Source organism: Flavobacterium sp. (assembly GCF_027482425.1).
Lineage (GTDB): Bacteria > Bacteroidota > Bacteroidia > Flavobacteriales > Flavobacteriaceae > Flavobacterium.
Genome location: NZ_JAIXWA010000024.1, coordinates 1 through 52,169 on the forward strand (window position 1 = coordinate 1; position 52,169 = coordinate 52,169).

Sequence of the window (52,169 nt, forward strand, 5' to 3'; positions counted from 1 at the left end):
AATCCCAATTCCTCCTTGATTTCGCGGCAAGCGGCGGTTTCGGCCCGTTCTCCTGGATCAATAAATCCGCCCGGTAAATCGAGGGAACCGGCATCGGGATCTTCTTGACGAACCGTAAACAACACCTGATCTTTATAGCGTAACACAACAGCTACAGCCGCGGCTACGTTGTGATAATATACAAAACCACAATGATTGCAAGCGATACGATACGCCTTCGTTTCGGTGATCTTGGTTGACGCACAACGGGGACAAAATTGAAAAAGCATGGTTGGGCATTTGTTCAAATGTAAAAAAAACTGGGGTAAATTGGTTACCTTGCTCCAAATTTGAATCATGAGTTACGTTTTTACCCACGACCAAAACTTTGCCCAGCAAACCTATACCCAAGCGGATTTACAACATACCGAATTTGAGCAATGCACCTTTACCGATTGTGACTTTACTGGCTGTTTCTTTCAAAACGTGACCTTTGTCGATTGTACTTTTATTCGGTGTAATTTCAAAGGAACAAAGCTGAATCATACCGCTTTGCGTGGCGTGTGGTTTACCGATTGCAACCTTACTTCAGTAAATTTTGCCATGACGGATCAAGTGATTTACGAATTTCACTTCAAAGATTGCTTGCTCGATTACAGTCAGTTTTACAAACTCAAACTTCGCCAAATTCAGTTTATTCATTGCAGTATGATTGCGACTGATTTTATGGAAACCGACTTATCGGGGGCGTTGTTTGACTCTTGCAATTTGCGCCGTGCGGTTTTTAGCAACACCAATTTAGAAAAAACCGATTTCTACACGAGTTACGAATACCGTATTGATCCCGAAAAGAATAAAATGAAGAAAGCCATTTTTAGTACCCAAGGGCTCCACGGCTTATTGGAAAAATACGCCTTAGTTATAAAACCATAAATCGAAATTATTTCTTTTTGACCTGCACCATTTCCATTTTGGTTGCATCGTAGGTCCAAGTCAACATCGATGTTTTATTTTTTTGGGTAACCGTTCCATCGGGGTTGAGAATTAATTCATACCCTTCACGACGCACCTTCATTTGGGTTTCACTGGCATTTCTATTGCGGTCTAAATACACTTTCTCCGTAATGTTGTTGGTGATTTGTGTATTGAAAAAAACTTGCTTCTTAGTTTTCCATTCGTAAATGGCATGTGTGACAGTAGTAATTTCTTCCGTTTTATCTGGAGTAGTCACTGTCTTTTTTTCGGTCCAAGATACAGCATACAACTTTGTTCCTGAGGCCGTTAAAGGAATAATTTTACAATCGGTAGGCTTCATAGTGGTTGCATTGGCTTGCACCACAACCGTTTCTTTAACTTTAGTGCCCTCCATTTGGACCAACTGTAAATTTCCTGTCTTCAGCTCCAATACAAGATTTTCGACTTTGGCTAATACAGGCGTGGCAGCAGGCACTTTTTTCTTTTGGGCGTTTACCAATGTGATGAAACACAACATGCAGAAGAACACGATTTTTTTCATGGTGAAAAGGATTTTTGTGTTTCGAATGTACAAAATATTTTGACGTAAAAAAAACAGACGAACTCCGCTTGGGAATCCGTCTGCTTTTATAGGGAAAAAAAAGGGTTAGTCTTTGCTTGACTTCACTGCCAAGTTGTAGATGACCAAACCGAAACCGATTTTGTTGATGGCATCCGCAATATTGTAGGCCACATCTACATTTCCTTTGCCCAACATCGAGGTGTACCAACCTTCGGTACCCAACATGTAACCCAACGGATAGATTGCCCAACCTACCAACACAAACCAGCATAAAATTTTATGAGCTTCTAATACAGAACCTCCTGCGGATTTGGCCAACTTGGACGCTTCGCCCAACCAAATTTCATACACGATAATGAAGTAAGCAAGACCTGATACTAAGCCCCACATGGCTGCATTTCCTGGATCTACGGCTTCTCCAAAGTACCCAGTGACTAACATCACCAAAGAGTAACCAATCATTTTCCATAATAAGGACGTCTTGGCTCCAGCTACTTTTAGAATCAAATAAAATTCCAAACACATCAACGGCACAGTTAATACCCAGTCCACATAGCGGAAAAAGGTTGGCGATTCTCCAAAAGCACTCCAATAATCACGCATGTAAAAATAGTGTACCGCCGCAATGAAGGTAATTAACCCAGAAACCAACACTGAGGTACGCCATTTTTTGTCAAACTGACTTAAGGATAAGAAGAAAAAGGCCGAAGCCGCCATCATGGCCATACATCCAATAAAAAATGTAAATCCGATGTAATCGGTGGGCATCATTTTGGCTACCCAACCGGTCAATAAACTGAAGTTTGTCATAATCTGTTGTTTTAGTTGTTACTATTTTAATTTGTTTAAATAAAATTACAAAACATTAAACGTAAAAAGTTATTTTGTTTATTATTTTTATTACATTTATTAAACAATTTTAACAAACTAAGCATGGAAACCTCCCTTCACCTTCGGATTTTACTGACATTTTTCATGTTATGGTTGGCTAATTTTATTTCTGTTGAAAATCAGCAGCTATTTGGTTTTGTAGGAATTGCCTTACTAGGGATTGTCCACGGAGCCAATGATTTAACCATAGGTCAGCAAATAAATGAGGGGATTTCTAAAACTTGGGATCTCAAATTATTGATGCAGTATATCGCCATTGTGTTGTTGGGCATGATTGTATTTACGCTACTTCCCACCATAGGTTTACTCCTATTTATACTCATTAGCGGGTATCACTTTGGCAATCAGCATTGGACGATGGAAGTGCCCTCATCGTTAAAGGGAATTTGGATTTTGTTTCAAGGTAGTTATGGCTTGTTGGTGTTAGGAATTCTTTTTTGTTTTCATGAAAAAGAAGTACATGCAATTATTCAAACCATCACACGACAAATCGATACTGATTTAAGTATACAAAAAATTACCCTTTTATTCGGCGTAATGGTATTGCTTTTGGGTGCCCTATTGGCAAAACAAAGTGACGTATTTCGGATAAGTATTGGACGTAATCTATTTTACCTTGGGGTGTTTACAATTATCTTTTATCATGCGGGATTGATTTGGGGGTTTAGCATGTACTTTGTCTTATGGCATAGTGTGCCCTCGATTCAGGAGCAAATTCGGTTTTTGTATGGAAAAGAAAATGTGCGCGCTTGGTGGCATTATTTTAAATCAAGTGCGTTGTATTGGAGTTTGGCGGTAGGAACGATGGTTATTGCGTATTGGGCCATTGCGAATGATACCGTGTTTAAAGCCTTATTCTTTTCATTGATGGCAGCAATTACGTTTCCCCATACCATAATTATAGCGCAAATGAAAAGGACGATGCAAAAAAAAAGTCGGACCTAACATCCGACTTTTAATAAATGTCCGTTGCTCACGGATTATTTTACTTCTTCAAAGTCCACATCTTGCGTTTGATCGCCAGTAGCATCTTGCTGGGGCTGTGCTTCGTGGGTTTGTCCTTCGGCTTGCGCTTTGTACAATTCTTCCGAAGCATTTTTCCAGGCTTCATTGATTTTATCTAAAGCAGCCTGAATCGTGTCTACGTCTTTGGTTTCGTAAGCCTTTTTCAAATCCTCTAAAGCTGCAGTGATGGCCGTTTTGTTGCCTTCTGACAATTTATCACCAAATTCGGTCAATTGCTTTTCGGTTTGGAAAATCATGCTATCGGCTTCGTTCAACTTGTCGGCTTTTTCTTTGGCCATACGATCGGACTCGGCATTCATCTCGGCTTCTTTCTTCATGCGTTCGATTTCTTCGGGGGTCAAACCTGAAGAGGCCTCGATACGAATATCATGTGATTTGCCTGTACCTTTATCGGTAGCCGAAACTTTGATGATTCCATTGGCGTCAATGTCGAAGGTTACTTCAATTTGAGGCACACCGCGTGGCGCAGGTGGAATACCCTCTAAGTGGAAACGTCCAATTGTTTTGTTATCAGCAGCCATGGTGCGCTCGCCTTGCAACACGTGAATTTCAACACTGGGTTGGTTGTCCGCAGCCGTGGAAAACACTTGTGATTTTTTGGTAGGAATGGTCGTGTTGGCCTCAATCAATTTGGTCATCACATTCCCCATGGTTTCGATTCCTAAGGACAAAGGCGTAACGTCTAACAAAAGAACATCTTTTACATCACCGGTCAACACGCCCCCTTGAATGGCCGCACCGATGGCTACTACTTCGTCAGGGTTGACTCCTTTGGACGGTTTTTTACCGAAGAATTTTTCAACTTGCTCTTGAATCACGGGGATACGGGTTGAACCTCCCACCAGAATCACTTCATCAATATCGGAAGTAGACAAACCAGCATCTTTCAAGGCTTTGGCTACGGGTTCCATCGAACGTTTTACCAAACTATCGGCCAATTGTTCGAACTTCGCACGGGTTAACGTTTTCACCATGTGCTTAGGCCCGCTGGCTGTTGCTGTAATATAAGGTAAGTTGATTTCAGTTTGTGTCGAAGAAGACAACTCGATTTTGGCTTTCTCGGCCGCTTCTTTCAACCGCTGTAAGGCCATAGGGTCTTTGCGTAAATCAACGCTTTCTTCACTCATAAACTCATTGGCCATCCAGTCGATAATTACTTGGTCGAAGTCGTCTCCTCCTAAGTGGGTATCCCCATTGGTAGACAATACTTCAAATACCCCGTCGCCCAATTCGAGAATCGAGATATCGAAAGTTCCACCTCCTAAGTCGTACACCGCAATTTTTTGGTCTTTTCCTGCTTTATCCAAGCCGTACGCTAGAGCCGCTGCTGTGGGTTCGTTGATGATACGCATAACTTTCAACCCGGCAATTTCCCCTGCTTCTTTGGTCGCTTGACGCTGCGCATCGTTAAAGTAGGCAGGAACGGTAATTACCGCTTCGGTTACCGCTTGTCCAAGGTAATCCTCAGCGGTTTTTTTCATTTTTTGTAGCGTCATGGCCGACAATTCTTGTGGGGTATATAAACGCCCGTCGATATCGACACGCGGGGTGTCGTTGTCGCCTTTGACTACTTTGTATGCTACGGTAGAAGCCTCTTTGGCACTTTCCGTGTATTTATTTCCCATAAAGCGCTTGATGGACGCAATGGTCTTGGTCGGGTTGGTAACCGCCTGACGTTTGGCAGGGTCACCTACTTTGATTTCGCCGCCTTCCACAAATGCAATGACTGAAGGTGTGGTGCGTTTCCCTTCTGCGTTAGCGATTACTACGGGTTCTCCCCCTTCCATAACGGCTACACATGAATTGGTTGTACCTAAATCGATACCAATAATTTTTCCCATGATGTTAATCTCCTTTATTTAATTCTGTTGAATGACCTCTCTAGGAGTAGGCCGTGCAATGGCACGACTGGGATATGACAACTTTTGTGCCAATGCGATTTGAGGTATTTTTTGTCAGGAACAGAGTGACAAGATGGCAGGGAGCTGTCGCAGTCGCTTTTGCAGTCGCAGTCGCAGTCTCTTCACAACCGAGATTTCTTTTAAATTGGCTCAGCCCCGAAGGGTCGGGATCAGCAGCTCAGAAGCTCAGAAGCTAAAAAAACCATGTTATGGGATTTCTTCTCCGTCGAAATGACAAACTGGGCGTATAATAAAGTTTTTTGCGGTGCTAAAACGCTTTCAATGTAACAATTTAGTAACAACTCTCTTTTAAAATAGAGATTCTCCCAACCGAGTAGCTGTCATTTCGACGATAGGAGAAATCGCACTAGGGGTGGCAGGAATTTAACCGCCAAAAAGGATCGGGATCAGTCGCAGTAGCAGTGTTCAGCCCCGAAGGTTCGGGATCAGTAAGCAGTTACAGTGGGCAGTATTCAGTACTCCGTTGGGATCTCAGCAGCTCAGTGGCTTTTTTTGCCCCTAAGGCATTACGAATTATAAAGCATTAAAAAGGATTAACTTGTTCTAAAAACTTAAATCCTTACGATATAGAACACAAAGGCCCCAAAATGTGACAGTAATTGCTACTATGAGTTACAGCCATTACTTTCAACCTCCTACATTATCGAAGCAATTTGGGAATCGTATACAAGTCTTTTCTTTAGCAATAAAAAAAACCTGCTGTAGCGCACGAAATGATATGCGGCAAATCATAGTATTGCCTGATGTGCATCATCTTTTTTCCCAAGGTAAAAAATCAATTTTGTCTTGTGGAACCCTGATTGATTATGCTATCGGTCAACTTTCCTCCACCTTTTAACCCATGTTGTCTTCCCTTAAAAAACGCGGTATACTTTTGGAAAAAACCACCCACGGTTTTGAAAATCTCGGTGTGCTTAATCCTGCCGTACTTCGCAATCGAGAAGGCATTCACTTGTGGTATCGAGCAATAAATAAAACCCATGGTTCTGTAATTGGTTATGCCCGTTTTGACGTACAAGGCCAACTCCTCCAGCGTGATGAAATTCCCTCCATATATCCCCAAGTTTCATACGAGTGTCATGGGGTGGAAGATCCGCGCATTGTGATGATAGAAGGGCTTTTTTACCTCACCTACACCGCCTTTGATGGACTCAACGCCCGCGGAGCTCTGGCTACTTCAAACGATATGATTCATTGGGAAAAACAGGGTTTAATCGTTGCCGACATTCGTTTTGCCGATTTTATCCTTCTGGCTGAATCCAACCGCCCGTTGAATGAAAAATACCACCGTTACAACCAACCGCCCCAAGGTTTGCTCGATACCCAAGACTGGAAGTTGTGGGATAAAAACGTAATCCTTTTTCCCCGCCGGATTCACGGAAAACTTTATTTGTTACACCGCATCAAACCCGATATTCAATTAGTAATCATTCAAGAGTTCAGTGACCTCACAACGGCCTTTTGGGAAAACTACTTTTTGCATTTTACCGAAGGGATCCTCCTCAGCCCCAGATACGAGCATGAGGTAAGCTATGTTGGAGGCGGCTGCCCACCTATTGAAACCGATTTAGGATGGCTATTGATTTACCATGGAGTACACGATACAATTGACGGTTATGTATACAGTGCATGTGCCGCTCTGCTAGACCTAGAAAACCCCAAAATTGAACGGTGCCGACTGCCCTACCCACTTTTTGGCCCCGAATATGAATATGAAGTTCACGGAATTATCAACAACATTTGCTTTCCCAGTGGCGCTGTAGTCGTTGACGAATTGCTCTACATTTTTTATGGAGCCGCCGACAAACGTATTGCTTGGGTGACCCTCTCGTTACCCGCCTTACTGGAAGAATTGCAACGTAACCCTTTTGAACCCCATGCGACTTAAAATGCAACACCCTCAGCGACTCCTCTTACCGCAGTATACGCAACGTATTCCTGCTCAACAGCCAGTACCGGTTTCTGCAGTCCAACACGATTTGGTCATGATTACCACTTACCCCCCGCGGGCTTGTGGTTTGGCTACCTTTGCCTCCGATTTGATTGAGGCCATACAAACGCAGTACGAACAGGCATTTACGGTCAAAATTTGTGCACTAGATGTTCCTGAAGCTGTGTATCCAGCTTCTGTGTTTCATGTATTGCAACCCGAAAGCAAGGCGTCTTACCATGCGCTCCTTTCCAAAATGAAACTACTGCATCAGCAAGAATGGGTTGTTGTACAACATGAATTTGGACTCTATCGCGCCCACGAATACAAACTTTTGGACGCTTTAAACCAAATGGAGAAAAAAATCATGGTAGTACTTCATACGGTCTTGAGTCAACCCGATGAAGCTACTCTGTTGTTTATGAAACGACTCGGTTTCTTGGCGCATACCTTGGTCGTGATGACAAACCACTCCAAAAAACTATTGATCCAGCGCTACGGGATTCAGGCTTCCAAAATTATTGTCATTCCTCACGGCACTCATTTGGTAGACCATTTGCCGAAGGCCGACCTCAAAAAACGGATGGGTTGGGAACAACGGACTTTGCTTACCACTTTTGGCTTGCTTAGCTCGGGCAAAAATATTGAGACGACACTGCAAGCTCTTCCCTTGGTTATCGAGCGGTTTCCAGAGGTCTTGTTCTTGATTGTAGGGCAAACCCATCCCGGAGTTGTTGCGCAAGAAGGCGAACGGTATCGAACCTTTTTGGAAGACCGTATTGCCGCTTTGGGATTGCAATACCACACCCATTTTATCAACGAGTATGTGGCATTACCAAAGCTACTGGACCTTTTGCAAATGACGGATATCTATTTGTTTACGTCCAAAAATCAGGAGCAAGCTGTAAGTGGCACCTTTGCCTACGCCTTAAGTTGTGGCTGCCCGATAATCACTACCCCCATTCCGCATGCAAAAGAACTTGTTCAAAAGGGGAGCGGTCTCCTTTTTGATTTTGAACAACCCGTTCAGCTGGCACGGCAACTCATCGCTTTACTTGCCCAACCCGAATGGCAAGAAGAACTTCGAGGAAACGGTTTGCATCAAATGGAACCTACCGCTTGGGAAAATACAGCCATGCACTATGTAAACTATCTGAAACAGCAAAGTACGACTCAAATACCGCTCACCCTTCGTCTTCCCAACATAACCCTCAAACATGTTTGGGCGATGACCACGGGCAAAGGGATTTTACAATTTGCCCGACTTAATCAACCCGATACGAGCTCAGGATATACGCTTGACGACAATGCCCGTGCACTCATAGTTACCGTGCAAAACTACCAAATCACGCGAAATCCGGCCTTACTGACCGCGATGGAACGTTACCTTCAATTTATGCTTTTTTGCCTCCAACCCGATGGTCGTTTTCTAAACTATGTTTCCTATGCCCACCTATTTACCGCCCAAAACAAAACCGATAATTTGGAAGACTCTTTTGGACGGGCACTTTGGGCATTGGGGTATTGCGCTGCATTTGCACCTACCGATCAAGCATCGCTCCAACAACCCATTCAGGACTTGTTACAAGCGACCCGGGCTCCTCGTTTGACCCTTACCTCCCCTCGGGCGATGGCGTTTACCCTGAAAGGACTCTACTTTGTACACGAGTCGGGAAACGCCGATTACAGCACCGAAATCGAAATCCTTGGCGATCGCTTGCAGGGGATGTACGGGCAAACTGCTTCCGACACCTGGCCGTGGTATGAGCCCTACCTCACCTACGGCAATAGTGTGTTGCCCGAAGCGCTTCTTATGGCGTGGAAAGTAACCCACCGTATTGATTTTAAAACCACAGCAGTCTTATCCTTTTCTTTTTTATTAAGCATCCTATTTCGTGATTCCTATTTGAGGGTCATCTCCAACAATGGATGGTTCCATCGAGGGCAAGCGTGGGATCGATTACCTCCAGGGGGCGAACAACCGATTGATGCGGCCTATACCGTACTGGCATTGGATACGTTTCAACGGCTGCTCCAACAACCCGAATATACACAACAAATGCAAACGGCCTACCGTTGGTTTCTTGGACTAAATCATCGGGGAGAAATGCTCTATAACCCCAAAACAGGGGGCTGTTACGATGGCTTGGAAGCCGATCATGTTAACCTGAATCAGGGCGCCGAATCAACTTTGAGTCATCTTATGGCCCGGCAAGCCTTGGAACTTCACCTACGTAAATACACCAAACAACTTCAAAATCAAATTCACACATGAGTACCGACGAATCATTACAATTTACGGTTCAACAAGCCTTGCGCTGGGAACCTCAAATGCAGGATGCTCAATTAGGAGTAACGGCTCACCAGGGCATTATAACGCTTATGGGAATACTGCCCAATTACTTTCTAAAGGTAGAAGCTGAACGCATTGTCAAAAACATTGATGGCGTACGCGCTATTGTTGAAAAAATAGCCGTGGTTTTTCCTAAAGAACAAACCCTCTCCGATGAAAAATTGGCCGAGAACATCTTGCGGTTGTATCGATCCAGTTTTACCATTCCCGATGAACGCATTCGCTTTAAGGTGGAAAACGGATGGGTAACGCTCGAAGGAACGCTGCATTGGAACTACCAGAAAAAAGCTGCAGAAGCTGCCTTAAGCAGTATCAAAGGCATACGGGGCATTTCTAATTTGCTGCATACCCAATCTGATTACGAAAATGAACTCCTACAGGAAAGCATTGTCAAAGCCCTTCACCACAGCGCTGTGCTCTCGGATGCCGTGATAGCAGTGAACCTCGATCACCGCAAAGTTACCCTTACCGGAAGTGTAAATAATCTTTATGAAAAAGAAGAAGCCGAGCGCCTGGCTTGGAATGCTCCGGGGATTGCATCGGTATCCAATGAACTTGAAATCCGTCCCTTAGTAAAAGTTTTTAGTGATGAATGCGAATAACGACCTCCAGCAAAAAGTTCAATTCGCCCTCTTTTGGGAGCCGCATCTTACGGGGGCAGCAATTGGGGTAACCGCTCATGACGGGATTGTCACCCTAAGTGGAACGGTAGCACGATATGAAATGAAAGCAGACATTGAACAAACAGTCAAAAAAGTTCGTGGGGTTCGAGCCGTAGTGATGCACATCAACGTACAAGAGCATCCTGAAGCTACCAACGAGGAACGATTGGCTGAGGAAGCATTGCGAGCATTGGAATTGCATACTTCTATTCCGCCCAAACACATCAAAATCGTGGTAGCCAACGGGTGGATCTACCTTGTGGGTTCGGTCGATTGGCACTACCAAAAACAAGCCGCCGAAAAAGCGGTATCCCGAATTATGGGCGTAAAAGGCGTGGTCAATTCATTGCTTATCCATTCCGATCGAACGGATATGTTGGAAAAAAAAGCATTGTGTGATGCTTTTGACCGCAGTAGTATTCTTCGTGGAAAAAACATTATCGTTGGGGTTCACCAAAATGAAGTTACCCTCACGGGGATTGTAGATTCCTTGGTTCAAAAAGAAGAAGCCGAACGGATTGCTTGGAATGCTCCCGGCATCTGGCGCATACATAATCAACTCGAAATTATCCATACCTAACGGTTGGAATTTCATTAAAACCAAAAGCTATGGGAAAAATTCTTGTCACCACTGACTTTTCTGGGCATTCGCGGAAAGGCATTCGTTTTGCATTTCAATATGCCCAACAAACCCAGTCAAAAGTGGTGTTGTTGCACGTACTAAACCTTTTTGACCCTGAAATTGCGATCGACTCGCGAACCGCCACCCCACAACTGCGTTGGGAGGAAGCCTTACAACTCAAAACCAATCAACTCAAGAAGTACATTCATGTTGTTTTTCCGTCGGGTATTCCAAAAGTGGACTATGAAATTGTATGTCTCAAACTCGAACGAAGTTTGGCTGCAACGGTCATTCATTACACCAAAGCACATGCCATCGAAATGGTTTTTTGTAGCGAAAATGGAGCCTCTATATACAAAACATTATTGGGCAGTCTCCCCGAAGCTTTGCTACACCATTGTCCCGTTCCTTTGTGTATTGTACCCAATCGGTACCGAACGACACCGATCCAGTCGCTTTGTTATCTTACCGACATGGCACATATCGATGATGAAATGACGCAGATTACAACACTTCAACGCCGCTTGGAAGCTCGGGTGGAGGTTTTGTTTTTTGCTTATGAACTCGAACTAAAAGCGCGGTTTACCCAATTGCATGAAACAGCAAAAAGTTATGAAAGCGACACGGTACGGTTTCAATACATTCAGCTGATTCCGCAAACGCCATTCAAAGAACTGTTGCATCGGTTGTTGCATCCCTTAAAACCCTCGCTGGTAGTATTGTTTCGTACCCCCAACCGTTCCTTATTGAGTCGGATGCTTTTTCCTTCCAAAACTTCGGCCTTGGTATTGGAAAATCATCTCCCGCTTTTGGTCATTCCAAAACTCTAATTGTACACTATGGCTTTCCGTCCTTATGAAAACGAACTCGTCGGCTTGGGACAGTTTACGCTCTTTTTCGGCCGTTTTTTTAGCGAATTAAGTTTCAAAACAATATCCGGTCGCGAACTGCTCAAACAATGTTATGAGTTGGGCTACCGCTCCCTCCCCTTGGTGACCACAACGGGATTGATCATGGGATGGGTGCTCACCATACAGTCCCGTCCTGCCATGGCTAAATTTGGTGCTGAGTCGTGGATTCCAGGTATGGTAGGACTCTCATTGGTACGAGAAATTGCCCCGGTCATTACGGCATTGATTTGTGCAGGACGGATGGCTTCGGGCATTGGTGCCGAATTAGGTTCGATGCGTGTCACCGAACAAATCGATGCGATGGAAGTGAGTGCTATTCGCCCCTTTCGGTATTTGGTTATTACACGCACTTTGGCCACTACTTTAATGCTCCCTATCCTCGTGCTGTATGCGGATGCTATTGGCCTTTTGGGAGGGTATTTGGGAATCTCGAGGCATTTAGACCTAACGCTTGGACATTACTTACGGCAGGTTTTTGACTCTTTGGCTTTCAGTGATTTGATTCCTGCCGTGATCAAAACCTATTGTTTTGGCTTCTTTATTGGATTGGTAGGATGTTTCAAAGGATTTCATGCCCAAGGCGGTACCGAGAGTGTGGGACGCGCCGCCAATCAAGCGGTGGTCACGGCCTCACTGAGTATTTTTTTGGTCGATTTAATTGCTGTACAAATTACTGATTTACTATGATGCCTCCTCTTATTGCATTGGAACATGTGTACAAAGCCTATGGCCCCAAAGCGGTGCTAGTCAACCTGAACTTGGTTGTTTATGCAGGGGAACATGTAGTCGTATTAGGCCGCTCAGGATCGGGAAAATCGGTCGCCATTAAATGCATTGCTGGACTTACCAAAATCGATCAAGGGGTGGTGCGGTTGATGGGGCATGACATCACCCACAGCGATGAAAATGCGTTGAGTCCGTTGCGCCAAAAAATGGGCTTCCTATTCCAAAGTGCGGCCCTTTACGACTCGATGACCGTGGGGGACAACTTGGCTTTTACACTCCTTCATAACCAACCGGGACTGGCCCCAGAGGTTCTTGAAAAAAAAGTACGCGCCACCTTACAAAACGTAGGATTAGAGTCGGCTATTGACTTGATGCCAGGTGCACTTTCGGGAGGAATGCGGAAGCGGATCGGACTTGCGCGCGCCTTGATCATTGACCCTGAAGTATTGCTGTATGACGAGCCTACGGCCGGACTCGATCCGATTACTGCCAAAGAAATAACCGACTTGATGTTGCGCATCAAAGCCGACTATCATCCTACAGCAGTAATCATTACGCATGATCTCGCCTGTGCAGCCCATACGGCCGATCGGATAGTGGTGTTGCATGAAGGACAGATAATCCAATCGGGGACTTATGAAGCCTTAGCGCAAAGTGATCATCCGATGGTTCATGCTTTTTTTAATCCGTAAGCTATGGATAGAAACCCCACATACTATTGGAAAGTAGGCCTCTTCAGCTTGGTGGGGTTGTTGCTTTTGGTCATTGCCGTATACACGTTGGGCTTTAACCAAAATCTATTCCGATCGAGTTTTGTGGTCTATGCCCGTTTTCAAACCGTAAGTGGTCTTCGGCAAGGGAGTACCATACGTATGGCTGGGATTGGCATTGGCACAGTGACCCGCATTGCATTTGAACCCGAAGGAACGGTATTAGTCAAATTGGCTATCGACAAAGATGTTCAATCCTATTTGTACCGCGACGCTTTGGCTACAATTGGCAGCAACGGTTTAGTGGGCGATAAAGTACTGGAACTCACAGCAGGGACAAGTACATCGGGGCCTTTACGGCACAACGATACTTTGCAATCGATAGCACCAATTGAGGTGGAAGCTATTTTGGAAAGTGTATTGCACAGCGCTAAAAATGCAGAACGTATTACCGATGAATGGCAAACATTTAGCCACCGTTTGAATCGCGAAGACGGACTGGTTTCACGATTGATACGCAGTCGAACATTTGCTGATAAAATCGAACGGGTTGTCACTCAATTGGAACAGAGTACTGGAGCTTTGGCACAATTTACACCACAGCTTAACAACCCCCAAGGATGGGTTCATCGGGCGTTGAGCGATCCCACGTGGAGCAATCATTGGAACGAGAGTTTACAAGAGCTTCATACCACGAGCACAGCGTTACGGCAATTTTCGACCCGGTTGAATGAATCGGATGGATTATTACAGCAATTGATGCAAAATGATACGTTGCGGGATTCATTTTCGCAAACCGTTTACCATATAGAACAAACCGCCCAAGGGTTGCACACCCTCACTCAAACGTTAAACCAACCCGATTCGGTGCTCTCTAAACTCATCAATGACCCACGCCTAGGCCAATCGGTCGACAGCACATTGATCCAATTGGAGCAAAGTCTACGGGAATTTCGAACCCTCGAAGCCGCTGCACGCGAATCGTTTTTACTACGGGGGTATTTTAAAAAAAAGCAATAACCTAATCCCTATTGAACATGAAAAATGAACGAACCTTGGCCATTTGGATGGATTATTCCAAAGCCTTTCTCATTGAATTTACCGACAAAGCACGGGAAATCGACATTTTGGAGGTCCAACCCGTAAAAAACACCTACGGCAATGGATTACACAGCTACCATGAAAACCAAAAGCGGAAAGAAAATCGGCATGCCTTTTTCAAAAAAATAACCCAGAAAGCTAAAGACTACAGTCGGGTAATTTTATTTGGTCCGTCGAGTGCCAAAGTGGAGCTCGCACACCAATGGCATAAAGAAGGCTTGTTTACCGATCAAGGGCTTGAAGTAATCACGACAGGACGTCTAACTGAAACGCAGCGCTGTCATTGGGTGAACAAACACTTTACACCGCCAGTTGTTACTCCATAAAACAACCCTAAAACCAAAAAGTCCGATACTAATATTACGTATCGGACTTTTTTTGTGGACAAATCCAAAAGTTTACCCATGCCAGACGGGTTTGGATTCGTGGATTTCTAGGAGTACAAAATAGATGGAACCGCCTAATACTAAAGCCACAATTGGACTGAAGAACACAAAATCATAAGGATTCAGATACCGCATTACGGCATAGGCAATCGCTAAGGTAAGTCCAACAATCCACATTCGTTTGGTATACGAAATAAAGGCAGGCAACAAGGTAACGGACATCCAAAAGTAGACGCCATAGGCTTGGAAAAAACTGTCTCCATTTTGAATAAAACGCATTTCATCGCCTTCGAGTGTGACGGCCACTTCGTAAAAAATATAATCCCAAGTAGTAAATAACGAGACAATCACGCCCAGGTATACAAAGAAAAGCAAGAGACGTCGAATGGCCCATACCGTTTCCATACGTTGTATGGCATAGGGAATCCAAACGGGCCAAATGATTTGCGATATAATCAACAAAAAGAGGGTGAAAAATCCTTTTAGGTAATCGTACTCTGGATTATCAACTGCCAGAGCTACGAGGGCGGTGCAAAACTGTTCCATGGCCAGAATGAGGGGAATCATGGCAAAGGGAAAATAACGCGGGTGGTTGACCCGTTGTACAGAAGCAAAGGCCATAAGTGCCAAGATTACTCCTGAAATAATCGGAAAAAGTACATTGTAATACATATAAAATAAGGATTGGTTAAGTCATTCTAAAGTAAACGATTCCCGCAGTTTAGGGGATGATTAAAATCAGAAAAAACTCTTGATATCCGACACGTTGTATTTTGTGGAAGCATCCCATTTTTGTACATATTTGTAAAAAAAATAACGTTAAATAAAAATAAGAGCATTTAAATTACCTATCTTACACTCGAATATTTTAACAATTGTTAAACCAAATCACCGCTTATGGCCAATTACCGCATCTTAGTTATCATGGAACAGCACGATGAGGACCACTATCTTCTTGACTTACTAACTATGGCTGGCTACGACGTTTTATTGGCTCACGACGGGAAAACGGGTATTACTATGGCACAAACCGAACAACCCGACGCTATTCTTTGCGAGGTGTTCATGCCTGAAATGGATGGGTTTAGTGTTTTGATAGTCTTGTCCAAACAAATAGAAACTGCATCAATACCGTTTGTTTTTTTTGCCCATACCTACCACAAAGCCGATATACGCAAAGGGATGGAGTTGGGTGCCGACGACTATTTATCGCGACCGTTTAGCGATGTACAATTGTTAAATGCGTTGGCGGTACGGTTACAGAAGCGGGAAAATCAACTGGAGTATTTCAAAAAAACCTACCAAATTGACCAAAACAAACCCTTATATCAGCAAGGGAAATTAGCCTTAGAATTGCTAAAGGACCATTCGATACAGCGAAAAATTAAAAAGAAGCAGATTCTATTTTACGAGGGCGACAAGGTCATCGGGATTTATTATGTGCGCAAAGGAGCCATTAAAATCACCAAAATTGCCCAAGACGGACGAGAACTAACGGTACGTATCCACTCAACGGGCGATTATATAGGATTACACAATTTATACAACGAACATACGCATACGGATAATGCCGAGGCGATGTCAGACTGCGAAATTAGCATCCTACCCATTCAGGAGTTTGAGAAGTTGATCGAGCATCATCCTGAGATGGCGGGTAAGTTTATCCACTTGTTATCGCAGGAATCAAGTAAAACCGAGGAGCATTTGATTCGTATTGCCTACGACTCGGTACGAAAGCGCATTGCCAATTCGTTGATTAGTTACTTCAAGACCTACTGCCCTAATGGAGAAAGTATTCACCTAAGTCGAAACGAGTTGGCCAATATTTCGGGCACTACGCCTGAAACTGTAAGCCGCACCCTCACCGACTTTGAGCAGGAAGGGCTTATTCGGAAAGACCAAAACCGTATTGTCATTGTACAAGCGGATAAGTTGCATTATTTGAAAAATTAGGTTTCAGGTTGCATTCTAAGAGCGTGGGGTTTAAAAAGTATAGTCGTAAGTCGAAAGTCGTAAGTCATTTTAGCAGTCAGCGATCAGTGTTCAGCCATTAGCTTCCTCACTTCCCAATGTAAGTCTTTGACCTTGCTTCTTTCTTCTCAACTGCATATTAATAGTCATTAGAAATTAGTCGTTGGACGTTAGTCAAGGAGGACGTGTTAGAACGCTCATTTATAATTTAAAATACAACATTCAAAATAGCCAAAGAGGTCTTTTTTCTTGCTTCTTTCTTCTTGCTTCTTTTTTAACCGCAAAGACGCCAAGATTCCGCAAAGTTCAAAAGTACGCGGCCTGTGGCCGACTTAAGTTTCCTTAATTATTGAGCGGTATGGTGTGCGTCAAAACCTTAATTTCTTAATGATATAAATCTTTAAAGCACCAAGTTTAATCGGTAGTGGGCAGTTTGCAATGCGATATCTGTGGTGTATGGCCGCTATAGCTGTACGGTAAAGCCCCGTGCCACCGGATATTCTGTTGCGCAAAGGTTGTACGGGAAAAATACCCGCCCGCGAGGGGAAAAATACTTTGAAGAATTAGGAAAAACCCTAAGGAGGAATCCAAATGCTTTATGCACCTTTGTCTCGGTTAGTTAAAATACGACACGCGTACCCTTGCGTGAATCGCTTTTATTGGCCTTGCGTTAATTGAAATCCCCTATCGGCTTGACTGGTTGGGGATTTTTTGGTAAGTTTGGGGGAATAAGAATAGATATAAAATGGCCGATAAAAAAGTAAAAGCAGATATTAACTCCATTTTAATTTTTTCCGATTTTAGCGTTCGGGGGTTGTGGTAGTATGAAGAAGTATGCTCCTTGAGATTAATAGCATTGTTTTTAACATTTGTTTTGCTAATTCTGATGATTTTGTATCTTAGTCGTAATATTCGTACACGCAATGACCTCCATTACCTTCATCGACAGCGAAATACATCCTAAAAGCCATACCCTACAAGCCGTTGGGGCGGTAAATACCGTGAAGGGACATTATCATGGCACTTCGTTAACTGAATTTACTTCTTTTTTAATGGGTTCGTCTTTTGTGTGTGGACATAATATTGTACATCATGATGTAAAGTATCTGGAAAAAGGAATTGCTCAAGCGGGTGTAGCACCCACGCATTACATTGACACCTTATATTGGTCGCCTCTTTTATTCCCAAAAAATCCATACCACAAACTCGTTAAGGATGATAAGTTACAAATTGATCATTTAAACAATCCAGTTAATGATGCTCAAAAGGCAAAAGATTTGTTTTATGCTGAGGTGGCTGCTTTTAAAGCACTCCCTTCAGCATTGCAAGCAATCTATTTTACCTTGCTACATGAAATTCCAGAGTTTGAAGGATTTTTTCGGTATTTGGATTTTAATATTGCTTTGCCTTCCTTAAAAGAAAGCATACGAGACTATTTTAGGGGATTAATTTGTGATGAGGCGCCACTAGCCCAATTTATTGAAAAGTTCCCTGTTGCCTTGGCATACAGCCTTGCCTTATTGGATGTTATTTCTACGGATGAAAAAGTGTATTCGCTTACACCACCATGGGTGCTTAAAAACTATCCTGAAGTAGAACACGTGTTATGGTTGCTACGCAATACCCCATGTCTCGCTGGCTGTGCGTATTGCAATGAGGCATTGGATGTGTATAAAGGTTTGCATCGTTGGTTTCACTTTGAAGGCTTTCGCACCTATGGGGGTGAACCTCTACAAGAAAATGCCGTCAAAGCAGCAGTGGCGAATCGTTCCTTATTGGCTATTTTTCCCACGGGAGGAGGTAAATCCATTACGTTTCAATTGCCTGCATTAATGAGTGGTGCTACTACAACAGGACTTACCGTTGTGATATCACCGCTCCAATCATTAATGAAAGATCAAGTAGATAATTTGGAACGGCAAGGAATAACCCAAGCCGTAACAATCAATGGTTTACTGGATCCTATAGAACGTGAAAAATCTTTTGAACGTGTATCCGATGGTAGTGCAAGCCTACTCTATATTTCGCCTGAATCTTTACGGTCTAAGACCATTGAGAAACTATTACTGGATCGTAAAATCAGTCGTTTTGTAATTGATGAAGCCCATTGTTTTTCGGCATGGGGACAAGACTTCCGGGTTGATTATTTGTATATCGGTGATTTTATCAAACAACTGCTATCAGTAAAAAAATTGATTGAACCGATACCTGTCTCCTGTTTTACGGCTACAGCCAAGCAAAAGGTGATTGAAGATATTCGTCAGTATTTTAAGGAAAAACTCGATTTGGAGTTGGAATTATTTACTTCTTCAGCTTCGCGTACAAATTTACATTATGCAGTGTATGCCAAAGAAAATGAGGAAGAAAAGTACAAACGTTTACGGGAATTAATACAGGAGAAAAACTGTCCGACAATCGTCTATGCTTCCCGGACCAAAAGGGTAATGGCTATCGCAGATCGGTTGGCAAATGATAACATAGCCGCTTTACCTTTTCATGGGAAAATGGAGAATACCCAAAAAGCACACAATCAAGATTCGTTTATTCAAGGAACCACTCAAGTCATGGTGGCTACTTCTGCATTTGGGATGGGTGTGGATAAAAAAGATGTGGGATTGGTTATCCACTATGATATTTCTGAGTCGTTGGAAAACTATGTTCAAGAAGCGGGTCGTGCAGGTAGAGATGAATCATTGGATGCCGAATGTTTTGTGTTATTCAATGAAGAAGATTTGAGCAAACATTTCATTTTGTTGAATCAGACGAAATTATCTATAAAAGAGATTCAACAGATTTGGCGTGCTGTAAAAGAGCTTACTCGATTTCGTTCTTCCGTTTCCAATTCGGCTTTAGAAATTGCACGTAAAGCCGGTTGGGATGACAGTGTACAAGAAATTGAAACACGGGTAAAAACTGCCATTGCAGCACTAGAAGATGCGGGGTATTTGAAGCGAGGACAAAATATGCCCCGTGTATATGCCAATAGTATTTTATCGAAAACAGTTCAAGAGGCAATTGACAAGATTGAAATGGCTACTCGTTTTACAGAGAAACAAAAAATACAAGCCATACGAATAATCAAAAAACTTATATCAAGCAAGAGTCGGAAACAAAACATAGACGAAGCTGCTGAATCGCGAATTGACTTTATCAGTGACCATTTGGGCATCGTCAAAGAAGAAGTGATTCAAGTTATCAATTTACTCAAAGAAGAGGGAATATTAGCCGATACTAAAGATTTAAATGCATATATAAAAAGCACAGACCGAAAGAATACCTCATTAACTTTGGTAGAACGATTTGCGAAACTGGAACTTTTTCTAGTTGAACAGTTAGAGACCATACAAACCCATTTACAACTGAAAGAAATCAACGAAAAAGCGGAACTTGCAGGTTGTGTCGGGGTAAATCCCTCAAAAATAAAGACCCTATTGAATTTATGGGTCATCAAACATTGGATTGAGCGCAGTTATTTGGATGTTACAAAAAACCATTTTAACGTTCGTTGCTTACAGGAACCTAATCAAATTAAAGAGGCTCTAAAAAAACGACATCTTCTAGCTCAGTTCATTGTCAAACATCTCTATGATAATCTACTTATTGATTCCTCTGATACTTCGCGAAAAGAGGAGTTTATGGTTTCTTTTTCAGTCATGGAATTGAAAACAGCCTATGAAGAAAGTCAGGACTTGTTTAAAATTGACATTGAAGCTTCAGCTATTGAAGATGCCTTATTTTACTTATCGCGTATTGAAGCGATTAAAATTGAAGGTGGATTTATGGTCATTCACAATAAACTGACTCTGGAACGATTGGTTTTAGAGAATACTAAACAGTACACCAAAGATGATTATAAAAAGTTGAATCAATTTTATGAAAATAAGATTCAACAAATTCATATTGTGGGTGAATATGCCCGTAAGATGATTGATAATTATCAAGCTGCCTTACAATTTGTGGATGATTATTTTCAATTGAATTATCCTTCCTTTCTTCGTAAATACTTTCCAGGAAGTCGTGTCGATGAGTTGAAGCTTAAAATGACACCTTCAAAATTCAAGCAATTGTTTGGTGACTTATCTCCCACGCAATTGAAAATTATCAACGATAACGAAAGTAAAAACATTGTGGTCACTGCAGGTCCGGGTAGTGGAAAGACTCGAATTTTAGTGCACAAACTTGCTTCACTGTTGTTGATGGAGGATGTCAAACATGAGCAACTTCTAATGCTTACCTTTTCTCGTGCGGCAGCAACAGAATTTAAAAAGCGTTTACAAGCTTTAATAGGCAATGCCGCTCATTTTATTGAAATCAAAACCTTTCACTCCTATTGTTTTGATTTGTTGGGTAAAGTGGGAACTCTAGAAAAATCGCAATCCATTATTGAGCGAACGGTTAATGCCATTCGCAACAATGAGGTAGAACGCAATCGAATTACTAAAACAGTATTAGTTATCGATGAAGCGCAAGATATGAATCGTCATGAATTTGAATTGATTCAGGTTCTTATGGAACAAAATGATGAAATGCGGGTTATTGCCGTTGGAGATGATGATCAAAATATTTATGAATTTCGCGGGTCAGATTCTACTCATTTTGCTTCATTGATTTCCCGTTATCAGGCTATTCAATTCGACTTGTTGGAAAATTATCGAAGTAAAAAGAATTTAGTTGATTTTTCAAATGCATTTGTTAAACGACTCAAACATCGATTAAAGCAGGAGCCTATATTAGCACATCAAAAGGACATAGGAAAACTTGAATTGATCACCTACCAAAGTCCGCATTTAATTCAACCCCTTGTCGAACATTTATGTCAAACCGATTTAGTGGGTACTACTGCTGTTTTGACGAAAACCAATGAAGAAGCCTTACAGGTATTCAGCTTATTGAAACGGCATCGTGTTCCTACAAAACTGATTCAAACTAGTTCTAGTTTTCGCTTATATGATTTAGAAGAAGTTCGCTACTTTATCAATGCCCTCAACATAGATAAAGACACGTTCGCATTTACTGATTCCATTTGGAATGACGCTAAAGAGCAGTTAAAAATACAATTTGCAAATAGTCGTCATTTAGAACATTGTTTAGCTCTTATTGAAGAATTTGAAAAGACCGTTTACAAAGTAAAATATAAAACGGATTTCTTGACCTTTATTGAAGAATCGCAATTAGAGGATTTTATACATTTTGGAATGGATGATGTTGTAGTGTCCACGATTCACAAATCAAAGGGAAGAGAATTTGATACTGTGTTTTTACTTTTAGAACAACATCCCCAGTTTGATATGTCGCAAGATAGCCGATTGAGGGAATTGTATGTTGGATTGACTCGGGCTAAAACAAACTTGTACATTCACACCAATGAATCGTATTTCCCGCCAATACCTGTTGAAGGTATGCAATACAAAACAGATACAACATCTTATGCGTCTACGTCAAAAATTATTGTTCAAATGACCCATAAAGATATTCATCTGGATTATTTTATTGATCGACAAGACCGTGTAGCGCAATGCATGTCGGGTAAAGCTTTACAGGTAACCCCTGAAGGATGTGTTTTGGGTGACCAACGAATGGTTGTAAAGTTTTCTTCAGAATTTAAAAAAACGATTGAAAAGTATCAATTACGTGGCTATATCATGAAAGGAGCGGCTGTACAACATATTGTCTTTTGGCGAAAAGAAGAACATCCTGAGGAAATCAAAATTGTATTGCCCGTTGTATATTTTGAAAAAACATAAACACTAATATTACCCATGTGCACCCCCACCACTCTACGAATTAGTTTCAGATTTAAAGTTTATTCCGCTACGCTTCATCAGTCGGCTAAAGCCTTGTATCAAGTTTCAGGTTGTTCGTAATGAATTGACGTGTCTTGTATCAAATAGCAGAAGCTAGTCAAAGACTGCTTAAAGGCATGGGAGGAGTTAGCCATTAGACTGATTCATAATTGGCGGCTAGTCCCTAAACTTCGTAGGTGATCATTGATTAGACATTGAACGTACACACAGCTATTCGCATAAGCTGATAAACCATTAAACTGCCATAGTAGACAGGCAAGCCCTCAACTGACAACCATCAAACCTCAACTTTCTTACCAATTTTTTACTACTTTTACCCTAAACAAACCAAACTACTCCTATGGAAGAATGCATTTCCGTTTTTGATATGCTCAAAATCGGTGTGGGACCCTCGAGTTCTCACACTTTGGGCCCCTGGCGTGCAGCCGAACGCTTTTTACATGAACTCCGCGACCGAAATCTTTTGGCCCAAGTGCAGGAAGTGACCGTCGATTTGTATGGCTCGCTATCGCTCACGGGAAAAGGACATGCCACCGATTTAGCCGTCATGCTCGGGTTGAGTGGGCAAGATCCCGAGTACATTCCCGTCGATCAAATTGATTCCATCATACAAACGATTCGCGACACGCACCAATTACAGTTGGCCAACGCTTATGCGATTCCTTTTCAGCCTGATACACACATTCATTTCCACAAAAACTTTTTACCGTTTCATGCCAACGGACTGCAATTTACGGCCGTGACTCCGCAAGGGAACGTGACGGAAACCTACTACTCCATTGGCGGTGGATTTGTCGTGAAAGAAGAACGCACCAATGCCAAGAAAAAAAGTGCTATTAAATGTACCTTCCCTTTTCCGGTACAAACCGCTGCCGATCTCTTGCAGTATTGCCTAAGCGAAGGAAAGTCGATTTCGGAATTGGTGTATGAAAATGAAAAATCGATGCGCTCAGAGGAAGAAATTCACCGTGAATTGATGCGCATTTGGCATACCATGCTCGAATGTATGTATATCGGATGCCATACCGAGGGCACGTTGCCCGGAGGCCTCAATGTACGGCGACGCGCCTATGATATGCATCAAAATCTGATCGGCACACTCCCCTATCACTCGCCTCAAGAATGGCTGGAAGTAATCCGAAAAACGGAAGTGAAGTTTCGCCAAATTCTAAAATGGGTAAGCTGTTTTGCCTTAGCGGTCAATGAAGTGAATGCCGCTTTGGGTCGTGTGGTTACCGCACCCACCAACGGCAGCGCGGGCGTGATTCCCGCGGTACTCATGTACTATATGGTGATTGAAAACCACCAGGCTAGTGAGAAAGAAATCAAACAGTTTTTATTGGTAGCGGGCGAAATTGGATCAATTTTCAAAAAAGGATCGACCATCTCGGCAGCCATGGGCGGATGTCAGGCTGAAATTGGGGTGTCGTCGGCGATGGCGGCAGGCGCTTTGTGTGAACTGATGGGCGGAACTCCCGAACAAGTGCAAATGGCGGCCGAAATTGCCATGGAACATCACTTAGGAATGACCTGCGACCCTATCGGGGGGTTGGTGCAAATACCCTGCATCGAACGCAATACGATGGGGGCCATCAAAGCGATTAATGCCGCCGAATTGGCCCTGGAAACCGATGCCAAAAACGCTAAAGTACCCTTGGACAAAGTCATCCACACCATGTGGGAAACCGCCAAGGACATGAACCATAAATACAAGGAAACTTCAGAAGGCGGCTTGGCCATCGCGGTGAGCCTTTCCGATTGTTAAAACATAAAAGCGACTCCCGTAGTCCACAACCATTGGGTCGATTGCCCATTCAATAAGGGTTCGGTAGCACTGAGGTGACGCACTTCAGTACGGAGTTTGCAGTAGGTATTCACGTGGTAATCTACATTGCCCGATACCCCCCAGGTCGTTAAGGGCAAAGCTTCGCGGATGAGCGCTTGTTCTGGGTCGGTGTAATACTCTACCCTTGCCGCCATTTGCCAATGTGTATTGGGCATATACCGCACCATCACAATGGGCGCCGACCAGTGACGATACCCTTCGGGCGCTTTTTGCCAACCCAAATCCCAGCCTACAATCGTTTGCCATTGGGCCGACCATTGCGCTTCCCAGTAGAGATTGTGAAACCAACGCATGCCCGTGTAGGGTCCAACGGCTTCTTCGCCGGCAAAGGTGCTCCAATTGAGCGTATGCTGTGCTTTGGGTTTAAACGTTAACTGTGTCCCTACACCCGGTGCCGTGGTACGATCGGGTTTACGAATGCGTTGCCAGCCATTGGTGAGCCAAACGCCCAGCATCCAACGTGTATTGGGTTGGTAGCGATAGGCCAAACCAGTCATAAAATAGGGGGAATTATCAGCCAACAGTGAACGGGTTAGCGTATAATTGGCAAAGGTCGTCGCCGATTCAAATCCGATATAACTCGGCATTATGCCTACTTCCAACCGGTGCTTTTGTGCAGAATCGAGCACGATGCCTACATAGGCTTCATTGAGCAGTTTTATCGATTCTTGTGCATAATTATCTTCGACATACGTCCCCGCTTGCAGCGCTACTACGGCATAGGTGTTGCGGTAACTCACTTTCCCGCGGAGCAATGCCAAGTTTATCGCCCACTCGTTATGACGGTTGTAGCTGTATTGAAACGGAAGTTTCTGCTCCTGTTGGGGTTCACGCCAGGCATACGCATAATACGTGTCTACCAAACCACTCCATTCGAAGCGCAACGAATCCGTTTGCCCCCAGGTGAATACGGGCCATAAAACCCACAAAAAAACCTTTAGGAACGTCGTCGGGTATCGATAATGTTGATGATTTTCCATGTGCCTTGCTCTTGAAATAAGGTAAATACATTAACACCTTCATGGCTTAATTTACCGTTGATATAAAATTGATATGGGGTCCACGCCACAGCCATGGCACCGTCGATTTGAATGCTGTAACTTAGAATACGTTCCTCTATGGCTAAGGCGGCGGGCAAAGTGGCAATGGATTGAAAAAAACGAGCCGGTTGATCTTCCGAAAGTTGAGCCCCTTTGGTTTGGGTCGAGGTAATCGATTGCAATCGCAGTGCGGGGGTGCACACCGCTCTCATTTTGAGGGAATCTCGTTGGTGAAAGCCTTCAAAAAATTGCTGTATGGTTTGCTTCACAGCCGCTTCTTGAGCGAAAGCTGTAAGGCTAAAAAATAAACACCAACATACAAAGATTATTCTCATAAGGTGAATAGGGTTTTCTATAGGGTAAAAATACCGTATTTATGTTAAAAACAAATCGATTTTAGTATTTTTACAACCTTCAACTCTTAAAACCATCCACCCATGTCGGTAGCCAAAAAAGATTACAAAAAAATAACCACCAAATCCTTGGTCGATATGAAGGCGCAAGGCGAAAAAATATCCATGCTCACGGCCTATGATTATACCATGGCCAAAATCGTGGACTCTGCGGGGGTCGATGTCATCTTAGTGGGCGATTCGGCGAGTAATGTGATGGCGGGCCATGAAACGACGTTACCCATTACGTTGGATCAAATGATTTATCATGCTTCGTCGGTGGTACGTGCGGTAGACCGCGCATTGGTGGTGGTAGATTTGCCTTTTGGAACGTATCAATCAGACCCTAAAGAAGCCTTGCGATCGTCCATTCGTATTATGAAAGAAAGTGGCGGCCATGCAGTGAAATTGGAGGGCGGCTCGGAAATCAAAGATTCGATCAAGAAAATATTGAATGCGGGTATTCCGGTGATGGGCCACTTAGGACTCACGCCGCAATCGATTTATAAATTTGGAACGTATACGGTACGTGCTAAGGAGGAATCAGAAGCCGAAAAGTTATTGGAAGATGCCAAACTCTTGGAGCGCTTGGGTTGTTTTGCCCTTGTATTGGAAAAAATACCTGCCGCATTGGCCGAAAAAGTAGCATCGCAATTGCATATTCCTGTCATCGGAATTGGGGCGGGAAGTGGCGTTGACGGCCAAGTGTTAGTGCTTCACGATATGATTGGTATGACCCATGAATTCAGCCCCCGATTTTTACGCCGGTATATGAATCTGTATGAAGACATGTCGCAAGCCATTGGACAATATGTCACCGATGTAAAAACGAAGGACTTTCCCAATGCGAATGAGCAATATTAATTCTGTTGTTAAGAATTTAGAATTATAAATTTTGAATTTGACATTGATATTGATATTGACATTTACATTTACATTTACATTCAAACTAAAATCCACCCTACCAAACACGCACTAACTCTTTTTTTATGAAAATTGTAAGTACACCCGAAAACCTACAGGTGTTGTATGAAGACAACCATTTGATTGTGGTCAACAAACGGGTGGGCGATTTGGTGCAAGGCGATAAAACGGGCGATACCCCGTTGCCTGATTTGGTCAAAGCGTATCTTAAAAAAAAGTATAACAAGCCTGGCGATGTTTTTTTGGGCGTAGTACATCGGCTAGATCGCCCCACTACGGGTTTGGTAGTTTTTGCGCGAACGTCAAAAGCCTTGGAACGTATGAATGCGTTGTTTAGCCAACGGGAAACCCAAAAAACCTATTGGGCCGTAGTGCAGCAACCGCCACCGCAACGGGAAGCTACTTTAGTACATTACCTGAAACGGAATCCGCAAAACAACACTTCTAAAGCCTATTTGAAAGCAGTTCCCGACAGTAAATTGGCCCAATTATCGTATACCACCTTACGCGTTTTAGATCGGTATACCGTTTTGGAAATTGCACTTCATACGGGACGACATCACCAAATTCGGGCGCAACTGGCTGCTATCGGTTGCCCCATCAAAGGCGATTTAAAATACGGCTTCCCTAGGAGCAATCCCGATGGAGGGATTCATCTTCATGCCCGTCAGTTGCAGTTTATTCACCCTGTTTCGAAAGAACCGATAACGATTATTGCCCCTCCACCCGAGGATGTGTTGTGGGATTTACTCCGCTAAAATTCCATTATTTTCATTGGTTAAAAATGAGTATCTTTAACCCAAATCGCCTACCTATGAAAAAAAATCTAATCCCTTTTATGGTTCTCGTCGGTCTCTCTAGTTCGGCACAAGAACAGTACACGGGCATTGGCTTGTCCAGCCGTGTTGGTGTACTCAATGCACAATTCAATCCAGCCGAACTTCAAAACCAATCCAATAAATTTGACATTCACCTCATTGGTTTCAATGCTCGGGTGAGTAATAATAAATTGGGGGTTGACGATATTATCAACAATGACAACCTAGAAAATATCCTTTTTCGCGGTACCGATCCCGTAAACCTTCGTGCCAATGTGCAAGCTATGGGATTGGGCATGAGTGTGAAGTTCAAGCGTTGGACTTTAGGTATCAATAGTACCCTTCACGGTAATTTGGATATTATTGATGTCGACCCACGCTTGGGAGATGCCTTTGTCAATGCGGGTATCAATGCGTTGATTGGAGGTTCGGCTACAGTTTCGAACAATTACAACCAACGGGTGAACGGAACAACTTGGGGCGAACTTGGCGCGACTGCGGCTTTTAGTTTGGTGAACAAAGCCAAGCACAAACTCAATGTTGGAATTACCGGAAAACTCTTGTTTCCAGGGTCGTATGCCAACTTGGGAATGGATCGTTTTAACGGAACCATTTCGCGTGTGGGAGGCATTGCGTTTTTAACCAATACCCAGGCCTCGGTAAACATTGCGTATTCGGGAACCCTAGCCAACAGTTTCACCCAATTTGAGAATTATCGTGAGTCGGCTTTCGGGGGACTGAATGGCGTGGGTGCTGATATTGGTATCAACTACCAATGGCGCGATACTCCGCCTGAAAATCCGAAGAAAAATCAAAACCGATACAAACTCAATTTGGGATTGGCCATTCGCAATTTAGGTGCGATGACGTTTAATGAAAACAATAACCAATCAACCAATTACACCCTTTCGATACAAGGGACTCAAAGTTTGAATTTAAATCAATTCGAGAACGTTGAAAGTTTGCGTGATATGGAGACCCTTTTATTAAACAGCGGTTATTTGACGCGAACGGATGGGACACGTGATTTTCGGGTGCAACTCCCCACGACGCTCTCTTTGTATGGGGATGTCAAAATTATCCCGAAGTTGTTTGTTTCGGCCTATCTATTGCAACGTATAAATGACATAGAGGTCAACGATCAAATTGCTACCCAAAATACATTTATTGTAACTCCTCATGTAGATTTGGGCTTCTTCGAAATTTTTGTCCCCTTCACCCAAAATGAAATTTCAGGCTTCAACACAGGCTTGGCTATCCGTGCGGGCGGCTTCTTTGTAGGGTCGAGTTCGGGTGTTACGGCCTTGATGACCAATGCCAAGCAAGCTGACTTTTATATGGGATGGCGTATTGGAATCTTTTAAACAATGAACTTAGCTACCGACATTCGTTATCGAAAAGAAAAGTTAAAAGCCCTTCGTGCCGCTATCATAGCGCAGGAGGAAGCGCTTATTGAGGCCTTGTACCGCGATTTCCGAAAACCGGCCTTTGAAACTGTAATTACTGAAACCCAGTATGTGATTGCGGATATCACCTATACTTTAAACCATTTGAGCCGATGGGCAAAACCGCAGTGGGTTTGGCCTTCTTTATTAACTTTCCCAAATACCGACCGAATTTATCGGCAACCTTTTGGCAACGTGTTAATTATCGCGCCTTGGAATTATCCATTTCAACTCGCCTTGTCGCCCTTAGTAGCAGCCATTGCTGCGGGCAATCGTGTGGTGCTAAAGCCTTCCGAACTTACGCCGCATACTTCGACTTGTATTCAATCGATTATCGCGTCGGTATTTAGCCCTGATGAAGTTCGGGTAGAAGATGGCGATGCAACGGTTGCCCAGCGTCTTTTGGCGCAACGGTGGGATTATATCTTTTTTACGGGAAGTGTGGCCGTGGGAAAAATAGTAGCGGCGGCGGCAGCGCAAAACCTCACTCCTGTAACTTTGGAATTGGGAGGAAAGAGTCCGTGTATCGTAGCGGCGGACGCGGATTTGAAAGGAGCGGCACGACGTATTGTGTGGGGAAAATTTATCAATGCGGGACAAACATGCATTGCCCCCGATTATATTTTGGCCGATGCGCGAATCATTGATCGATTGCAAGAAGCGTTGCAGCAGGCTATCCAAGATGCCTATGGAGACAACCCTCAACTTTCGCCCGACTATGCTCGAATTATCAGTGATCGGCATTGGCAACGGTTGGCAGCGATGCTTTCAGACGGTACGGTGGTTTTTGGAGGAACCCATGATGTGAAGGATCGGTACCTTGCTCCTACCCTCATTCGAAATCCTAAAGATTCGAGTGCATTGATGCAGGAAGAAATTTTTGGTCCAATACTTCCCTTGCTTTCCTTTTCGAGCGAAAAGGAAGTATATGATATGATTGGACAATTTGAAAAACCTTTGGCATTGTATGTATTTTCTAATTCTACCGCTTGGGCCCAAAGGCAAATTGAAACCTTTTCTTTTGGCGGGGGTTGCATTAACGATACCGTGTTGCATTTTAACAATAAACGTATGCCTTTTGGGGGTGTGGGTCACAGTGGCATGGGGAGTTATCACGGGCGCTGGGGATTTGAGACATTTAGCCATCGTAAAGCGGTCACTCAAAAACCTTTTTGGGGTGAAGTTCCAATGCGGTTTGCGCCCTACAGTGGGAAGCTGAAAATTGTAAAAAAAATCATGCGATATTTTTGAAATATTTGTATCTTGTTAGTGCCTAGACCCTAATGTCACTGCACGCATTTATGCTATTGACCCAATTTCTATTAGCACTTCAATCTCCGTTACAAACGGCGCATAAAATTCATATTGTCAAACCCTATCATTTGGAAAAATGGTTTGTGGTTTTAGTGGTGTTATTTTTGTTTTTTTATTTGACCTACGCTGTTTTTCAGCGTAAACAAAAGAAGAATAGTTTTATTCACAACTACTCCGATTTTGCTCCCAAAGAAGAAATCTACAACATGTTATTGCTCATCTTGGGGATTTCATTACCATTGATAGAGTTAGTATTAGAGCTGTTCTCGGTGCGCAGTCAAAGTTTGTTATTAGTAAAAACTATAATAGGTTTTATTCTTTTAGGCATTTATTGGATCAATACGCGAACTACTTGGCTCAAGCGTTTTTTTGTCCCATTATTCATCACGGTATATATCATTGATTTTATTGGCAATCTCGTTAGCTTGATGTTTATTAGCTACGAATTAATGCTTTACTGTTCACTTTTGCTGAATTTTTTCTTGAGTTACTATGTTTTCAAAAACTTGGTACAGTATTGGACCTTTGTAACCTTGTTTTCATTGTTCCTTTTTAGTGTATTTTTACAAAACATTCTTCCAGCGAAAGATGTTATTATTCTTGTTGCGTGTTGCTTGTTAATCATTGCCATTCATGCTTCGATACATTTAGCAACGGTAAATACACGGAATAAATTTTTATTTGCCAATGAAATTTTAAACAAAGGAAACATTCTTACTATCGCTACCAACCGCCAAGGAGCGTTATTCTACTGTAGTGAGCAAGTGCGTAATTTTTTGGGGTATGAACCCGAAGAGGTTTTGGGATTGCGTTTTTGGGAATTGACAGAAGATCCTGAATTTATTGGTGAAGCGTACCATGATAACTATATCGACGGCCGCCTACACGTTCGAAAACTGAAAGCCAAAAACGGGGAGTATCGTTATATACAGTGGAAGGATAAAAAGTTTTCCGACGATTTAACCATTGGAATCGGTCAAGATGTTACAGAGCAACAGAATATCCAAAATCAGTATGAAAATCTGATTGAAAATGCGAATGATTTGATTTATGAAATTAATCATTTGGGGTATTTCACCTTTATCAACAAACATGGATTAACGCTGTCCGGATATAGTCAGGAAGCGTTTTATCAAAAACCTTTTTTGGATTTTGTCCACAAAGACCATCGTAAACGAATTAAGGACTTTTACGCTCTTAAAGGTGTTAAAAACAATGCCTTTCCCACTTTAGTTGTTCCTGTTATTAATCGTAAAGGAGAAACCATTTGGCTCTCCCAAAACGTTACCTTCAAACGTAATGAAGCGGGGAATGTTATTGGTTATACGGTTATTGCTCGTGACATAACGATGCAACGTCAAATGGAGATCGAAAACATTCGGCGGGAGAAAAAAATCAAACGATACAATGATGCTATCAAAGATTTAACGTTAAAAAACCAACCGGACGGTGATAATTTTGGCCATTTTTTGGAAGTAGTATTGCGAATTATTGCCAAAAAAATCGACATTAATCGCGTAGGTTTTTGGTTGTATCAAACGGACCAAATCTTCTGTGAAAAAGCGTATATCAAAAATAAAAATGAGTTCGAGTCAGGTGCAATCGTTCCCAAAAAAGAGTTTCCTAAATACTTTGAAGCCATTGAAAATGAGTCCCAAATTGTTGCCGTTGATGTACTTGAAAACCCTCTAACACAAGAGTTTGTAGGTACCTATTTTCTAGATTACAACACCCAATCGATGTTGGACACCCCCATTTATATCAATGGGAAACTCCACAGTGTATTGTGCTTGGAATCGGATACGAAGAAAAAAGAATGGGATACTGAAGATATTGTTTTTGCTCGGTCCATAAGTGATTTTTTAGCGGCTGCCATCGAAACGCACCAACGCTTGGAAGCAGAAGCAAAATTGGAATATAAAAATCAAATTTTGACTGAAATCACCAATTTCACTACACGTTTCATTGCGATAAAAAACAAGTACGAAATGTTTAATGAGGTATTGAATTCATTAGGAAAAGTAATAGATGTAAGTAGAATTTCTTATTTTGAATTTGATTATGAAAACTATTCTTTTAGTCAGCGAAATCGTTGGAACAACCAATTAAAGACATTAATTGATATTAATCCTCATTTACAAAATTTACCTTATGAAAAATTTACGGTGATTTTTGACACACTTAATGATAAAAATGTCTATTACAGTAAAGTAAAAAATATAAAGGATACTGAAATTCGTAACTTCCTTGAACAAATTAATTCAAAATCTATTTTACTATTACCTGTAAGGGTTAATGAAAAGTTAGAAGGATTTATCATTTTAGATGATACTGAAAAAGAGCGTATTTGGATGGAGGAAGAAGTTACTATTTTAGGTACTCTAGCACGAATTGTTTCTTCCTCCCTTGAACGCAATGTCAATGAGGGGATTATTCGAGAAAACGAAGAACGTTTTCGATTGTTGGCCAACAATATCCCAGGCACCGTTTACCTCTGTCATTCGGATGAAGAATACAGTTATTTGTATTTGAATGATGAAATTGAAAAACTAACCGGAAAGGGCAAACACCAATTGACGAACCATAAAAACTGCTTTGGTGACATAATCCACCCCGATGATCGCCAACGTGTTATGCAGGCGTATGAAAGAGCCTTCACGGATTTGAATAAAATTCGACACACTTACCGTATTTTACATGATAAAGGCAATTACAAATGGGTTGAAGAATTTGGAGGTGTGATTCAAAACGATTATGGAGAAAAATACATTGAAGGTATTTTAATTGACATTACCCGACAAAAAGAAGCTGAAGAAGCCATCAAAGCCAAAGAATATGCTGAAGCGGCCAACCTTGCGAAATCGGAGTTTTTGGCCAATATGAGTCATGAAATACGGACCCCATTGAATGGAATTATTGGATTCACCGATTTGCTTAAAAACACCAATCTCGAGGCGATCCAACGGAGTTATATGAATACGATTAACGAATCGGCCTTATCACTCATGGATATTATCAACGATATCTTGGATTTCTCCAAAATAGAATCGGGGAAACTAGAGCTAGACGTTCGTCGTTACGATCTCAAAGAACTGCTCAATCAAGTGGTTGAATTGGTGAAATACGACACCAAACGAAAAAACCTACAGTTTGATTTGGTGGTAAAAAAAGAGGTGCCCCAATACATTTGGGCCGATAGCGTTCGACTCAAACAGATTTTAATTAACCTCTTGGGTAATGCTGTGAAATTTACCGAAAAAGGTTCCGTAAAATTAATCATCACTAATTTAGAAATGATTGGGGAATCGCAAAGTCGATTGCGGTTTAGTGTAACCGATACGGGAATCGGAATCAGTAAGGAATTTCAAGAGCAAATTTTTGAAGCGTTTTCACAAGGCGATAATTCGACCACGCGAAAATTTGGAGGAACAGGCCTCGGACTAACCATTTCGAATCAGCTCTTGGCCTTGATGCATAGCCAATTGAAACTCAAAAGTGAGGTAGGAAAAGGTTCGGAATTCTTTTTTGATGTCATCCTCAAAGCCACCAATCACAAGATTATCGACAATGTTGAAAACATTGAAGTTAGCGTAGAAAAAGAAGATTTTAGTGATTTTGGACATGAAAACTTTAAGATTCTTATTGTAGAAGACAACAAAATAAATATGCTATTGGCCAAGACATTGGTCAAACAAATTATTCCCAATGGCACGCTTTATGAAGCCACAAACGGTCAAGAAGGTGTGGATAAATACAACATTTTACATCCCGACATTATCCTCATGGATGTTCAAATGCCTGTGAAAAATGGGCACGAAGCCACCCAAGAGATTCGAAAAACGAAGAAAGGAAAACATGTGCCTATTGTCGCTTTGACGGCGGGTACCGTGATGGGGGAAAAAGAAAAATGCCTCGAAATGGGAATGGACGATTATACGTCCAAACCTATCGTAAAAGAGGTGTTGGAACAGCTTTTACATAAATGGTTAAAAAATAAAGGGTGATTTATCGAAAAAACACACCCTGCCCTATGCTAATAGGGACTTGTAGCAATGTAAGCTGCAAGTCCTTATCAGAGACTATGAATCATTCGTCATAATAGGATTGCTTTTATAACTATTAAGATGTTTACGGGATAGACGTTTTGTATTCAATTATATTGTCACTTATTATGCCATTGACTATTCAAGTTATAGTTATTTCATCTTTTACTTGATTTCAATTCCCATTATATTTTATTTTTTTTTTAAAAACCATATCAACTTTTATGTAGTGCATTTACATTTAATGTTAAAATTTGTTCCCTTTTTTTATATTTTCTAATGGATTATCTTCAACAAAACAGACTTCCAAAACGTTACTTTTTTGAAATCTATTGGTATGAAAATGAAAATATATAGATGATAATTTTATACTGTTTTTCATTAGAAGTAGGGTCTTTTTTGGTGAATATATTGTAAAGTATAGTAAATAAGATAATGAATTGAAAGCGATGGCCAAAAGTGAAGCCTATCGCACCTTAGTTGCGCAAAAGATTGCTCCAAGTGAGAAAGCTTCAGGGGTAATGGGCAATCTCTATTCGGGTTCTATTTTCTTGGGCATGCTCTCGGGATTGAATCTGGCGGCGACACAAACCAAAGAACTCGCATTACAAAAGGTTGGATTCATTGCCTACGGAAGCGGTTCGAAGGCTAAAGTCTTTAAAGGGCAGACACAACCCGGTTAGCGGGAGGCGATTCAAGCCGTTCGTTTGTTTGAAACCCTTGAGCAACGGAAAGCCATCAACTTTTATACCTACGAAAAATTACACAAAAAGGAAATAGCAGAACCTGTAGGCACACCTCAAGGCTTTGTCTTGGAAAAAATCGAAAAGGAGAATCCTGTTTTAGTAGGGGCGCGGTATTACGGGTTTCGTTAACGTCCCAACAAAAACTGAATGGGAATGGCCAATCGCTTTTGCCAAGCTTGTTCGCTGTGGTCTTCGCCTTCAAATTTTCGGGTGATCCAATGCGATTCATGCCAACCTTTGGCGCGCATTACCGCATCGACTTGTTGTTGAATGGGTTCATAGAGTGCATCTAACGTGGCGGTTCCGAAGTCAAAATAGATTTTTCGGGAATTGGCCTTGGGTAAATGCTTTTGCAAATACGCAATAAATTGGGCTGGAATTGGATTGTTTTCCATTGAGAAAACGCCAGGCCAATGCGTCGACAAACAGGCAGCTCCCCCGAACACCTTTGGATACTCACAGAGCGCATATATGGAAATCAACCCTCCCATGCTACTGCCCGCAATAAACGTATGAGCAGCATCAGTATATACCGAATAATGGCGATCGATATAAGGCTTGAGTTCTTTAACCAAAAACTTCAAATACTTATCCGATTGCACAGTGTATTTTTGAAAGACCGAATTCCCATTGGGACGGTTCACCTGATACAGCGAATCTTGTTGCCGAGTGGTTAACTGTTCAAACGGTTTTTGGGGAAAATAATCGGCATGACGCGTTACTCCCCCATTCCATACCCCTACCACAATACAATCCTGAATTTTTCCGGTTAGGGCAAGTTCACTCAATATGTTATCCACCTCCCAAGCCTGCTTGTTCCAAGTGGTATTGGGATCATATAGCATTTGCCCGTCGTGCATGTAGAGCACACTGTACTTTTTGGTTTCTGAATACCCTTCAGGCAACCACACATCGACATGGCGTGCGGTTACATACTTGGACGGAAAATCGGCCAAGCGCTCTAGGGTTCCTGACACTACCTTAGGTACTTCTTGGGCTTGCAGCGACATCATGGCCAACCCGATAAAAAATAAATATTTCATAGTCGTTTCGTTTACCCCAACCATCCGTCGCGATCCAAACTGCGGTATTGAATAGCTTCTGCAATATGCGCTGCTTCTACCTTGGGATGGGCTTCCAAATCAGCAATGGTACGGGCTACTTTTAAAATTCGATCATACGCACGGGCCGACAAATTAAGTCGTTCCATAGCGCTTTTGAGCAAAGTTAGTGAGGATGCATCCAATTCACAATAGATTCGAATCAATTGCGTGCTCATTTGTGCATTGTAATGAATATTGGGGTACTCAGCAAACCGTTGGGTTTGTAGGTCACGCGCTGCGATCACCCGCTGACGGATGACGGTACTACACTCAGCGCGACGGGTATCGGCCAACTTGTCAAACGGCACTGGGGTAACTTCAATGTGGATGTCAATGCGGTCGAGTAAAGGACCCGAAATTTTACTCAAATAACGTTGCATTTCTGCTGGTGAAGTGGTTATGGGCGCATCGGGATCGTTAAAAAATCCTCCGGGACTCGGATTCATACTGGCAACCAACATGAATGAGGATGGATACGTAATGGTGAACTTCGCCCTTGAAATGGTAACCTCACGGTCTTCAAGCGGTTGCCGCATCACTTCGAGCACTTCCCGTTTAAACTCGGGCAGCTCATCCAAAAAAAGAACGCCGTTGTGCGCTAGGGAGATTTCCCCGGGTTGCGGGTAACTCCCCCCTCCTACCAAGGAAACACTTGATGCCGTATGATGCGGATTCCGGAAGGGACGTTGGCTTATGAGTCCGACCTCTTTAATTTTCCCTGCCACACTATGAATTTTGGTCGTTTCAAGGGCTTCGCGTAGGGTCATAGGAGGTAAAATACTCGGCAATCGTTTGGCCAACATGGTTTTTCCCGCGCCCGGAGGACCGATGAGAATAATGTTATGCCCTCCTGCTGCAGCAATTTCCATACACCGTTTGATCGATTCTTGTCCTTTGACATCGGCAAAATCAAATTCAGGAAATTCCATCGCTTGAAAAAATGTATCCCGCGTGTTGACCGTAACGGGGTCTAACGTGGAGGTTCCCGAAAAAAAATCGATGACTTGCAAAACATTTTCGATTCCATAGACCTCCAAATCATCGACAATGGCCGCTTCTTGGGCGTTTTGAAGTGGGAGAAGTATTCCTTTAAACCCTTCTTCTCGGGCTTTGATGGCAATAGGGAGTGCCCCACGTATAGGTTGCAATCCCCCGTCGAGCGACAACTCCCCCATGATGATATACTGATCTAAACAATCCGTTTGCAATTGACCGCTAGCGACTAAAATTCCCATAGCCAACGTTAGGTCGTACGCCGAACCCTCTTTGCGTAAATCGGCAGGCGCCATATTGATGGTGATTTTTTTACCGGGCAATTCGTACCCGTTATTCTTCAACGCAGCGGCAATACGGTAACTGCTTTCTTTAATGGCATTGTCGGGGAGACCCACCAAATGGTACCCGATTCCTTTGTCAACATTAACTTCTACAGTGATGGTGGTGGCTTCTACGCCAAAGACGGCGCTGCCAAAAACTTTTACTAACATGGCATGTAATTTAAATTAGGCTAATACTATACCTACGAAGGTACTTATTTTTTCTTGAAATAAAACATCTGCTGCCTTTTTGGTCGTTATTTCAATAACTAGAAAGCTAAAATGTAAAACAAATTTAACTTTATGTAAATTTTATTTGTCTATATGTAAAACATACTTTACATTTGAATTGTATTTTTTAATTACTGTACTATGAAAACAAATTTTTTATTTCCTAATTCATGGAAAATGGTGGGATGGTTGCTTTTTATTCCAGGGATTGTATTGGTACTCGTAGGGTCGTTTTTGAATATGAGCATTGACGATATATTGCAAACTAAAGTGTTGGCGGTATATAGCGATCCTTTTCTAGGGACCTCGGGTTGGTTAAAATGGATAGAAAATGGTATTGCTGACGAACTTTTAACTGTAATGGTGATTGGCGGTGGAGTTTTGGTAGGATTTTCAAAGATGAAAAATGAGGATGAGATGATGGCCAACCTTCGCTATGAAAGTTTGGTTTGGGCAACCTACCTCAACTATGGGATCATTTTGTTTACGACGCTTTTTGTTTTTGGGATTGCCTACATGAATGTGTTGATTCATAACTTATTTACCTTGTTATTCTTTTTTATCTTGCGGTTTCATTACCGTATTTATAAAGTATCTAAATCGGCTGACTATGAAGAATAACTTAAAAATATTGCGCGCCATTAAAAACATATCGCAAGAGGAATTGGCAAAACACATTGAGGTCAGTCGACAAACAATTAATGCTATGGAAAAAGGAAAATACGTCCCTTCTACGATGTTGGCACTCAAATTGAGTCGCTTTTTCGAAAAACCTGTGGAAGAAATTTTTGAATTGGAAGAAGAAGACTAAAAAAATCCCAAGGAGTACTTGGGATTTTCTATTTACTTGAAGTTTTTAATTCCGTCTTCTAACCATTTTTGATACTCCTGAATATCGGGGGTGTATCCTACAGGAGCATTCAAATCTTTGCCTTCAGGCGATTGAATGACATACAAGGGTTGGGCATTGTTTTGGTAACGGGTAATTTGAAAATCACTCCATTTATTTCCAATAGTAATAATCTCTTTTCCGGTGGTTTTCGAGATGTATTGTTGCGCTTTGGGCAACTCAATCTTACGGTCACAAATCAATGAAATGAGGACCACTTTATCCTTCAAAGTGGGTAATATCTTGTTGGAAGACCACACAAAATCTTCCATTTTACGACAGTTCACACAGGCATCACCCGTAAAATCGACGAGTACAGGTTTGTTTACCTTTTTAGCATAGGCCAATCCCTTTTCATAATCATCAAAAGCTATTATTCCATGGGGGCCTACATGCGCTCCAGTAGGGACAGCTTCAGTTGTTGCATGTCCACCTCCGCCCAATCCGTTGGGACTTTCACTGTAATGCATTGGGGGTGGAAAACCGGAGATGAGTTTTAAAGGCGCCCCCCACAATCCTGGAACTAAATACAAGGTAAAAATGGAAACCAACAAAGCCATAAATAGTCGTCCTACCGATAAATGGGTGACAGGACTGTCGTGGGGTAAGGTTAGTTTTCCAAATAAATACACTGCCCAAGCGCCAAAAATAATAATCCATACCGCTAAAAACAACTCACGTTCGAAGTAATGTTTTTGCAATACTAAATCGGCATTGGATAAAAATTTAAAGGCCAAAGCCAATTCCAAAAATCCGAGGGATACTTTCACGGTATTTAACCAGCCGCCTGATTTTGGTAATGAATTCATCCACCCTGGGAATAAGGCAAATAACATAAACGGTAATGCTAATGCAGAGGAGAATCCCAGCATACCAATGAGTGGAGCTAACCCACCTTTGGAAGCTGCTTGCACAAGTAAGGTTCCCACGATAGGACCCGTACATGAAAACGAAACGATAGCCAAAGCGAGCGCCATAAATAAAATTCCAATCAATCCCCCACGATCCGCTTGACGGTCAACTTTATTGGCCCACGAATTGGGGAGTACAATCTCAAAAGCACCCAAAAATGAAGCGGCAAAGAAGAGTAATAACGCAAAGAATATAAGATTAAACCATACATTGGTTGACAGAGCATTTAGAGCATCGGCCCCAAAAATAGCGGTCACCAGGGAACCGAGTAGGATATATATCAAAATAATGGACACTCCATAAATAATCGCGTTCTTTTTCCCTTGGGCTTTATTTTTGCTTTGTTTGGTAAAAAAACTCACGGTCATCGGAATCATTGGAAATACGCAAGGCGTAAGTAAAGCCGCAAATCCACCTAAAAAGGACAAAAAGAAAATCGACCAAATACTTTTATCTTCGATTGCTCCTTTGGCCGCTTTGACCGTTGCTTCCGCTTTTTCAATGGGAGCATTGGAGGTTGTTTTAGTGGTATCGCTCGCAGCAACTTCTGTATCTTCGGGAACCGTTGGGACTGGAATAGCCGCAGCTTTGATTTCAGGGAGTTCAAAAGCGAAAAGCTTGTTGTCGTTAATACACTGCTCTTTACAAACTTGATAGTCGAGATTAAGCTGTATTGTTTTCAGATTTGGATTGGTCACTTTTACCTTTTGCGTCACTACCACTTTATGTTCGAATAAATATTCGTCAACGCCAAAAATATCGCTATACACTTTTTTGTACGGACTTTCTTTGGCTTTCCCGATTAATTCATAATTGCCTTTGGCGTTTTTGAAGGTAAGCACCATGGGCAACGATCCGCCATCGGGTGTAAATTGGGAATACACATGCCACCCCTCTTCTATGGTACCTGTGGCAATTAAATTAAATTCGGTTTCAGAAAGTTTTTCGGTTTTTGACGTCCATTTGACAGGCGTTTTAATCTGACCCAAAGCGGTGACGCTAGTCAGAAGTGCAAGCATAGCTAGGCAAAAATTTCTCATTCGGAAAAGGTAATTTTTAGTATCATTTGTGTTTGTTCCGTCACTTTAAAGCGGTCGTCGGCACGTTGGCCAATCACCCACACTATTTTGTTTCCAGAGCACAACAACCACTGCCGTTCTTTATCGGTTAGGCTGAACTTTTCATCCTTAAAAAACTTGCTCAGTTTTTTCGTACCATGCAATCCAAAAGGGTGAAAAAGGTCTCCTTCTTGCCATTTGCGAAGCGTTAACGGATACTCCAGCAAATCAGCGTCCACAAATATAGATGAAGGCGATGCATTTTGAATGTCACTTACATTACAAAACGTCAATTTTAGGGGAAAATTAAGATGCAACTGGGTTCGGTCAATGGTATACACCGCTAAACGTGGTTCATGCCGAGCCGCCAAAACCAAGTGGGTTCGGTTTTTAAAAAGGATAAAATCAGGCGCCAATACCTGCTTCCCTGTTTCGGCAAAGGGCAATTGATATATGTCTTCCCACGCTGTAAACCCATAACTTTTTAGCCAATAATACAAGAGCGCTCTGAAAGAGGGTACATTATTGAGTGGACGAATGGCCAAATGAAATTCGTTTCCATGCTGGGTAAGATGCTGTTCCAAAAAATTAGCCACGGCCCAATCGGCTAAAGTCTTCGTTTCTTGTAGATAAGCCAAGGTTTTTTGAAAATTTTCCAACAAAGCTGGATTCATCCCCTTCAAAACAGGCACGACTTCATGCCGGAGGGCGTTTCGTTGGTAGTAGGAATTCCCGTTGCTTGAATCTTCACGCCATGAAATAAGGTACGCTGCGGCATAATTCTCAATCGTTGTTCGGGAAAACGGCAAAAGAGGACGCACTATGGTTCCGTTTTGAGCGGGAATCCCTGTAAGTCCGTCCCAACCCGTGCCCCGTGTGAGATTAATCAAAAAGGTTTCCAACACATCATCCGCTTGGTGGGCAGTCAACACATAATCATATCCTTCCCGCACCCGCAAGGTTTCAAACCAATCATAGCGTAACTGACGGGCGGTCATTTGAATAGACAAGCCTTTTTCTTCTGCAAAAACGGCCGTGTTAAATCGGTTAACAAAAAAGGGAATGCGGTTTTCACGGCAATATTCTCGAACAAAAATTTCATCGGCATCGCTTTCTTCGCCACGTAAACCAAAATTACAATGCGCTACGCCAACGGTCCAATCCAATTGGCGGCACAAAGCGAGCAATACCATACTGTCAATCCCACCGCTCACAGCGATAAGACAACGGTGGTGTTGCAAAAAAGGGAAATTTTGGTTGATATGGTCTTGAAACGCGTTTAACATACCCAAAGATACAGATTTATTTGCCGCCCAATACGTCTTGCATCGCTTTTGCTTTCAACAAACATTCGGCATATTCATCCTTGGCATTCGCTTGAGCTGTAACCGCACTACCGACGGAAACGGAAACATAGCCTTTTTGGGCATTGTAGGCAATACTGCGAATAACCACATTAAAGTCGAAATCCCCCTCTGGAGTAAAATACCCCACTGCCCCACTATAAATACCACGCTTTGTCGCTTCAACTTTTTCAATGATTTGCATGGCTGCAATTTTGGGCGCTCCCGTCATACTTCCCATGGGAAAAGTGGTTTGTAAAAGTGAAACGGGAGGACAATCCTCGGCCACAGTGCTGCGAATGGTAGAAATCATTTGGTGGACTTGCTTGAAGGTATATACTTCACACAAGGCTTCAACGGTTACACTTTCTTTTTCGGCCGTTCGTGACAAGTCGTTACGGACCAAATCAACAATCATAATATTCTCAGATCGCTCTTTTTCGTTACGTTGCAAATCGAACTTCAATTGGGTATCTTCCTCTGGGGTCTTTCCGCGTCGCGCTGTCCCTTTGATGGGTTGCGAAATAACCGTAGTTCCCGATTTTCGTAAGTAGCGTTCGGGAGAAGCTGAAAGTAAATAGCGGGAATCTTGTTTTAAAAAAACAGCAAACGGGGGTTCGGAGCGCGCATTCAATTGAAAAAATACCTCTTGAGGATTGAGTTTCACACCTTCTTGAAAAAATTCCATACAAAAATTGACCTCATAAATCACCCCTTGTTGGATGTAATGCAAGAGTTCTTGAAATTTTTCATGATACGCTTGTTCGGAGATTCGAGCGCGTAAAGGAATTGAAGGCGCCTTTGAACGAGATAACGTCTGTACTTCAATAGCGGCGAGATCGGACTCCAATTCTTCCGCCCAACCGTTTAAATAGGCACCAAAAAGCTGACCTTGATAGGAATAGATTATTTTTTTAGGTTGGAAAAAAAACAAATCGGGAAACGCCAAGCCATCGTAATTGTGGGAATGCAAGTCTTCGGTATCGTTTTTTAAATCATAACTCAAATACCCAAACAACCAATCGCGGGTTTGGGACTGATAGGCTTGCAATTCGGCAAACGCTTGATGGGTATCGGTTTGTCGAACGGTAAATGCATCCCACGCTACGATCCAATCGAACTTGCTGTACAAATGCGTTTGTTCATTGGACTCGAGAAAAACTACTTCGCGGGCTTCTTGCGTATATTGAAGTAACTTTTTTTTCCACAAAGGGGTGACTTCAATGGATATGGGAAAGGTCGATCGCATACGGTCAAAAGTAATGCATTTTCATTCGGAATAAAAACGTGTTTTGGCTTTGGCACGATTTTTATAGTTTACGATTAAAACCACATTAAAAAAAACCTATTTCTTTTAATCTAACTCATTTTATGCAATAAAAATACACTTAATCACTTATTGTATCACTTTAAATTTTATTGTATGAAAAAAAGGGCTTTTTTCCTGTTGAGTGCAGGAATGTTAATTACAAGTGTGGGGTGTCAAAAGCAGGAAGCTGATCACGCCTCAGCCATGAATGCTGCCGATTCGGTCGCCGTGGCTTCCAAGGGAATGACTAGTGAAGTCGCCAAACCCCTAATTGGTTCCAAAAAAAAGTTTGTCCGTAGCGGCGATGCGCGAGTTAAAGTAAACAACGTGGTAAAATCGACCCATCGAATTGAACAAGTCGTAAGTAGCGCGGGTGGATTTATTACCCAAAGCGATTTGGAGTCGGTTGTGGATCGTCAAGAAGAAACCCAAGTAAGTGCTGATAGTGTTTGGGTAACCACACAATACCATACCCAAAGTACGCTCACCTTGCGTATTCCTGAGCGGGAATTACATTCGGTACTGCAACACATTGCCCAAGAAATTGTGTATTTGGATTACCGAAAACTCGGCGCTGAGGACGTGACGTTACAACTTTTGAATCAAACACTTGAGCAGCAGCGGCATCAAAAAAGTGCGGAACGTTTGGAGCAAAAAATCGATGACAATAAAGGCCGTTTAAATCCCATTATTACTGACGAAAAGGAACGCAGCGACAAGCAAGCCCAAGCCAATGGAAAATTCATCGAGAAATTGGCCTTATCTGACAAAGTGAATTATGCCTCGCTTACCTTAGCCTTATATCAAGAACCGGCGGTGCTCAACGAACGAAAAGCACTCTTCAGTGTTCCAGAGCGGTTGCGTCCTTCCCTTGGGTTTCAATTGTGGGAAAATGCCAAAATGGGATGGTCAGCTTTGGAACAGGTGATTTCCTTTCTGATTCTCTTTTGGCCTTTGGGCGTCTTGGGAACTATAGGATATATAGGATATCGGCGTTGGGGGCGAAAGTAAAAACCAAACCATCGGAGGAATCCGGTGGTTTTTTGTTTTATATAATTTTGTAGATTTGGTACATTAAATGTTTGCATCATGAAAGTAACCACACTGGTTATCCGCATCCTTTTGGGTGGACTAATGGTTTTTGCTTCCATTGCCTATTTTTTTAACCTTGGCAATTCTGAACCCCCTGTGGGAAAAATGGCTGTATTCATGCAAGGTTTGAATGCTTCGCAGTACATACTTCCGTTGGTAAAAGGGATTGAATTGATAGCAGGCTTGGCCCTAATGAGTGGCTTTTTTCCTCGAATTACTCCGCTAGTTTTACTTCCAATAAGCCTCAATATCGCCATGATTCACTTGTTTTTAGATCCCAAAAATTTAGCTATTGCTTTCTTTGTTTTAGGAGCTAATTTATATTTAATCTTACAACAGTGGAACAATTATAAATCGCTTTTAAAAATTCGATAATGTTCAAATGGAGTTTGATTTTCTGGATAAGTGGATTTAGTTTGTTTGGGCAAACGGAAACCAATTTGGTTTTTGATGTTCATTATGGGGATGCGGTACAAGAATGGGTAGCGTTTCCCTCTTTAAAAAAACAAGGCCAATTTGTGGCAGGCTATCTTTATGTTTTACCCCAAGAAGGCATTGTATTCCACTATTATTCGAGTTTTCATTTGGGTACTTCTAACGAAATTGTCCCTGATGGCATTGATACACAAGAGTTGAATCGTATTCGATTGGGACGGGCATACAACTTTAAAATGGCCCGATTACTGGAGGAACACCGACAAAAATTACAATTGCCGCTCCAACCCCAAGGTTTTTCATACCATTATATAGTTGATGAAATTCAGCGTCGCTATTTGACCGGGAAGATCCTCAATTCGGACCGAGAATTTGATCGGGCGCAGGTATTTTTAGAGAACGTCTATGAAAAGAATCCCCATTATAGTGGTGTCGAATTGGAATTAGCCTATTGTTACAACGGCATTCGTAGGTACGATTTAACCATTACGTTATTGACCAAAGCCTTAGAAAATGATGCATCGCAACCGTTATTTTACAAAGAACTTGCCTTTGCCTTTTTGAATTCAGGCATGGTTACGATGGCGGAAAAAACCTACCAGCAATGTTTGGAAAAAACGCACGATAAAGGATTAAAAAGCGAAATTGGTTCCAGTATGGCCTATTATTTTTACCTTCAAAAAAAGGAGGAAAAGTTTAAAGAATGGCAGCAAGTTGTCGATCAAAATGCTGACCCAGAATCGCAATACCAATTATTCATGCAACAATTGGAAAGAAATTGGAACAATCGCCCATCGCATGAGATAAAAAAAATGTAAAATGGTATATTGCTAAAAATCAAATCATAAAAATGTAAATTTAAGAAGTGTTTTAAGATATTTTTCTACAAAAATAAAATGCAAAACGTTAAATGATTGTAATTTATCTGATTTCTATTTTTTTGTAAGTTTTTTTTTCTTAATTTTAAGAAAAGTAAAAAGCTATGCATGGAGTCGTAAATCAAGCGATCGAAGGATTAATTACCCAACGCTTTGGTGCTGAAGCTTGGGATGAGATTCGTATTGCTTCACAATGTGAAGACACTACCTTTTACAATAACCACAATTATTCGGATACAGTAACCTATGCTCTTGTTGTCAATGCTTCCAAAATTTTGGATATGGATGTGCATACCTTACTCTTTGAATTTGGAAAGTATTGGGTGCTAACTATTGCCGCTGAAAAATATGGAGCTCTTTTGCATTCAGCAGGAAGTGGTTTGCAAGAATTTTTAATCAATTTACCCAATTTTCATAGTCGTGTAATGTTGTATTATCCCGAAATCACACCCCCAGAGTTTAAGGTAATGGAGCGGTCTGATACTACTTTGGAGTTACACTATTTCTCGAAACGACCTGGATTACATCCCTTTGTTTCTGGAATACTAGTAGGATTGAGCGACTTTTTTGAAACCCCTATGCAAATTGAATTAATTGATACTACATTTGAAGATGAGTATCATAAAAGTATTTTTTCGCTTCATTTCTGAGTACGATTCCCCAAAACCTACCCAAAATGCAAACCCTAAAAAAACTATTTCCATTCTACCTTCGTCTCGACAAAAAACTCAATATTGTCGAATACGGACGGAGTATGGAAAAATTTTTGGATCAAAAAGTCCGTTTTGAAGACAACTTCAAATTCATAAGACCCAACTTTGGAATTACATACACTTTTGAATCTATCGTTGAATTCATGAATCAAGTGTTCATCTTGGAATTGCATAATCATCCCAAAAAAATTCGCTTTAAAGGACAGTTCATCATTCACAATGAACATGAAGATGAACTTTGGTTTTGTGGTTCGCCTTGGCTACTTTCTATTGAAGAAATGCAAAACCATGATTTATTTGTGACCGATTTTGCACAACATGATTCGGCTATTGATACGATTTTAATGCTCAATCAAAACTTGCTTAACTTACAAGATAACAGCAAGATGATTGCAGACTTAAAACAGAAAAATGAACGTTTGCAACAAGTCAACGAGCGGCTCGACGCAATTATTTATGCGATTACCCATGATTTCAGAGCCCCGCTGTTGGCCAGTATTGGTTTGCTACAATTGCCTGAGACAATGGTATTGGAAGAGCTACCAGAGATTTTAAACACCTTAAAAAGGTTGGATCGTACCATAATTCATCTAAATGAACTGTCTAAAAATGAAAAAGTAGCTTTAAAATTCACTCTTATTGATTGGGAGGAACTGATCCATGAAAGTCATCATAACTATACTGTTATTTATGATACCAAAATCCCTATTCAACTTTCAATTTCCGAAACTACACCCTTCTTTTCAGATACGTTTCGTATTCGGACAATTGTCAACAATTTAATTTCCAACGCCATAAAATACTCTCGAACTTCTTTGAGTGAGGCGTCTTATATTAAAATAAACATTCATACCGCTCCCAGCTCTTGTATTTTTACCATTGAAGATAATGGAGAAGGTATCGACGATAAAAATTTGGAAAACATTTTTAAACTCTTTTATCGTGCTTCCGTTAAATCACAAGGGAACGGTATTGGACTTTATATTATTAAAGAAATGGTACACTATTTAAAAGGAACTATTGCAGTAAAATCGATCAAAAATGAAGGCACCACGTTTACACTAAAATTCCCTAATCAAAAAACTTAATAATCGCATGAACACGCATTTTTACATCATTGACGACGACGAGCTTTTTTTAAAATTAGGAAAAATATACCTAGAAATGGGGAGCTGTACCTCGTCGGTAACCCTATTTAATGATGCGACCGAAGCGCTGAAAGTCATTGAAAATATTTCGGAAGTTATTACCGATCGATATGTGTTTTTTTTGGACTTGAATATGCCTATTCTCAATGGATTTGGCTTTTTGGATGCTTTGGAGAAAAACCCAAAACAGCTGCACAAAAATATACAGATCTATGTACTAACTTCATCTGTTAACTATGAAGATATGGAACGTATTAAACAATACAAAACGGTTTCTGAATACCTAAATAAACCCATGACACGAGAAATGGTGCAACATATTTGCACTTCCTAGTAACACAAACCATAAAAAACCCCGATGTAAAATGCCATCGGGGTTTGTTATTTTTAAAGTATGCTGTTATACATGCAAAGCGCGATTGTCGGTAGCAGCTAAAGCGGCTTCTTTGATGGCTTCAGCAAAAGTAGGATGAGCATGCGACATACGCGTTAGATCCTCGGCTGAAGCACGGAATTCCATCGCTACAACTGCTTCTGCGATCAAATCGGCACATCGGGCACCAATCATGTGCATCCCTAAAATTTCATCGGTTTTGGCATCGGCTAAAACTTTTACAAATCCGTCCAAATCGGCACTGGCACGCGCACGACCCAAGGCTTTAAACGGGAAACTACCTGCTTTGTATGCGATACCTTCGGCTTTCAATTGCTCTTCAGTTTTCCCTACACCAGCTACTTCAGGCCAAGTATACACTACACCGGGAATCAAGTTATAATCGATATGGGGACGTTGGCCAGCAATAAATTCGGCTACCATCACGCCTTCTTCTTCCGCTTTGTGCGCCAACATGGCTCCTCGAACGACATCGCCAATAGCATAAATATTGGAGGCTGTCGTTTGCAAATGATCGTTTACTTCCACTTGACCGCGTTCTGTAATTTTTACTCCTGCAGCTTCCGCATTCAATCCGTCAGTATATGGACGACGTCCGACCGCTACCAAACAGTAATCGCCTTCCAATACCAGTTCGTTTCCTTTGGCATCATCAGCTTTAACCGTTACTGCTGTTCCTTTACGGGTCACTTCTTTCACTTTATGGGAAGTGTAAAACTTCATGCCTTGTTTTTTCAACACTTTGGTCAATTCTTTAGAAAGTGCTCCATCCATCCCCGGAATGATACGATCCAAGTACTCTACTACAGACACTTGAGCGCCCAAACGCAAATACACTTGTCCCAATTCAATGCCAATAACGCCACCACCAATAATTACCAAATGCTTGGGTACTTCAGTCATTTTTAAGGCTTCCGTTGAAGTAATAACACGTTCTTTATCCACCGTAATAAAGGGCAATGAAGAAGGTTTAGAACCCGTAGCAATAATGGTATACTTCGACTCTACAACCTCGTTCGAACCATCATTCTTCGCCACATTGATATGGGTGGCATCCACAAACGAACCTACCCCTTCAAATACGGTAATTTTATTTTTATCCATCAAGAACTTAATCCCGCCACAGGTTTGATCCACTACTTGTTGCTTGCGCTCAATCATTTTGGCCAAATTGACCTTCACTTTCCCAGACACTTCAATACCGTGATCGGCAAAATGTTTCAACTCTTCATAATGATGCGAAGAAGCCAACAAAGCTTTGGAGGGAATACATCCCACGTTTAAACAGGTACCTCCCAAAGTGGGATATTTTTCAATAATTGCGGTTTTAAATCCCAATTGGGCGCAACGAATGGCTGCAACATAACCGCCGGGACCTGATCCAATAATCGTGACATCAAACTGACTCATAGAACTGATTTTTGTTGTGTTTTACAAATTGTAAGGCAAAATTACGAATGTTTTTTGGGTTCCCCTCTACAGAATGAGAAGAAAAAAAGTGTTTCTCTTTCTTTCCTTCTTTTCATTTTCAGTTATAATGTAAAGGCGGTTGAATTTTTGATTTCCCCAATCATGAAGGAACTGTGTGTACTGCCAATATGCTGCAAGCGTGTCAGTTTGGTTACCATAAAATCGCGATAGGCCTCCATATCCTTCACAGCGATTTTTAGAATATAATCGTAATCGCCACTCACATGAAAGCACTCCAAAACCTCAGGGAGTTGCACTACTTCGGCTTCAAAGCGAAATAAATAATCTTTGGTATGTTGGATTAACTTGATATGACAAAAAACGATAAACGATTGCTCAATTTTTTTTCGATCCAATAAAGCTACATACCCTTTGATAAGTCCTTCGCGTTCCATCTTTCGAATGCGTTCATAAACGGCGGTGACCGACATTTGCAGTTTTACTGCCATTTCTTTGTTGGTCATTCGGGCATCATTTTGCAAAAACCCAACGATTTTTTTGTCGATTGCGTCCATCGGATAAATTTTCAGGAAATAAGTTAGAATTGTGTAAAATTAAAAATATTAATCTAATAATTTTTCTAATTATAGTTTCATTTTCTATAATTTAAAATATATATTGAAAATCTATAAGTATACATCGATATTTGAAAAACTAATTCATTACATCCTATGGAAAATCAACATCCCTTAGCCTTTCATCCGGCCGATTATATTCAAGACTTGCAATATTTTGGTGAATTTGGGGGCGTGAATCCCTCGATATCAGATTCTTCCACCTATACCTTTTTGTCGGCCAAAACCATGTTTGACACTTTTGAAGGCAATGCCGAAGGATGTTATTTATATTCGCGTCATTCCTCGCCCATGAATTTGTATTTGGGTCAGGCCCTTGCCGCTATGGAGGGAACCACGGGAGCCAACGTTACCGCATCGGGGATGGGAGCCATTACTTCGGTATTGTTGCAGCTTTGCGCTAGTGGGGACCATATTGTTTCGAGTCGCACGATTTATGGCGGCACCTATGCGTTTATGAAAAATGTATTGCCCAAATGGCACATTCAAACGCATTTTGTAGACATTACCAAATTGGATGTAGTTGAAGCGGCCATTACCCCTCATACCAAAGTGTTGTATTGTGAAACGGTGAGCAATCCCCTATTGGAGGTAGCTGACATACAAGGACTGGCGGATTTGGCCAAAAAACATGGCATACAACTCGTTGTCGACAACACCTTTTCTCCTTTGCAAGTCGCGCCAGCGCAATGGGGTGCCGATGTGGTGATTCACAGTTTAACCAAGTTTATCAATGGAAGTTCCGATACCGTAGGTGGTGTTATTTGCAGCTCGCAAGAATTCATCAATGATTTGCGCAATGTCAATGATGGGGCTTGTATGCTGTTGGGACCTACGATGGATAGCTTGCGTTCGGCTTCGATTTTGAAAAACCTGCGTACGTTGCACATTCGTATGAAACAGCACAGCCATAACGCGATGTTTTTAGCCACACAATTTGAAAAAGACGGATTGAAAGTGGTCTACCCCGGATTAAAAAGTCACCCCAGTCATGCCATTTTAACACGACAAATGAATCCCGAATACGGCTATGGCGGCATGATGACGTTGGATGTGGGAACGTTGGACCGTGCCAATGCCTTAATGGAATTGATGCAACACAACAATCTTGGGTACTTGGCGGTAAGTCTTGGGTTTTATAAAACTTTATTCAGTGCCCCAGGCACCTCTACGTCAAGCGAAATTCCGTTGGAAGAGCAAAAAGAAATGGGATTGACCGATGGCTTGATTCGTTTTTCGATAGGCCTGGATAATGACATAGAACGTACGTATCAAAAAATGACCGAGTGCATGCGGCAGTTGGGGATACTATAACCGATTTGGACTAACTATAAACAAAAAGGCATCGATTTAAGATGCCTTTTTTTGTGTCGTTATGATGCCTGATTCAACTTACTATTTTTATAACTAAAACCAAAATAAATCGATAATCCAATAAGGAGCCAAATCGAGAAGTACAACCAATTCCAAACACTCAATTCGGCCATCATGTACAAGCAACTCACCAAACCTAGTAACGGAATTAAGGACAAATTCTTTTGATAGGCCCAAGCACCCAAGGCCATGAGTACAATAATAAAAATCCACATGGGTATTTTGTGCGAAAACAAGGCCCAACCCGATTCGTATTTCAATGCGGTATCAATGGGCAATGCATCCACTAGCGAGTGGTAGGCTTTAGCATCTTCGGCAAACGATTGAAGTGTTTTTTCTAAATCGACTTCTTTGGTTTTTACTAATTTTAAATCATACAAATACTGAACCACTTGGGCCGCCTCAGCTTCTTTTAATGAAGTCACTATCGTCGTTGGACTGTTGAGTTGTTTTTTATTGGTTATAAAATCGACCACCCCTTGTTTATTGAAGTAAAAGGAGCCTATCAAGCCTAAAAATAACAAGACTGGAAAAATGTATTTGGCGTTGATGTAGGGGGTTTTAAACTTACCACGAGGTACATCGGGACGGTTTTGCAACACCAATACCCCGGCACAGACCAAAACAAAAGCAAACAAAGTACCAATACTACACAAATCGGTCACCAAAGTAAGATTTAAGAAAAGAGCAGGAATAGCCACTACAAATCCGGTCACAATCGTAGCATACGAGGGCGTTTTGTAGCGCGGATGCACACGTGAGAAGCGTTTTGGCAATAATCCGTCGCGACTCATGCTCATCCAAATACGAGGTTGCCCCATTTGAAAAAC

General features: G+C 41.9%; 45 protein-coding genes. 30 read left to right on the forward strand and 15 right to left on the reverse strand.

Annotated elements, in window-relative coordinates; all coding sequences use genetic code 11:
• On the reverse strand, nt 1-269 hold a 269-nt coding region (locus Q0037_RS02255; RefSeq protein ID WP_297514949.1), incomplete at its 3' end, for an NUDIX domain-containing protein.
• Between the two features lie 67 nt (nt 270-336).
• On the opposite strand from Q0037_RS02255, the gene Q0037_RS02260 reads away from it, so the two are divergent.
• The gene (locus tag Q0037_RS02260; RefSeq protein ID WP_297514822.1) at nt 337-912 is read left to right on the forward strand and encodes a pentapeptide repeat-containing protein; all 576 of its coding nucleotides are present in this window, start codon (nt 337-339) and stop codon (nt 910-912) included.
• A gap of 7 nt (nt 913-919) precedes the next feature.
• Here Q0037_RS02260 and Q0037_RS02265 read toward each other — a convergent pair whose 3' ends face one another.
• Together Q0037_RS02265 and Q0037_RS02270 are read right to left on the reverse strand one after the other, a co-directional pair.
• Nucleotides 920-1,495, reverse strand: coding sequence for a hypothetical protein (locus tag Q0037_RS02265; protein WP_297514825.1), 576 nt, complete (start codon nt 1,493-1,495; stop codon nt 920-922).
• Between the two features lie 105 nt (nt 1,496-1,600).
• Nucleotides 1,601-2,326 carry a bacteriorhodopsin-like gene (locus Q0037_RS02270; protein WP_297514828.1) on the reverse strand — a complete coding sequence of 242 codons (726 nt, stop codon included), beginning with the start codon at nt 2,324-2,326 and terminating at the stop codon, nt 1,601-1,603.
• Between the two features lie 123 nt (nt 2,327-2,449).
• On the opposite strand from Q0037_RS02270, the gene Q0037_RS02275 reads away from it, so the two are divergent.
• Nucleotides 2,450-3,352, forward strand: a complete 903-nt coding sequence (locus tag Q0037_RS02275; protein WP_297514830.1) for a Brp/Blh family beta-carotene 15,15'-dioxygenase — start codon at nt 2,450-2,452, stop codon at nt 3,350-3,352.
• Between the two features lie 35 nt (nt 3,353-3,387).
• Here Q0037_RS02275 and dnaK read toward each other — a convergent pair whose 3' ends face one another.
• Nucleotides 3,388-5,274 carry a molecular chaperone DnaK gene (dnaK, locus tag Q0037_RS02280; protein WP_297514833.1) on the reverse strand — a complete coding sequence of 629 codons (1,887 nt, stop codon included), beginning with the start codon at nt 5,272-5,274 and terminating at the stop codon, nt 3,388-3,390.
• Between the two features lie 922 nt (nt 5,275-6,196).
• Here dnaK and Q0037_RS02285 point away from each other — a divergent pair.
• Genes Q0037_RS02285 through Q0037_RS02325 form a run of 9 tightly spaced genes read left to right on the forward strand, consistent with a single transcriptional unit; the run spans nt 6,197 to nt 14,696 of the window.
• Nucleotides 6,197-7,243, forward strand: coding sequence for a pesticidal protein Cry7Aa (locus tag Q0037_RS02285; RefSeq protein WP_297514837.1), 1,047 nt, complete (start codon nt 6,197-6,199; stop codon nt 7,241-7,243).
• On the forward strand, nt 7,233-9,560 hold the full coding sequence (locus Q0037_RS02290) for a glycosyltransferase (RefSeq protein ID WP_297514840.1): 2,328 nt from the start codon (nt 7,233-7,235) through the stop codon (nt 9,558-9,560). Before Q0037_RS02285 ends, Q0037_RS02290 begins: the two co-directional genes overlap by 11 nt.
• Complete coding sequence (locus Q0037_RS02295; RefSeq protein WP_297514842.1) at nt 9,557-10,240, forward strand: BON domain-containing protein; 684 nt, start codon at nt 9,557-9,559, stop codon at nt 10,238-10,240. The genes Q0037_RS02290 and Q0037_RS02295 overlap by 4 nt, the downstream gene beginning before the upstream one ends.
• Entirely contained in the window at nt 10,227-10,880 is a 654-nt protein-coding gene (locus tag Q0037_RS02300; RefSeq protein WP_297514845.1) for a BON domain-containing protein, read from the forward strand. The genes Q0037_RS02295 and Q0037_RS02300 overlap by 14 nt, the downstream gene beginning before the upstream one ends.
• A gap of 29 nt (nt 10,881-10,909) precedes the next feature.
• Complete coding sequence (locus Q0037_RS02305) at nt 10,910-11,752, forward strand: universal stress protein (RefSeq protein WP_297514848.1); 843 nt, start codon at nt 10,910-10,912, stop codon at nt 11,750-11,752.
• 9 nt (nt 11,753-11,761) lie between these two features.
• Nucleotides 11,762-12,520 carry an ABC transporter permease gene (locus Q0037_RS02310; RefSeq protein WP_297514852.1) on the forward strand — a complete coding sequence of 253 codons (759 nt, stop codon included), beginning with the start codon at nt 11,762-11,764 and terminating at the stop codon, nt 12,518-12,520.
• Entirely contained in the window at nt 12,517-13,251 is a 735-nt protein-coding gene (locus tag Q0037_RS02315; protein ID WP_297514857.1) for an ABC transporter ATP-binding protein, read from the forward strand. Before Q0037_RS02310 ends, Q0037_RS02315 begins: the two co-directional genes overlap by 4 nt.
• Nucleotides 13,252-13,254: 3 nt before the next feature.
• A complete protein-coding gene (locus tag Q0037_RS02320; protein WP_297514865.1) occupies nt 13,255-14,289 on the forward strand; it encodes an MlaD family protein in 1,035 nt (344 codons plus the stop codon).
• Between the two features lie 17 nt (nt 14,290-14,306).
• Nucleotides 14,307-14,696, forward strand: coding sequence for a hypothetical protein (locus tag Q0037_RS02325; RefSeq protein ID WP_297514867.1), 390 nt, complete (start codon nt 14,307-14,309; stop codon nt 14,694-14,696).
• 72 nt (nt 14,697-14,768) lie between these two features.
• On the opposite strand, the gene Q0037_RS02330 is transcribed toward Q0037_RS02325, so the two are convergent.
• The gene (locus Q0037_RS02330; protein ID WP_297514869.1) at nt 14,769-15,428 is read right to left on the reverse strand and encodes a hypothetical protein; all 660 of its coding nucleotides are present in this window, start codon (nt 15,426-15,428) and stop codon (nt 14,769-14,771) included.
• 225 nt (nt 15,429-15,653) lie between these two features.
• Here Q0037_RS02330 and Q0037_RS02335 point away from each other — a divergent pair, with 225 nt between their 5' ends.
• From Q0037_RS02335 to Q0037_RS02345, 3 genes are all read left to right on the forward strand, one after another.
• Nucleotides 15,654-16,709: a cyclic nucleotide-binding domain-containing protein gene (locus Q0037_RS02335; RefSeq protein WP_297514871.1), complete on the forward strand. Its 1,056-nt coding sequence runs from the start codon at nt 15,654-15,656 to the stop codon at nt 16,707-16,709.
• A gap of 941 nt (nt 16,710-17,650) precedes the next feature.
• Nucleotides 17,651-22,471 carry a RecQ family ATP-dependent DNA helicase gene (locus Q0037_RS02340; protein WP_297514874.1) on the forward strand — a complete coding sequence of 1,607 codons (4,821 nt, stop codon included), beginning with the start codon at nt 17,651-17,653 and terminating at the stop codon, nt 22,469-22,471.
• A gap of 400 nt (nt 22,472-22,871) precedes the next feature.
• Nucleotides 22,872-24,296 (forward strand): L-serine ammonia-lyase, encoded by a 1,425-nt coding sequence (locus Q0037_RS02345; RefSeq protein ID WP_297514878.1) that lies wholly within the window; start codon nt 22,872-22,874, stop codon nt 24,294-24,296.
• Here the strand turns inward: Q0037_RS02345 and Q0037_RS02350 are convergent.
• Nucleotides 24,293-25,357, reverse strand: coding sequence for an outer membrane beta-barrel protein (locus tag Q0037_RS02350; RefSeq protein ID WP_297514880.1), 1,065 nt, complete (start codon nt 25,355-25,357; stop codon nt 24,293-24,295). The two genes, Q0037_RS02345 and Q0037_RS02350, sit on opposite strands and share 4 nt — an antisense overlap.
• A complete protein-coding gene (locus tag Q0037_RS02355; RefSeq protein WP_297514883.1) occupies nt 25,315-25,752 on the reverse strand; it encodes a nuclear transport factor 2 family protein in 438 nt (145 codons plus the stop codon). Before Q0037_RS02355 ends, Q0037_RS02350 begins: the two co-directional genes overlap by 43 nt.
• 102 nt (nt 25,753-25,854) lie before the next feature.
• Here Q0037_RS02355 and panB point away from each other — a divergent pair, with 102 nt between their 5' ends.
• From panB to Q0037_RS02390, 7 genes are all read left to right on the forward strand, one after another.
• A complete protein-coding gene (gene panB / locus Q0037_RS02360) occupies nt 25,855-26,673 on the forward strand; it encodes a 3-methyl-2-oxobutanoate hydroxymethyltransferase (RefSeq protein WP_297514885.1) in 819 nt (272 codons plus the stop codon).
• Between the two features lie 125 nt (nt 26,674-26,798).
• Nucleotides 26,799-27,491 carry an RluA family pseudouridine synthase gene (locus Q0037_RS02365; protein ID WP_297514888.1) on the forward strand — a complete coding sequence of 231 codons (693 nt, stop codon included), beginning with the start codon at nt 26,799-26,801 and terminating at the stop codon, nt 27,489-27,491.
• Nucleotides 27,492-27,547: 56 nt separating this feature from the next.
• Complete coding sequence (locus Q0037_RS02370) at nt 27,548-28,915, forward strand: DUF5723 family protein (RefSeq protein ID WP_297514890.1); 1,368 nt, start codon at nt 27,548-27,550, stop codon at nt 28,913-28,915.
• 3 nt (nt 28,916-28,918) lie between these two features.
• Nucleotides 28,919-30,247, forward strand: coding sequence for an aldehyde dehydrogenase (locus Q0037_RS02375; protein ID WP_297514895.1), 1,329 nt, complete (start codon nt 28,919-28,921; stop codon nt 30,245-30,247).
• A 32-nt stretch (nt 30,248-30,279) separates the two neighbouring features.
• On the forward strand, nt 30,280-34,314 hold the full coding sequence (locus tag Q0037_RS02380) for a PAS domain S-box protein (RefSeq protein ID WP_297514898.1): 4,035 nt from the start codon (nt 30,280-30,282) through the stop codon (nt 34,312-34,314).
• A 488-nt stretch (nt 34,315-34,802) separates the two neighbouring features.
• Nucleotides 34,803-35,036: a hydroxymethylglutaryl-CoA synthase gene (locus Q0037_RS02385; protein WP_297514901.1), complete on the forward strand. Its 234-nt coding sequence runs from the start codon at nt 34,803-34,805 to the stop codon at nt 35,034-35,036.
• 24 nt (nt 35,037-35,060) lie between these two features.
• Nucleotides 35,061-35,228, forward strand: a complete 168-nt coding sequence (locus Q0037_RS02390) for a hypothetical protein (protein WP_297514903.1) — start codon at nt 35,061-35,063, stop codon at nt 35,226-35,228.
• Here the strand turns inward: Q0037_RS02390 and Q0037_RS02395 are convergent.
• A complete protein-coding gene (locus tag Q0037_RS02395; RefSeq protein WP_297514908.1) occupies nt 35,225-36,142 on the reverse strand; it encodes an alpha/beta hydrolase-fold protein in 918 nt (305 codons plus the stop codon). The two genes, Q0037_RS02390 and Q0037_RS02395, sit on opposite strands and share 4 nt — an antisense overlap.
• 11 nt (nt 36,143-36,153) lie before the next feature.
• Nucleotides 36,154-37,689, reverse strand: coding sequence for a YifB family Mg chelatase-like AAA ATPase (locus Q0037_RS02400; protein WP_297514911.1), 1,536 nt, complete (start codon nt 37,687-37,689; stop codon nt 36,154-36,156).
• Between the two features lie 201 nt (nt 37,690-37,890).
• Between Q0037_RS02400 and Q0037_RS02405 the strand changes: the two genes are divergently transcribed.
• Together Q0037_RS02405 and Q0037_RS02410 are read left to right on the forward strand one after the other, a co-directional pair.
• The gene (locus Q0037_RS02405; protein WP_297514914.1) at nt 37,891-38,370 is read left to right on the forward strand and encodes a hypothetical protein; all 480 of its coding nucleotides are present in this window, start codon (nt 37,891-37,893) and stop codon (nt 38,368-38,370) included.
• Nucleotides 38,360-38,560 (forward strand): helix-turn-helix transcriptional regulator, encoded by a 201-nt coding sequence (locus tag Q0037_RS02410; protein WP_297514917.1) that lies wholly within the window; start codon nt 38,360-38,362, stop codon nt 38,558-38,560. The genes Q0037_RS02405 and Q0037_RS02410 overlap by 11 nt, the downstream gene beginning before the upstream one ends.
• Before the next feature lie 32 nt (nt 38,561-38,592).
• Here the strand turns inward: Q0037_RS02410 and Q0037_RS02415 are convergent, their stop codons facing one another.
• From Q0037_RS02415 to Q0037_RS02425, 3 genes are read right to left on the reverse strand one after another with little or no spacing between them, the layout of a single operon-like run.
• Nucleotides 38,593-40,569, reverse strand: coding sequence for a protein-disulfide reductase DsbD (locus Q0037_RS02415; protein ID WP_297514920.1), 1,977 nt, complete (start codon nt 40,567-40,569; stop codon nt 38,593-38,595).
• 17 nt (nt 40,570-40,586) lie between these two features.
• Complete coding sequence (tilS, locus tag Q0037_RS02420; RefSeq protein WP_297514923.1) at nt 40,587-41,894, reverse strand: tRNA lysidine(34) synthetase TilS; 1,308 nt, start codon at nt 41,892-41,894, stop codon at nt 40,587-40,589.
• 16 nt (nt 41,895-41,910) lie between these two features.
• A complete protein-coding gene (locus Q0037_RS02425) occupies nt 41,911-43,200 on the reverse strand; it encodes an anthranilate synthase component I family protein (protein WP_297514926.1) in 1,290 nt (429 codons plus the stop codon).
• A 174-nt stretch (nt 43,201-43,374) separates the two neighbouring features.
• Between Q0037_RS02425 and Q0037_RS02430 the strand changes: the two genes are divergently transcribed.
• From Q0037_RS02430 to Q0037_RS02455, 6 genes are all read left to right on the forward strand, one after another.
• Nucleotides 43,375-44,271, forward strand: a complete 897-nt coding sequence (locus Q0037_RS02430; RefSeq protein ID WP_297514929.1) for a DUF4349 domain-containing protein — start codon at nt 43,375-43,377, stop codon at nt 44,269-44,271.
• A gap of 78 nt (nt 44,272-44,349) precedes the next feature.
• A complete protein-coding gene (locus Q0037_RS02435) occupies nt 44,350-44,727 on the forward strand; it encodes a DoxX family membrane protein (protein ID WP_297514931.1) in 378 nt (125 codons plus the stop codon).
• Nucleotides 44,727-45,605, forward strand: coding sequence for a hypothetical protein (locus Q0037_RS02440; RefSeq protein WP_297514932.1), 879 nt, complete (start codon nt 44,727-44,729; stop codon nt 45,603-45,605). Before Q0037_RS02435 ends, Q0037_RS02440 begins: the two co-directional genes overlap by 1 nt.
• Before the next feature lie 164 nt (nt 45,606-45,769).
• Complete coding sequence (locus Q0037_RS02445; RefSeq protein WP_297514935.1) at nt 45,770-46,315, forward strand: heme NO-binding domain-containing protein; 546 nt, start codon at nt 45,770-45,772, stop codon at nt 46,313-46,315.
• A gap of 26 nt (nt 46,316-46,341) precedes the next feature.
• Entirely contained in the window at nt 46,342-47,466 is a 1,125-nt protein-coding gene (locus Q0037_RS02450; RefSeq protein ID WP_297514937.1) for an ATP-binding protein, read from the forward strand.
• A 7-nt stretch (nt 47,467-47,473) separates the two neighbouring features.
• Nucleotides 47,474-47,860, forward strand: coding sequence for a response regulator (locus tag Q0037_RS02455; protein ID WP_297514939.1), 387 nt, complete (start codon nt 47,474-47,476; stop codon nt 47,858-47,860).
• A 66-nt stretch (nt 47,861-47,926) separates the two neighbouring features.
• Here the strand turns inward: Q0037_RS02455 and lpdA are convergent, their stop codons facing one another.
• Together lpdA and Q0037_RS02465 are read right to left on the reverse strand one after the other, a co-directional pair.
• The gene (lpdA, locus tag Q0037_RS02460; protein ID WP_297514942.1) at nt 47,927-49,330 is read right to left on the reverse strand and encodes a dihydrolipoyl dehydrogenase; all 1,404 of its coding nucleotides are present in this window, start codon (nt 49,328-49,330) and stop codon (nt 47,927-47,929) included.
• Between the two features lie 122 nt (nt 49,331-49,452).
• The gene (locus tag Q0037_RS02465; protein ID WP_297514944.1) at nt 49,453-49,905 is read right to left on the reverse strand and encodes an Lrp/AsnC family transcriptional regulator; all 453 of its coding nucleotides are present in this window, start codon (nt 49,903-49,905) and stop codon (nt 49,453-49,455) included.
• A 156-nt stretch (nt 49,906-50,061) separates the two neighbouring features.
• Here Q0037_RS02465 and Q0037_RS02470 point away from each other — a divergent pair, with 156 nt between their 5' ends.
• Complete coding sequence (locus Q0037_RS02470; protein ID WP_297514946.1) at nt 50,062-51,279, forward strand: aminotransferase class I/II-fold pyridoxal phosphate-dependent enzyme; 1,218 nt, start codon at nt 50,062-50,064, stop codon at nt 51,277-51,279.
• A gap of 59 nt (nt 51,280-51,338) precedes the next feature.
• Here Q0037_RS02470 and Q0037_RS02475 read toward each other — a convergent pair.
• A partial coding sequence (locus Q0037_RS02475; protein WP_297514947.1) for an amino acid permease C-terminal domain-containing protein occupies nt 51,339-52,169 on the reverse strand: 831 nt, incomplete at its 5' end.

Excerpts from the sequence above, each read along its gene's own strand:
- Q0037_RS02455 (WP_297514939.1), top strand. The coding sequence starts at position 47,474 with ATGAACACGCATTTTTACATCATTGACGACGACGAGCTTTTTTTAAAA.
- Q0037_RS02365 (WP_297514888.1), top strand. The coding sequence starts at position 26,799 with ATGAAAATTGTAAGTACACCCGAAAACCTACAGGTGTTGTATGAAGAC.
- panB (WP_297514885.1), top strand. The coding sequence starts at position 25,855 with ATGTCGGTAGCCAAAAAAGATTACAAAAAAATAACCACCAAATCCTTG.
- lpdA (WP_297514942.1), bottom strand. The coding sequence starts at position 49,330 with ATGAGTCAGTTTGATGTCACGATTATTGGATCAGGTCCCGGCGGTTAT.
- Q0037_RS02430 (WP_297514929.1), top strand. The coding sequence starts at position 43,375 with ATGAAAAAAAGGGCTTTTTTCCTGTTGAGTGCAGGAATGTTAATTACA.
- Q0037_RS02405 (WP_297514914.1), top strand. The coding sequence starts at position 37,891 with ATGAAAACAAATTTTTTATTTCCTAATTCATGGAAAATGGTGGGATGG.
- Q0037_RS02450 (WP_297514937.1), top strand. The coding sequence starts at position 46,342 with ATGCAAACCCTAAAAAAACTATTTCCATTCTACCTTCGTCTCGACAAA.
- Q0037_RS02435 (WP_297514931.1), top strand. The coding sequence starts at position 44,350 with ATGAAAGTAACCACACTGGTTATCCGCATCCTTTTGGGTGGACTAATG.
- tilS (WP_297514923.1), bottom strand. The coding sequence starts at position 41,894 with ATGTTAAACGCGTTTCAAGACCATATCAACCAAAATTTCCCTTTTTTG.
- Q0037_RS02400 (WP_297514911.1), bottom strand. The coding sequence starts at position 37,689 with ATGTTAGTAAAAGTTTTTGGCAGCGCCGTCTTTGGCGTAGAAGCCACC.
- Q0037_RS02335 (WP_297514871.1), top strand. The coding sequence starts at position 15,654 with ATGGCCAATTACCGCATCTTAGTTATCATGGAACAGCACGATGAGGAC.
- Q0037_RS02440 (WP_297514932.1), top strand. The coding sequence starts at position 44,727 with ATGTTCAAATGGAGTTTGATTTTCTGGATAAGTGGATTTAGTTTGTTT.
- Q0037_RS02285 (WP_297514837.1), top strand. The coding sequence starts at position 6,197 with ATGTTGTCTTCCCTTAAAAAACGCGGTATACTTTTGGAAAAAACCACC.
- Q0037_RS02355 (WP_297514883.1), bottom strand. The coding sequence starts at position 25,752 with ATGAGAATAATCTTTGTATGTTGGTGTTTATTTTTTAGCCTTACAGCT.
- Q0037_RS02270 (WP_297514828.1), bottom strand. The coding sequence starts at position 2,326 with ATGACAAACTTCAGTTTATTGACCGGTTGGGTAGCCAAAATGATGCCC.
- Q0037_RS02330 (WP_297514869.1), bottom strand. The coding sequence starts at position 15,428 with ATGTATTACAATGTACTTTTTCCGATTATTTCAGGAGTAATCTTGGCA.
- Q0037_RS02315 (WP_297514857.1), top strand. The coding sequence starts at position 12,517 with ATGATGCCTCCTCTTATTGCATTGGAACATGTGTACAAAGCCTATGGC.
- Q0037_RS02325 (WP_297514867.1), top strand. The coding sequence starts at position 14,307 with ATGAAAAATGAACGAACCTTGGCCATTTGGATGGATTATTCCAAAGCC.
- Q0037_RS02305 (WP_297514848.1), top strand. The coding sequence starts at position 10,910 with ATGGGAAAAATTCTTGTCACCACTGACTTTTCTGGGCATTCGCGGAAA.
- Q0037_RS02370 (WP_297514890.1), top strand. The coding sequence starts at position 27,548 with ATGAAAAAAAATCTAATCCCTTTTATGGTTCTCGTCGGTCTCTCTAGT.
- Q0037_RS02265 (WP_297514825.1), bottom strand. The coding sequence starts at position 1,495 with ATGAAAAAAATCGTGTTCTTCTGCATGTTGTGTTTCATCACATTGGTA.
- Q0037_RS02395 (WP_297514908.1), bottom strand. The coding sequence starts at position 36,142 with ATGAAATATTTATTTTTTATCGGGTTGGCCATGATGTCGCTGCAAGCC.
- Q0037_RS02445 (WP_297514935.1), top strand. The coding sequence starts at position 45,770 with ATGCATGGAGTCGTAAATCAAGCGATCGAAGGATTAATTACCCAACGC.
- dnaK (WP_297514833.1), bottom strand. The coding sequence starts at position 5,274 with ATGGGAAAAATTATTGGTATCGATTTAGGTACAACCAATTCATGTGTA.
- Q0037_RS02340 (WP_297514874.1), top strand. The coding sequence starts at position 17,651 with ATGACCTCCATTACCTTCATCGACAGCGAAATACATCCTAAAAGCCAT.
- Q0037_RS02465 (WP_297514944.1), bottom strand. The coding sequence starts at position 49,905 with ATGGACGCAATCGACAAAAAAATCGTTGGGTTTTTGCAAAATGATGCC.
- Q0037_RS02300 (WP_297514845.1), top strand. The coding sequence starts at position 10,227 with ATGAATGCGAATAACGACCTCCAGCAAAAAGTTCAATTCGCCCTCTTT.
- Q0037_RS02345 (WP_297514878.1), top strand. The coding sequence starts at position 22,872 with ATGGAAGAATGCATTTCCGTTTTTGATATGCTCAAAATCGGTGTGGGA.
- Q0037_RS02310 (WP_297514852.1), top strand. The coding sequence starts at position 11,762 with ATGGCTTTCCGTCCTTATGAAAACGAACTCGTCGGCTTGGGACAGTTT.
- Q0037_RS02260 (WP_297514822.1), top strand. The coding sequence starts at position 337 with ATGAGTTACGTTTTTACCCACGACCAAAACTTTGCCCAGCAAACCTAT.
- Q0037_RS02275 (WP_297514830.1), top strand. The coding sequence starts at position 2,450 with ATGGAAACCTCCCTTCACCTTCGGATTTTACTGACATTTTTCATGTTA.
- Q0037_RS02290 (WP_297514840.1), top strand. The coding sequence starts at position 7,233 with ATGCGACTTAAAATGCAACACCCTCAGCGACTCCTCTTACCGCAGTAT.
- Q0037_RS02470 (WP_297514946.1), top strand. The coding sequence starts at position 50,062 with ATGGAAAATCAACATCCCTTAGCCTTTCATCCGGCCGATTATATTCAA.
- Q0037_RS02380 (WP_297514898.1), top strand. The coding sequence starts at position 30,280 with ATGTCACTGCACGCATTTATGCTATTGACCCAATTTCTATTAGCACTT.
- Q0037_RS02375 (WP_297514895.1), top strand. The coding sequence starts at position 28,919 with ATGAACTTAGCTACCGACATTCGTTATCGAAAAGAAAAGTTAAAAGCC.
- Q0037_RS02350 (WP_297514880.1), bottom strand. The coding sequence starts at position 25,357 with ATGGAAAATCATCAACATTATCGATACCCGACGACGTTCCTAAAGGTT.
- Q0037_RS02320 (WP_297514865.1), top strand. The coding sequence starts at position 13,255 with ATGGATAGAAACCCCACATACTATTGGAAAGTAGGCCTCTTCAGCTTG.
- Q0037_RS02295 (WP_297514842.1), top strand. The coding sequence starts at position 9,557 with ATGAGTACCGACGAATCATTACAATTTACGGTTCAACAAGCCTTGCGC.
- Q0037_RS02425 (WP_297514926.1), bottom strand. The coding sequence starts at position 43,200 with ATGCGATCGACCTTTCCCATATCCATTGAAGTCACCCCTTTGTGGAAA.
- Q0037_RS02410 (WP_297514917.1), top strand. The coding sequence starts at position 38,360 with ATGAAGAATAACTTAAAAATATTGCGCGCCATTAAAAACATATCGCAA.
- Q0037_RS02385 (WP_297514901.1), top strand. The coding sequence starts at position 34,803 with ATGGCCAAAAGTGAAGCCTATCGCACCTTAGTTGCGCAAAAGATTGCT.
- Q0037_RS02415 (WP_297514920.1), bottom strand. The coding sequence starts at position 40,569 with ATGCTTGCACTTCTGACTAGCGTCACCGCTTTGGGTCAGATTAAAACG.